Origin of the sequence: Campylobacter sp. RM16188, assembly GCF_012978795.1 — a bacterium.
Lineage (GTDB): Bacteria > Campylobacterota > Campylobacteria > Campylobacterales > Campylobacteraceae > Campylobacter_A > Campylobacter_A canis.
Genome location: NZ_LIWQ01000002.1, coordinates 57,672 through 114,040, shown reverse-complemented (window position 1 = coordinate 114,040; position 56,369 = coordinate 57,672). Strand labels below are relative to the sequence as shown.

The window sequence follows — 56,369 nt, the reverse complement described above, 5'->3', positions numbered from 1 at the left end:
TTTGGTTGAGCCAGATAAAATCTTGCGATCTGCTCATCATTTGCGTAAATATTTCCGTTTTTATCCACACTTAGCCTTTCATCTTGAGGAATTTGTATCCCGCCTGCTCCGCCTTCAAAATAGTTATTCGGAAGCACTTTAAAGCCCTCTTTTGTAACCAAAAATCCCTCATCATCAAGGCCAAAAGCGCCGTTTTTAGTAAGCCTAACTTCGCCTGTTTTGGTTTCAACCAAGAAAAAAATATCCTCGCGCTTTATGGCAAAGTCAAGCGTATTGCCGGTAAATTTCATTCCGCTATTACTAAAATCAACATATTGTTCTGAAATTTGAGGCACTCTATCGATAGTTCTATTTAAAAATTTAGCAGCCTGCTTTGTGTGATTTTCAAGCGGCAAAACATCTCTAAATTCCTGAAAAATTCTCTCAAAATCACCCACAACCACATCGTCACGCTTAAAGCCGATTGTGTTTATGTTTGCAAGGTTATTTGAGATGACATCAAGGCGGTTAAACTGCGTAACCATCGCACCGGTAGCTTGATAATATCCGTTTTGCATTATAAAATTTCCTAAATTTTAATATCTCAAAAAAGATTAAGCAAGTTGTGTTCCAAACTATATTTTGGCAAAGATTAAGAAAATCTCGGTATAATACATACTTTTTACTTCAAACAACTACGGACGGCAAAGGAACCTAATGAGCAGCGCAAAAAAAGAGACTTTATCCCTCGTTGAAGAGTTATTTAAAGAGAATTCCAAAGGCTACGTAACATACGAAAAACTTATCAAATTTTTTGAAAAGGCTCCTACAAGCGCAATCGCAAAAAAAGTAGAAGCCCTAGCCAAAACACACAAAATCAAACTAATAACAGCAGCTGAAATAGCCAAGATGAAAAACATCGAGGATGCTAAAAAGCGCAAAGAGGAGCGCGAAAAGCTTCAAGATGAAATCTTGGAAGACGAATTTGACCTTGCTAGCGAAAATGATCTGCTTGAGTGGTCACGCTCAGATAGTCCCGTGCGTATGTATCTACGCGAAATGGGGCAAATTTCGCTACTTACAAAAGACGAAGAGGTAGAAATAAGCAAAAAGATCGAGCTTGGCGAGGATATCATCATCGATGCCTTTTGCTCTGTGCCGTATCTGATTGATTTCATACTTGATTATAAAGAGCCTCTTATCAACCGCGAAAGAAGAGTCAAGGAGCTGTTTAAGAGCTTTGATGATGAAGATAACGGCGAAAACGAAGAAGAGGAGGAATTTGACGAAGAGGCGGAATTTGAAGAGGAAACCTCAAAGAAACCTTCTAAAAAAGAGGATAAAAGAGCCGAAAAAGTTATAGAGAGCTTCAAAGCGCTTGAAAAGGCCAAAAAAGACTGGATGAAAATGGCTAACAAACAAAGCGATGTCGAGCAAGAAGATGAGCTTTTAGCAAAGCTGACATTAGCCTTTAAAAAGAAAATTCTAAAAGACAAGCTAATGGATCTGGGACCCACAAGCAAACTTATAAGCGAGATCGTAAAGTCGATGGAAACGGCTCTAAAGAGTGATGATGAGTTTGATAGAGAGCTTAAAAGACTTGAGTATAAACTTCCTATGTTTAGCGACGAGCTTAAGAAAAATCACAAAAGCATCCTAAAAGACATCATCAAGCTTAGCAAGGAAGATATCATAGCTCGCGTGCCCGAGGCTACGATGGTTTCAACTTATGTAGAGATTAAAAAGCTATTTCAAACAAAAGAGGCAAGTAAGCAGGGATTTGACCTTGATCCTGTGCAGCTAAAAGAAATTTTAGAGCAAATCAAACGCGGTAAGAAAATTTCAGACGAGGCAAAAACAAGAATGGCCAAGTCAAATTTGCGTCTTGTGGTAAGTATCGCCAAGCGTTATACAAATCGCGGTTTGCCGTTCTTAGACCTCATCCAAGAGGGAAATATCGGTCTTATGAAAGCGGTTGATAAATTTGAGTATAAAAAAGGTTATAAATTTTCAACCTACGCCACATGGTGGATACGCCAAGCTATAAGTCGCGCAATAGCCGATCAAGCCCGTACTATACGCATACCTATCCATATGATCGAGACTATAAACAGGATAAACAAGATCAACCGCAAGTATCTTCAAGAAGAAGGCAAAGAGCCTGATGTGAGCGTGATCGCCAAAGAGGTTGGGCTAACCGTGGATAAGGTTAAGCAGGTTATCAAGATCACAAAAGAGCCAATCAGCCTTGAAGCACCAATCGGTAACGAAGAAGACGGTAAATTTGGAGATTTTGTCGAAGATAGAAGCTCGCTAAGCCCTATGGATCATATACTTAAAAACGACCTTAAAGAGCAAATAGATGAGGTTCTTGATCAGCTTAACGAGCGCGAAAAAGCGGTTATAAGAATGAGATTTGGTCTGCTTGAGGATGAAAGCGATCGTACTCTTGAAGAGATCGGCAAAGAGCTAAACGTGACTCGCGAGCGTGTCCGTCAGATAGAAAGCTCGGCTATCAAAAAACTAAAACATCCAAAAGTAGGACGCAAACTTAAAAACTACATTGAGGGCTAACAAATTTAGCTAGCCCTCACTCGCTTGCCCCGCACGAATTCATAAATCGCTCCAAAATTAATTTTATAAACCTACGTATTTCAATCCAAAAATACCAAAAATGCTAAGAGTAAAAGCCAATTTTATACTCGTAATCTCTTAAATTTAAGTGAAATGAGCGTAAAAGAGTTGCAGAATTTATCTGCTTAAATTTTAAAAAGTGATTAAAACAATATCCAAAGCATCGCTTGGCAAGCAAGCAAAGAGAATTTGATAGCACAATTATAACTTGGAAGAACTTTAAAAAATATGCAGAGAAATTTATCTTATTTAAATACGTTTTTATATAAAATCAAAGCCAAATTTACAAAGGATAAAAATGCAAGAATTTAAAACCACGCAAAAAGACCAGCAAGAAATATCTTACATGTTAGCAGGTGCTAGAAAAAATGGTATAATCGCCGCTTTGGTAATGAGCTTTTCATCTTTATTAAGTGCTATGTTTTTATTTTTTTGCAAATAATCTACCGCAATTAACAACCCAAAAAACAGTCGGTTTTAAGCAAATTTTTAGCCTTATCGCAGTGATAATATCAATATATTTTTACTACAAAGCCCTAAAAACGATATCAAATTTAAGCGGTAGTAACGCGCTAAGAAGCTATCAAAAATTTATCGCCTCTTGTATATTTATTATCGCGAGCATAGGCGTCTCAGTATTCATATTTTTTACATATATGCCAAATCCAAACGAAGCTATATTAATGCAACTAAAAGCGCAAACTTATATGAATATCTCCGCCTATATCGTAATGCTTGGGCTAAATTTTATCTTACTATTTGCTTGGATTAAGGTAGAGGAGATAAATTTAAATCCCGCTTAAGCTTAGCGCGGATAGGGTGCAAGCAAGTTGTTTAAAAACAAAACGATGATTTTAAGCCGGTTTTGCTCAGTAAAGCAAATTCAAATAATAAAATTTACGCACAAGCCATTTGGCTTCATAGCTACACGGCATAGTAAGCGGAGTTGGTCGGGCAAGAGCCTAAACTCTCGCCTCGCAAGATTAAAAATTATAATGAAAATTCATTATAAACGATCTCTCATCACCCAGCCTTGCGTTTGAACGCCAATATTTTTTATCTAAAAGATTGTTTATAGCTAGCGTTATTTGAGCATTTTCATTAAAGTTGTATCCCGCACTTAGATCCACTCTTGCAAAGCCCGGCAGGTGGTTTTGTTCTACTTTGCTACTTGAAACCGTGTAGTTGTAACGCTTAGAATATCCAGTAACACCGCTTTCCACATACCATTTCTTATCTTCTACGTAGCGAAGAAAGACGTTACCTTGCAGCTTAGTGGTGTTGTTTAAATTTAGCCCTTCGTATAGCTTGTTTGACTTGTCTTCGGTAGTTTTAGCGTCCGTATAGCCAAGGGAGCTTCTTAGGTATAAATTCCCATAAATTTGCCCCAGTACGTTTAGTTCTACGCCCCTGCTTCGCTCTTTACCGCGCAAAGCCCAAGTGTATGGGTCATTAGTGGCGTCAGGTTGATAACGTATGTTTTTGTGCTCTATTTGAAATACCGCCAAATTTGAGCTAAATCTATTATCCGCCCAGTTGCTCTTTAATCCGATTTCGTATTGGACGTTGTTTTGAGGCTTTGTATCAAGTGTTGATATATCGTTTGTGCTTATATTTATATTTCCTCGTCCGCCATAAGGAGCAAAGCTCTGCGAATACGAAACGTAAGCGGTATGATTATCGGTAAAATCCCACAAAAGACCCACTCTTGGGCTAAATGAATTTCCGTCATAGCTATTTGTTTTGCCGTTTATATCTCTTGTCTTAAATTTATAAAAGTCAAATCTTCCGCCGATTAAAAGCCTGTATTTATCATCAAGACTGATGAGGTCTTCAAAAAACACCCCGTGATTTATAGCCTTGTGTCTATTGTCGGTAGTAAGCTTTTCTAGTCTCGGCGACACCCAGCTGCTAGAAGGTGCATAAGGATCTACTACTGCGGTATGACTTCTGCTAAACCAAAGTTTTGGCGCTCTTTTTTCAAGGCTATGGTCGTATCCAAACGCTATATTGTGCTTAATTCTTTCAAATTCAAGCTCCTTTGTTAGCGTAAGCGTGTTTGAGATAGTGTTGTTATCGGTCTGTTGTTTTGCATAGTTTTGCCTGATCTTGTTGCCGCCTACTATTGTTCCGCCGTAAAAGTGGTCGAAATTTTGACTGGCTTGCCTATAACCAAAGATCCATTTTAGGTTCATATCCTTTGCCAGCTCGGCATTTAATTCCGTGCGAAAGAAATGAAGCCTATCCTCGACGAAATCGCCGCTATGCGCAAAGCCCTTTTTATAATCAAGCCCAAGCTTATCGTATATATCCTTAGTAGGCGTTCTATCAGGAACTCTCCACGCATTATCAAAGGTGTATTGCGCCTCAAAGCTGATATCACCCTCTTCGTTTGTTACTATAACGCTAGGACTTATCATGAAATTTTTATACTTGATATCATCTCGCCACGATTTACCTCGCTCGCCGTCTGCGGTTAGCCTAAAGGCCAACTTGCTATTTACAACGTGATTTACGTCAGCTCCCATACCCATTCTATACCAGCTGCCGTATCTGGCGGATATCTTTTGCAAAGGTATGAAATTTGCCTTCTTGCTTACCAAATTCACAACCGCTCCGCCGTCGCTTCTTCCGTATAGTATAGAAGCCGGACCTTTTAGAATTTCAACCCTTTCTACGTTTGCGGTGCTTCTTCTGATCTGACCGGAATCCCTCACTCCGTCTCTATAGATATCTCCGCCGTCTATACTAAAGCCTCTTATCCTTATACTCTCTCCGCGCATATCATATCCAGCATCAACGCCCGCGTTTCCCTCTAGTATGCTTGAAAGATCGTTAGTGCCGTAGTTGCGGTTTTTTTGTATGTCGATTGTCTCGATGGTTTGTGGGGTCTGTTTATTACTTAAGCCGTTTCTATTTAGCTCCGCGCTATCATAAGTGATGTAGCCTTTTAGACTATCTTGCTCTGAAATTCCTTCAACTTCTACACTTGGAAGCACAACCGAATAAGATCCGCCGGCATCGGCCAAAGCCAAAGTAGCCATGATGACGCTTGAAGCAAAAATACTAATTCTCATTAATTTCCCTTAGATAAAAATAAAACTGATAGTATATATCATTATTTTTTAAAAACTTATTAATTATAAATTAAACATATGCAAAAGATAAGTCGTCTCTTTAAATTTTGAAAATTTGCAAATATAAATTTATATAAATTCAAGCTCTTTTTTTTAATTCGGCAAGCAAATTTAATTCAAATTTATTCAAGAAGTAATACACAAATTTAAACCTCTTGTCTTCAAGCCGTGCGGGTACAAAAAGACAAATTTATAGCTATCTTTATATTGATTTTATATCAAATTTATATAACAAATTTTATAATATATTATTTTATATTTTATATATTATAAATACTAAATTTAGGAATTTTAAAAATATATTTAAATAATTTAAAGGAGAAAATATGAGCAAATTTTTAAAGTTTGCATTAGGTCTTGCGCTTTGCGCTTCATCTTTATTTGCAGATCGCGTCATCACCGATCAGCTTGGCAGAGATGTGACTCTTCCTGATGAAGTTAAGCGAATAATCGTGCTTCAGCACCAAAGTCTAAACGTGCTTAATCAAATAAACGCCATGGATAAGGTCGTTGGCGTGCTTGAAACTTGGGAAAAAACGCTTGGCAAGAACTATGCTCGCCTTGCTCCAAGCCTTAAGGATATGCCAACTCCTGGCGACCTAAAGGTCATAAACCACGAATCGGTTCTTAAGCTAAAGCCTGATGTCGTTATCGTAACAAACTACATCCCAAGCGAATATATCGCAAAAATGGAAGAGCTTAAGATACCAGTTGTTGGCATCAGCTTTTCAAAAAGAGAGGATAAAGAAAAAGATAAGCTAAATCCTACTCTTGAAGACGAAGCCAAAGCTTACACAGAGGGCTATTATGAAGGTGTTGAGATACTTGGCAAAGTGGCAAACCGCGAAAAAGAGGCGGCCGAGCTCATTAAATTCGTAAAAGATCAACAAGCTTTCTTAAAAAGCAAAATGGACAATCTAAAGATAGATAAAAAAGTTAGAATTTACATGGCAAATCCCGATCTCACCACTTACGGAAGCGGCAAATACACGGGAGTGCTGTTTGCAAGAGCGGGCGGAGAAAACGTAGCCGCAAAAGATATCAAAGGCTATAAGCAAATTTCAGCCGAAAATTTAATCGCTTATAATCCCGACATGATATTTGTCCAAGAGCGCTATCCGCAGGTCCCAAACGAGCTTAAGTCAAGCCCGCAGCTTGCAAACGTAGCGGCTATCAAGATGGATAAAATTTACATGATGCCTGAATTTGCCAAGGCTTGGGGCTATCCTACGGCAGAAGCCATGGCGCTTGGCGAGGAATGGCTGGCTATAAGGCTATATCCTGAGCATTTTAAAGGTGTGGATTTTGATAAGAAAGTTGAGGAGTTTTATCAAAAATTCTACCGCACATCATACTCTAAATGATGCTTCCGGCCCTCATAATCATCTGGATTATAACCTGCCTCGTCTCGCTTGGGATGGGGCAGTATCACATCGAATTTAGCGAAGTTTTAAGCATTTTAATAAGCAGTAGCGATAACGAAACGGCTAAAAGCGTTATTTGGGGCATTAGAGTGCCTAGAATTTTGCTCTCAAGCCTTTGCGGCGGAATTTTAGCGCTTAGCGGGCTTAGCTTGCAAGCCGTTTTTAAAAACCCGCTCGTAGGCCCTCATATCGTAGGAGTTAGCACTGCAGCGGCATTTGGTGGAGCGCTTTGTATACTCATAGGTTTTGGCTCGTTTTACATCGTAGGCTTTGCCTTTTTCTTTGTAATTTTAGCTCTTTTGGCACTATTTTTCCTAGCCAAATTTGTCTCAAAAGCAGACATTTTCTCGCTCATCCTGGCAGATATCGTCATAAACGGCGTATTTGCCGCACTTACAAGCTTGGTGCAGTATCTTGCAGACAACGAAGAGGTGTTGCCAAACATCATCTACTGGCTGCTTGGAAGCTTCGTAAACGCAAACTACCATAAACTCACGCTTTTAGCCGTTATAAGCCTGCCTTGCGCGGCACTTTTGATCATGCTTAGATACAGGTTTAACCTGCTTAGCCTAAACGACGACGACCTTAAAGTTTTAGGCGTAAACATCACGCTTCTTCGCTCGTTTATACTGATCCTTTGCACCCTTCTTATCGCCGTGCAACTAAGCGCAAGCGGAAACATCGGCTGGATCGGGCTTGTCGTGCCTAACATCGCAAGGCTCATATGCGGAAGCGACCACACGCGCTCAATGCCAGCTTGCTTCATCATAGGCGCTATATTTATGCTGTTTGTGGATGACTTGGCTAGAAGCATAAGCAGCGCGGAAGTGCCTCTTAGCATACTTTCAGCACTGATCGGAAGTCCTGTTTTTGCGATACTCTTAAAAAGGAGCGCGTCAAATGCAAAATCTGCTTGAGATAAAAGATGCGGGATTTTACTACGAGGAGCAAAAATTTCTCTTTCGCAGGCTAAATTTCGCCCTTGCCAAAGGCGAAACACTAGCGATACTTGGACTAAACGGGCAAGGCAAAAGTACGCTTATGTTTTGCATGATGGGAGTTTTAAAGCTCAAAGAGGGCGAAGTAAAAACGCAGGCTAAATTTGCTTTTTTACCGCAAAATTTTAGCGTTGCGTTTGATTATAACGTGCTTGATATAGTTTTAATGGGGCGGATTCGTGAAATTTCGCTTTTTTCAAAACCGAGCAAAGAGGATATCAAAATTTGCGAAGACGCACTTCATAGCTTAGAAATTTCACATCTTAAAAATAAAAGTTTTAACTCCCTTTCGGGCGGACAAAAGCAGCTTGTTTTACTTGCTAGAGCGATTGCCAGCAGAAGTGAAGTGATGTTTTTAGATGAGCCTACAAGCGCGCTTGATCTAAAAAATCAAGATAGGGTTTTAACACTGATTCGTAATCTAAAAGAGCAAAGCAATGCAAGTATCGTCTTTACCACTCATCAGCCAAACCACGCTCTAGCCGTAGCCGATAGCACTCTCATCCTTAAAAACGACCTTAGCTACGTCTTTGGCAAAAGCAGTGAGGTGCTAAATAAAGAAAATTTAAGCTCGCTTTATGATGTGGATATAAGAGGAGTTAAATTTGATATAGGCAGCAAGCAAATACCAAGCATAACGCAAATTTTTAGCACACAGAAGTAAAATTTAAGTATAATTACGAGAAGTTTTATCAATTTAGGAGAGTTTAATGAATAATAATGAAATTTTAGTCGAGCAAGATGAGAGGCTAGCAAAAGCTAGAAGAGATGGTCTTATATCAAGCGCTATCATGTTTGCTAGCTTAGCAGTGCCGTTTCTAATCGGATTTTTCATCAAAATCGAATATCCAAGTTCAAGACTCGCCTTGAATGTGATACTACTTATCGTCTCTATCGCCGGTATCGTATATATGTGGAATGCCTTAAAAGCTATTCAAGATATCTCTCAAAACGAAGTATTTGAGATATTTAAAAAGAGTATTATGGCGACATTTGTAATAGTAGGTTTAGCCGCCCTAATGCTCTTTGCCAAAAACAACGAAACGATTTTTAGCGTCTTAGGTTTAGCGGTGTTTATTATACTAATATACGTCGGGATAGCATGGCTTAGGATAAATTTAAGACTAGCCAAAATAACGCAAAACGGACTTTTTAAAACATACGTTTTCGTCTCTATTTTTTGTTTTGTAGCGGTGCTGTTTTTAAGAGCTTTACCAAGTTTTGGTCTATCGTTTTCACTGCAAACACTTATATTTCTTTATATGGCATCAGAGATAATAACTACAATCCCGCTACTGGTACAAATTTTTGCATGGCGAAAAGTAGAAAAAGTAATCAGAGATATTTAGCTATCTCTGATTATCAAAATTTAGCTTGAAGCGTTAAACTAGCCTTTCATCTTAGAAAAATTATCATTTTTCAAATTCGCTTCCATAAGCCTTATCTCATCTTCGCCGCTTCTTACGATATCAGAGTCGCATTCAAAATTCTTCGCGTCTATCTTCTTTGGATATTCGACATTTGCCAAAATATGCCTAAATATATTTATCCGCGCGTGCTTTTTGCTATCGGATGACACTATCGTCCAAGGACAAGCGGGAGTATTTGAAGCAAGTAGCATGGAGTATTTGGCGATGGTATATTGGTCCCAAAGCTCTTGGCTTTTGGCATCCACGGGCGAAATTTTAAACTGCTTAAGCGGATCGGTGAGGCGCTCTTTGAAGCGTTTTTTCTGCTCCTCTTTTGAAACCGACAGGTAAAATTTAAAGAAAATTATGCCCGAGTTTTTTATCATCTCTTCAAATTTTGGCACCTCGCGCAAAAACTCCTTGTGCTCTTCTTGTGTACAAAATCCCATCACGGGCTCAACTCCTGCTCTATTGTACCAAGAGCGGTCAAATATCACGATCTCTCCGGCGCTTGGAAGGTGCGCCACATACCGCTGAAAGTACCACTGTGAGCGCTCTACGTCGCTTGGCTTTTCAAGTGCTACTATGCGACATCCGCGCGGGTTTAGATGCTCGGTTAGGCGCTTTATACTTCCGCCCTTACCCGCCGCATCACGCCCTTCAACGATAATAAGCACTCTTAGACCCTGCTCTTTTACGTGGTTTTGAAATTTCAAAAGCTCGATCTGAAGCTTTCTAAGTTCATGTTCGTAATCAAATTTAGCCTTTTTATCCTCTTTTTTGTTTTTTGACATTTAAACCTTTCAAATTAATAGCTTGCTATTCTCCTGTTAATATATTTTTATCACTCAAAACTACACCGGTATCGCTATTTGAAGTTAAAATTCCTAAAAGCGATACTTCATTAGCATTCAATACATCGTCATTGTTTGCATTTATTCTATAAAGCTGCGTTATATCATTGCCTTTTACCACTACGATAGCTATAGTCTTAGCTCCTGTAGTAGAATTTTTAAAAGCGGTATTGCTAGGAGAGAAAAGATCATTAAAATTTTTCCCGCCATAATCTTTACCGGATATATTAGCGTCTATAGTTGTGCTATAGATATTTGTATCTTCAATAGCTTTTGAAGCTCCTGATTTAATGTCTAGATTTATGGCATCCGCCTTACTTATGCCTAAATTTTTAAAATCTATCTTGTCGCTTACAGAAAAGTTAGATATGCTCAAATTTGAAGCATTTTTAGATAGTATAAATACATCCTTTAGCTTACTTGCCTTAAGCGCACCTGTAACACCATCAACTTCCAGGCTATCATTTGGGTCTATAAATTTATCTGACAACAAAGAGTATTGAGCCAAAGTAAGATTTAAAGCGTTCTTGTCGTCTATGATATCTATAGCATCTACGCTCTTAATGACATTAAGCCCTGCGCTATCGGCAAGAAACTCTTTTATATCGCCTAATCCATCTTTAATAACCACGCTCTCTTTTGATGCAAGTTTATCTGCAAATGCTCCAAAACTTTTAATAGCTCCTGTTTTATCACTTGAATCCGTAAATTTATCTTTTATACTTTTAAACTGCGTCAAACTAAGATTGAGCTTGGCTTGGTCTTTATTTATATCAATACTTTTTATTTTGTCGCTCAATAAAGTTAAAACCTCTATAGCGCCGGTTTTTTCTAAATTTTCAGCAGTATCCAAAATTCTAAAGATTACATTTTCGGCTATCTTTATTCCTTCAAGTTTTCCAGTATAATTTATACCCACTATCGTTTCAACATCGGCTAAAATTTCTTTTATATCACCCTTTTCTCCAAATAAAATAGAAGCTTTTTGGGCTGTCAGCATATCGCCGTCTTTGCTGTTTTTTATTAATTTTTCTAAATTATAACCCTTGATCTCATCTTCTTTTTTACTTTCGGTATTCTTAAACCTATAAATTTTACCGTCCGCCAACTTTACTGCACTTATTTTAAGTTTATCCAACGATATATCAACAAGAGTTTTTTTATTATTTTCATCTTTATAAAATTTACCATCATCTCCTTTATACAAAGTATAATCAACTTCTTTAGCCTCTATGAGAATCTTACTATCTTCAAAAAGCTTTAAAAAGCCGTCTTTATCACTTATCTGATTAAATTTTATAAATCCGTTTGCGACTAAATTATTTAACATATCCTCTATTTGATCGGCATTTGCATTTTCAAAGCTCTTTGCAATAATAGTTGCAAATTCTTTGTTTGACACGATAGGTATATTGTTTACAATAGCTTGTGTCTTGATAATAGTTGCAATATCTTCTGCTGTGCTTTTGTCGGTTATGTTTTTTAAGATATTTGAAAATGGAGCTATCTTTTCATTTATAGTACCATTTGGCGCCACATTTTTAATAGATTTTGCAGCAACTTCTGCAGTTTTTAACTTATTAAAGTATAAATTTTGAGCTTTTATTGCATTAGGATCGCTAAATTTTCCATATTCCGCAGCTTTTAAAAGCTCATTGACAACTAAACTTTTTGACATGCCTGCATCTAAAAGACTACTCCAGTAAGATACTCCTTCAGGATCAGTTGTCTTATCTTTTTCAAGCAAATTTGTATATATGTGATTTATAAAATCTTCATTATTTTCTTTGCCTTTAAAAAACTCTTTTGCCGCATTACTTTGAAGCATTATCTCGGTAATAGAATTCATGTCAAAATTATTAATATTAGCCTCATTTAGCCAGTACTGCTGACCGTCTCCTTCGGGAACTCTATTAAAAATCGCTATATAAAGCGAATTTATATCTTTACTAGTTAGTGCCATAAACATCCTTTTGTATCGAAATCAATTTTTAATTATATAGCAATTTTATTTATTTTTTAATATTTCTACGACTTTACATATTTAACACTGGCTTTATATTATTCTTGTAAAATACGACTAGAAATTTTTAAGGACAAATATGTTTAAAAAAGCGATTTTTTCTATATTCTTACTTATCGTATCAGCATTTGGCGATCCGCTTTCGGTTGCCGAAGCTTTTGGGTTAAGCGCGAAAACCGACAGCCAAAATGTCGAATTTAGATTTGATCTGGCAAAAGATATATATGTATATAAGGACACATTAAAAGTAATCAGCAAAGGCAAGACGCTAAACGATCAGCTAAATTTGCCAAATTTTATAAACGACGGCAGTTTTGACGTATATCCTGAAAAATTTAGCTTATTTGTGCCTATAAGTTTGCTTAAAGAGATAAATCAAAGCGACAGCTTTAATATCACGCTTGAGTATCAAGGCTGCGCCAAAAACGGCATTTGCTACCAACCGCAAGTAAATAATTACAACGTATCAAGCGGCTTAAGCGGATACAAGATAGCGTTAATTCCAAAAGATGGCGATACGACCGTAGCCTCTAGCCTGCCTAGCGAAAGTGAGCTATCCGAGCAAGACAGCATCGCTAAAAATTTAAGCGACAAAGGGTTTGTTTTATCGCTTATTACCTTTTTTGGCTATGGAATTTTACTTTCTCTTACCCCTTGTATATTTCCTATGATACCGATACTTTCAAGCATTATCGTATCCAAATCAGGAGACAAACTAAACGCTAAACGCGGATTTTGGCTTTCGTTTATCTATGTCTTTGCCATGGCTTTAGCCTACGCAGTAGCGGGTATAGTAGCAAGTATCTTTGGCGCGGGACTTAGCGGCATGCTTCAAACTCCTGCGGTGCTTATCGGCTTTAGCTTGGTCTTTGTCGCACTTGCTCTATCGATGTTTGGACTTTATGAGTTTCAAATGCCTTTAAAAATCCAAAATTTACTCAACAAAAAAGCCGAAAATAAAGACGGAGTTATAGGAATTTTCATTATGGGATTTTTATCCGCTCTCATTGCAAGTCCATGCGTTGCAGCGCCTCTTGCAGGCGTGCTTCTTTATATAGCGCAAAGCGGAAATGTGCTCTTTGGCGGATCGGCTCTATTTATCATGGGGCTTGGCATGGGTGTACCGCTTCTAATCATCGGTGCAAGCTCGGGCAAACTGCTTCCGCGTCCTGGCATTTGGATGGATAACATAAAAAGACTCTTTGGCTTTATCATGATATTTATGGCGATATGGCTTAGCGCGCGAGTACTTGGCTCTCGCGTCGAGTTTTTGCTGTATGGTATCACGGGAGTGTTTATGAGTGTATATTTTGGAGCGTTTGACAGCACAAATGAAAACAGCAGCTCTAGCAAAAAAGCTCTTAAATCGGTATCTCTAATCCTATTTATCTACGCGTTCATACTTATCATAGGCTCTTTTACGGGAGCGAAGTCGCTTGCAAATCCCCTTGCAAATTTCGGTACATCGGAAGCTATAAATAACAAAGAGGCAAAATTTATCAGCGTATCAAACGTAAATGAGCTTGAAAATGCTATAAAAAGCTCAAGCAAGCCGGTTATGATTGATTTTTACGCTACTTGGTGCGTAAGCTGCAACGAACTTGACGAGATAACATTTAAGGAGCAAGCGGTATTAAGCAGGCTTGAAAATTTAACTTTAATACGAGTAGATGTTACTAAAGGAAGCAAAGAAGACAACGAACTTATGAACAAATTCGGGCTTATAGGTCCGCCTGCGCTGATATTTTACAAAGGCGAGAAGGAGCTAAAAAGTGCAAGAGTTATAGGTTTTTATGAACCTCAGAAATTTATAGCTCATCTTGATAAATTTAAATTATAGCCTCTAGTCGTTGTTGCGTGTCGTAACACAAATTTTAAGCAAATTTAGCCTATACTTCTAATCCAAGCTGGTAAATTTGCTTGCTCATTTTTTAAAGTAGTAGCTCCGCCATGCCCAGGGAAAAGCTCAAAGTCACCGCTCATGCCAAGACATTTCTCAAGGCTTTTTTTCATATCGTTTTCATTTGAATAGGGAAAATCATAACGCCCTATCGAGCGATAAAATAAAAAATCCCCGCTAAATATCACGTCATCAACTATTACCATCGAACATCCAGGAGTATGACCCGGAAAATGCAGATAAGATATATCAAATTCGCCGATTTTAAAGCTCACGTCTTCAAATTTAGCGCCTCCTACCGTTACGGCATCGCTCATAGTATCGTATCCTTCACCGAAAATATCGCTTTGTAGCATGAAATTATCGTCCTTATGAATATACACGTCAATATTAAATAAATTTTTTAAGCTAACGTTTGAAAAAATATGATCGGAATGTCCGTGAGTATTAAGTATGGCGATAGGATTTTTTACATTTTCGGTTACAAATTTAAAGGCGTTTTCGCCAGGGTCAATGATGAGCTCAAAGCCGTTTTTAGAAACTATATAGCAATTTGTCTGGTATGAGCCGCAAGATTTAAATAACACTTTCATCTAAAATTTCTTTAATGTAAAATAAATATAATTTTTATTGTATATTTTTTAAGCTTAAAAGATTTTTTTATAAAAAAATAAGTATAATGCTAAAGAATAAATTAAATACTTGGTAATAAATATATGAAAGATTATAATCAGATCAGCTCTAAGTTACAAATTTTCTTATCTGACTACCTTGCAAAAAGCGGAGCGGAGAATTTTGTCATCGGTATTAGCGGAGGTATCGATTCAGCAGTTGTAGCAACGCTTTGTAAGATGGTTAAGCCTAAAAACACTTACGCTCTTATAATGCCTACTAAATTTTCAAACGAAGATAATTTAAAAGACGCCTTAACGCTTTGCAAAAAGCTTGACATCGGCCATAAGATCATAAATATCCAACCCATTTTAGATAGCTTTAGCGGCAGCATAGGCGAAAAACTATCGAATTTAAGAAGCGGAAATTTAGCCGCCAGGGTTAGGATGAGCTTGCTTTATGACTATTCGGCAAGCATAAACGCTTTGGTAGTAGGCACAACAAACAAAAGCGAACTAATGCTTGGATATAGCACTATCCATGGAGATTTAGCATGTGCTTTAAATCCTATCGGAGAACTTTTTAAAACCGAAATTTTTGAATTTGCGAGATTTTTAGGAGTAGATGAAGGTATCATCGCAAAACCGCCTTCGGCAGACTTTTATGAGGGTCAAACGGACGAAGGAGATATGGGATATGAATACGAAAAAATCGATAAGGTTTTAATAGATATAGAAAAAAAAGAGAGCAAAAAAAAGCTGTTAGGCAAATTTGACAACGCGCTTGTAAATATGATACTTGCAAGAATATCAAGAAACAAATTTAAGCTTAGCATGCCACCGATTGCCAAGATAAACTAAATTAAGGAGTTGAAATTATGGAGGAAATTACATTTTACAAGCCATCTATCGACGAAAAAGAGATAGAGCTTATAAAAGAAGCCCTTAAGGACAACGGAGCTTCTATGATTAGCAGGTTTGAAGCGGAGCTTAAGAAGTATTTTGGTGTAAAACATGCGGTAACGACAAACAACGGAACGGCGGCACACCATCTTGCGCTTTGCTCTATCGATTTAAAACGCGGAGATAAGCTTATATGTTCGGTCAATTCAACTCCAAGCGTAGCGCAATCAATCAGGCATTTTGACGCCGAGCCGATATTTGTAGATGTAAACGAAGATGATTTTAACATGAATCCAAATTCACTAAGAGATGTCCTTAAAGTAAATAACCACAAAAAACTAAAGGGCATATTTGTAAATCACGTAGCGGGTCAAGCTACCGATATGGATGAAATTTACGATATAGCTAACGAATACGGTATAAAGGTATTTGACGACGCAGGCAAGGGCATAGGACTTACCTATAAAGATAAGAAAATAGGCTCTACTGACGATTCCTCCCTTGCTTGCTTTAGTATCCATTCTCAGCTTACAAATCCGATCGCAACTGCCGGCTTTATGGTAACAAACGACGATAATATCGCAGAAAGAGCTAAGCTACTTAGAAATCACGCCATAATAAACGGCATTGATAAAGACGGAAATTTAAGCTATATATACGATGTGGTTGATATCGGCGTTAAATACGATCTTACGGCACTTTGCGCAGCTTATGCGATGGGTCAATTCGGTAAAAACGATAAATTTATCAAAAGACGCCAAGAGATAGCTAAAATTTACGATGAACAGTTAAAAGACTGCCCGCACATCACGACTCCGATTAAAAAACGAGATCATACCTACGTACAATACATCATAAAAGTCGACAAAAATCGCGATAGCTTTGCCAAAGAGCTACTTGAAAACGGTATTCACACTTCGCTTCATCATATACCGATGCATCTTTTAAGCTATTACAAAAACAAATACGCACTTAAAGTAAATGCTTATCCAAACGCGCTTAAAGTCTATCAGCAAGTGCTTTCGTTACCGATTTATGCGGCTTTAAAAGATGAAGAGGTTTATAAAATTTGCGAAACGATAAAAGAGATAGCTAAACACCGTGTTTAAGAGGTTTGTGCATAGTTTTGCGCAGCAATATTTTTATAGTCCTGATTTAGCCTGTAAGCTTCTTGCGATACTGCTTTTGCCTCTTAGTGCTATTTATTTTATAGTTATTTGGGTCAAATTTAAGCTTGCTTCTAAAAAAAATTTTGATATCCCGATAATAAGTATTGGGAATTTAACACTTGGCGGAAGCGGAAAAACTCCCCTTTGTATAGCTATAGCAAACGAATTTGAGGGCGGTTTTATCATTCTTAGAGGATATAAGCGCGCCTCAAAAGGACTTAAAAAAATTTGCATAAACGGCGAAATTTTAACCGATGTCAAAACAAGCGGCGATGAGGCGATGGAGTATGCAAAAAGCGTTAAAAACGCAAATGTCATCGTAAGCGAAAACCGCGATGAAGCCATAAATTTAGCTCGCAGTCTTAAAGCCAGATACGTCTTGCTTGATGACGGCTTTTCTAAATTTCACATCAAAAAACTTAACATCCTAATTAAGCCCTCACACGAGCCATATTTTGATTTCGTCATACCAAGCGGTGCTTATAGATATCCTAAGAGCTTTTATAAATTTGCAGACCGTATCGTGCAAGAAGGAGTTGATTTCACCCGAGAAAGCGAGATCATTAACCCAAGCGATAAGATGGTTTTAATTACCGCCATAGCAAATCCGGCAAGACTTAGCCCGTTTTATGAAAAATGCATAGGGCGAGAGTTCTTTGAAGATCATCATAGCTTTACCAAAGGCGAGCTTGAAGAGATTTTAAAGCGTTACAAAGCCACTTCGCTACTAGTTACCAAAAAAGATTTCGTAAAGATAGAGGAATTTGGCTTACCGATATCTCTAATCACTCTTAAAACGACTCTTTCAAGCGATTTTAAAGAGCTTATCAAAGCTACTCTCTAGGCAAAATTTGCTATAATCGCCCAAAAAGGATCAAATTTGCAAAAACATATCAAAACAGCCGAAATTATCGTATCCGCACTCCCATATATACAAAAATTTAGAGATAAAATTTTCGTCATCAAATACGGTGGCGCAGCACAAATAGACGAAAAGTTAAAAAACGACTTTGCGCGCGATGTAGTGCTGTTAAATTTAGTAGGCATAAAAGTGGTCATTGTCCACGGCGGAGGCAAAAAGATAAACTCCATGCTTGAAAAACTTGATATCAAAAGCGAATTTGTAGACGGACTAAGAGTGACCGATGAAGCGACGATGGAAGTTGTTGAGATGGTGTTAAGTGGGCTAATAAACAAAGAGATAACGGCACTTTTAAACAAGCATGGCGCAAAAGCCATAGGCATAAGCGGCAAGGATGCTAATATGCTAAATGCGGTCAAGTCAAATAGCGGTAAATACGGCTTTGTGGGCGATATCACCGATGTAGATGAAAATATCGTGCTAAATTTGCTTAAAGAGGGATTTGTGCCCGTTATCGCGCCTATCGCAACCGATAAAAACGCAAACAGCTACAACATCAACGCCGATCTTTGCGCAAGCGCGATAGCATGCAAACTAAAAGCTGAAAAGATAATGTTTTTAACAGATACAGCTGGGATTTTAGACGGAGAAAAAAATCTTATAAGCAAGCTTGATGAAGCAAGTATAAAAGAGTTTAAAAACTCAGGCGTAATAAGCGGAGGCATGATACCAAAAGTCGATGCCGCACTTGCTTGCGTAAAAAGCGGAGTTAAAAACTCACATATCATAGACGGCAGACTGCCCCACTCCATACTTCTTGAGCTATTTACCGATGATGGAATAGGAACGATGATAAGATGAAATTTGTAATAACCTCCTGCGATAAAAAAGGCGCAAAAAAACTTTCAAAAAAACTCATAAAGCGTAAATTTGCAGCTTGTGTAAGCGTGATAAAAGCTAAAAGTACCTATGTATGGAAAAGTGAAATTTGCTCTGAAAAAGAGAGAATTTTACTTATAAAAACGGCTAAAAAATTTAAAAAAATAAGCAAATTTATAAAATCCAACCACAGCTACGAGCTTCCTGAAATCGCACTTATAAAAGCTGACGGTGCGCTTAAAAAATACGCAAAATGGGTTAGAAAATCGACAAAAGGCAAAAAATGAAACTTCACCAAACAAGAGCCAATGAAAATGAAAATTTAAACGCGGTTGAATTTAGCCACGCGCTTCTTGCGCCTAGTTCAAATTACGGAGGGCTTTATGCTCCGCTTAACCTGCCTAAGCTGGATGATGAATTTTTCGCGCAAGCAAAGGAGTTAAATTACGAGCAAATCGCGCTTGAGATCATTAAAAAATTTGAATTTGACGTTAAAAACGATGTCTTTGAAAAAGCCCTTAAAAGATATCTGAAATTTGACAAGCCAAACGAGCCCGTTCAGATAAGAAAAATCGGCGAAAATTTATACATAAACGAGCTTTATCACGGACCTACTAGAGCTTTTAAGGATATGGCGCTTCAGCCGTTTGGAGTTATATTAAGTGAGCTTGCTAAGAACAAGGGCGAAAACTACCTCATAATGTGCGCTACAAGCGGAGATACGGGTCCTGCTACGCTTGAAACATTTAGCGATGCTCCAAATATAAAAGTAGTCTGCCTCTACCCAAAAGACGGCACAAGCGAGGTTCAGCGCCTTCAAATGATAAACGCAAGCGCTAAAAATTTAAAAGTTATCGGCATAGAAGGCAACTTCGACGATGCACAAAGAGCGCTTAAAACGCTTTTGGCTAGCGAAAATTTCAAAACAGCCCTAAAAGAACTTGGAGTATCTCTAAGCGCTGCAAATTCGGTAAATTTCGGGCGAATTTTATTTCAGATCATATATCACGTCTACGCTTACGTATATCTGCTAAAAACAGGTGTTTTAAACGCGCAAGAGAGTTTTGACATCATCGTACCAAGCGGAAATTTCGGCAATGCGCTTGGAGCATACTACGCTAAAAAAATGGGCGCAAAAATAGACAAAATCAAAATCGTCTCAAACGCAAATAATATCTTAACCGAATTTTTTAGCACCGGCGTTTATGATCTCAGGGGCAAAACTCTTATAAAAACCATAAGTCCGGCTATGGATATATTGATCTCGTCAAACGTAGAGAGATTGCTTTTTGATAAATTTGGAGCGGTTAGAACAAAAGAGCTTATGCAAAATTTATCTGAAAATGGCTTTTATAGGCTAAATTCAAGTGAGCTAGAAGAGCTTAAAAAAGATTTTGAAGCTGATTTTTGTAGTGATGAAGAGTGCGAAGAGATAATTAAAGAGCAAGCGATCAAAGACGTCATAATCGATCCTCACACAGCCACTTGCTTTAAGATGAGTTCAAATTTGACCCGCCCAACCGTGATCACCTCTACCGCTCACTGGGTTAAATTTGCGCCAAGTATGTTTAAGGCGTGTAAAAATGAAGATCTAAAAGATGAAAGGTTAGGACTTGAAGCCTTAGCAAAAGAATTTAGCGATATCGTTCCTGAGTCTATAAAGTCGCTATTTAGCTCGCAAGCCGTTCATACCGACATAGCGCACAAAGATGAGATAGAGGATAAAATTCTAAACTGGATAAAGCAATGATAGTAATACCCGCTCGCCTTGCTTCAACAAGGTTTCATAATAAAATTTTACAGCCCATCAACGGCTTGCCGATGTTTATCGCAACCGCAAAAAGAGTGCAAAACGTGGATGAAATTTTAATAGCGGTTGATGATGAAGAGGTGCTTGAAATAGCTAAAAAATATGGATTTAAAGCGGTCATGACAAGCAAGGATCATCAAAGCGGAACTGACCGTATAAATGAGGCGGTTACAGTTTTAAACCTCAACAAAGACGAAATCATCATAAACGTTCAAGCCGATGAGCCATTTATAGAGCCTGACAATATAGCTAAATTTAAAGATTTCTGCGAAAAAAACCGAGAAAAAGCATTTATGTTTTCATGCTACAAAACTATAGACGATAAAAATGCCGACGATAAAAATTTAGTTAAAGTCGTAACCGACAAAGACGGCTTTGCACTGTATTTTTCTCGATCAAGGATTCCTTTTAACAGAAGCGAATGCAACGCTTATAAAGCGCATCTTGGCATCTACGGATATAGCGTAAAGGCGCTTAGTGAATTTTGCGCATTTGAGCCATCTTTCCTTGAGGATACGGAAAAATTAGAGCAACTAAGAGCGCTTGAAAACGGCAAAAAAATAGCTATGCTTGAAGTAAGTAGCCAAAGCATAGGTATTGACTGCGAAGAGGACTTGCAAAGAGCCTTAAATAAATTCTTAAACAAATAGCCTTGTGTTGATTTAAATTAACTATTTGCGCGATGAAATTTGCTAAATTTACGCCAAAGGAAGCAAAATGACGCAAGAAAAATTTATAGAGCAAGTTAGCACAATGGCAAAGTTTTTAAGCATAAATTGCAAGGATAATCATCCAAGCGCTTTTAAAAACGAAATAAATTTAAATCTTGCATACAAAGGCGAAAACCTCAACTTTAATGTTTCCACCTCGCTTTGCAAAGAGTGCGAGGAGTTGTTTTACTATGCTCATGAACGCCTTGGCGAGTGTCCGCACGAAGTAAAGCCAAGCTGTAGAAAGTGTCCGCATCCTTGCTACGAAAAAAGCAGATGGAAGCAGATGGCAAAGATAATGAGATATAGCGGCATGAAGCTTGGTCTTACTAAAATTAAAAATATGTTTGGATTCAGAACAAACAATGAGCACTAAAGAGTGTCAAATTGGCTGAATTAACAACTAGTTCCATCACTAAAGAGTAAAAAACTAAAGCTAAACAATCAATAGCTTAAAAGATACTCTAAATTTACTACAAAAGTACTTTTAAGAACTTTTTGCCAACATTATCACAATATTTATTAAAAATAATAGTATATTCAAGAGATCAGATATTTCAATTTACAAATAAAAAATATTCAAAAATGCAACTTTATATTTTTGTATAATTTTGTCCATGAACTAAAAGCCTTTATAAAAGCCTACTCTCCTATTATAGATTTGGTTTTAATTCATTTTTTCTTAGAATTGCAAAGCATTCTGCTTGTATTATTATTTAAAACAGTTATTATATCCAAAAAACTTTTTTAAATTTATTACTAAATTTGACTAATCTTTTAAATAAATTTGTATAAATGCTTTTAAATTTTGATCCTCTGTTTGCATAAATTGCCGCAAAAACCTCTTCAAGCTGGGCTCTTTCTTTTTGTGTTAATCTATCCATCTAAATTTCCTATCAATTTTCTTATTTTTTTAACTACATACACGACATCTTCATCATCAAGCTCGCAAAGAAGCTGACACACTGCAATAGCGGCTTGAGGCTTTGAAATTCCAAGCTTCCAATCCTGATAAGTTCTCATTGACACTCCAAGGCGTTTTGCCATTTGGGCTTGTGAAATTTTCTTACCCATATTTTTTGATTCGACAGCATTGTGCAACAAATTAAAAATATCACTTATCTCTACCATTGTGTAATTATACAGTTTATATTATTAAATATACATAAATTATTATAATATAATGAAAATAATTTGTATAAAATCTATTTTATATTGTAGTTTATATGTTATTCATACTATTATATACATTATTTCGTATAAATTTATTTAAATATATACAAATTTGATAAATCTAATATCCAAAAGACAATACTTTCCTTATTAATTAAAATATGAGTATATAAGGCTAAAGTTATCTAAATAAAATCTTTTAATTTAAATACTTGACAATATCTAACTCAATATTGTATAATGCTTCTAGCAATTAAAATAAAAGAGTGCTAATATGATAAAAACCAGCAAGAGAGATTTGATACTGCAATCTATCATAAAAGCTTATTTGAATGACAATTCACCAATTGGTTCAAGTGAGCTTTGCTCTCGTATGTCAGTAGCAATTCCAGCTTCGACTATTAGGGTTTATTTTAAAAAACTATCAGATGAAGGAGCCATCACACAGCTTCATATAAGTGGAGGAAGGATACCTACCGCCTCAACTATGAACGCATATTGGCAAACTCATCTTAGCTTTGACAAAGAGCTTGAAATTTCAGATGAGTATTTTTTGAAAGAACTCGCCAGAGATTTTGAGATTTATTGTATGATTTACGGCAATAAGTATCAAATTTTAGAAGAAATTTTGAACTTAAACGATAGATTTTTAGTTTTAAATTTTAGTAGTGATGAGATTGCTATTAAATTTGATCGTAGAGTCGAGAAATTTTTAAACAATCTTTTAGGAATTAGCTTGGATAGACTTGAGGAGATAGCGTCTCAAGTAGGATTAAACGAGCTTAAAAACAGAATCAAAGAGTTAAAGAGGACGAAAATTTATTTTCAGGAAAATGAAAAAATAGCCTTTAGTATGTTTAAAGACGAGAGATTTAAAATGATATTAGATCCCGGCTTTGAGCGGTTAATGGGCTCAAATTTAGCGTTTTCTCCGCTTTTTGACGACGGATATATCGGTATCAAGCAGGACGTAAAATATCTTGGCGATGAGGCTAAGATGATTTGTGCGGGAAGCGTTTATACGGATTATGAGAAATTTTTCAACTATATAAAGGATGCGGCATGAGTGAAGAGATAAAAGCACAAGATCTAATACCTGATGAAGGTAGCGATGAGAGCATTAGCTTTGGTGATGATAATCTAAAAAATCTTGAGCTTCAAAAGCAAATTGATGAGCTAACGGATAAGTATTACAGAGCCAATGCTGATTTTGAAAATATCAAAAAACGCTTTGAAAAAGAAAAAGTTGATCTAGTAAATTATGCTAACGAAAAATTTGCAAGAGATCTTTTGCCGGTGATTGACGCGCTGGAAATGGCGGCGAATTTCAACCCGGAAGGCGATGAATTTGCAGCCAAAATCAAAGAGGGCATCAATATCACTATAGACCAGTTTAAAAAATGCTTTGAAAAGCACGGCGTAACCGCTATTAGCACGGACGGCGAATTTGATCCGAATGTGCACAATGCCATGATGAGAGTTGAAAGCGATGCTCACGAAAGCGGTGCGATCGTACAAGTGATACAAAAAGGCTACCTTATAAACGGTAGAATTTTGCGTCCCGCAATGGTTTCTGTGGCTAAGTGATTTGGCTTAGTGTTAAAGATTAATTCTTAGTTGAAAAACGAGTTAAATTTAAGCTAAAGTTGCGCTAAATTTTAAAAATAGCGAAATTATAAAATAAAATTGAAATAAAAATCTAAAATAAAGGAAAAACAATGGGAAAAGTTATAGGAATAGACCTTGGTACGACAAACTCTTGCGTAAGTGTCTATGAAAGAGGTGAGAGCAAGGTTATACAGAACAAAGAGGGCAAAAACACAACTCCTTCTGTTGTAGCGTTTACAGATAAAGGAGAAGTTTTAGTAGGCGACAGTGCAAAACGTCAAGCTGTTACAAATCCGGAAAAGACCATCTACTCTATAAAAAGAATTATGGGTCTTATGAGTAACGAAGATGCAGCAAAAGAGGCTAAAACTCGCTTGCCATACCATGTAGTGGATAGAAACGGCGCTTGCGCTATCGAGATAGCCGGCAAGGTATATACTCCGCAAGAAATTTCGGCTAAAGTCTTAATGAAGCTAAAAGAAGATGCCGAAGCGTATCTTGGAGAGAGTGTTGTAGATGCGGTTATAACAGTACCTGCTTACTTTAACGACAGTCAAAGAAAAGCAACAAAAGAAGCAGGCACGATAGCGGGACTAAACGTGCTTCGTATCATAAACGAGCCTACGGCAGCCGCTCTTGCATACGGGCTTGACAAAAAAGAGGCTGAAAAAATAGTAGTTTATGACCTTGGTGGCGGTACTTTTGACGTAACGGTTCTTGAAACAGGCGATAACGTAGTAGAAGTTCTTTCGACAGGCGGTAATGCGTTCTTGGGAGGTGATGACTTTGATAATCGCTTGATAGATTGGTTGGCTGATGAGTTCAAAAAAGAAAACGGAATCGATCTAAAAGGCGATGTAATGGCGCTTCAAAGACTAAAAGAAGCTGCAGAAAACGCCAAAAAAGAGCTTAGCTCCGCTCAAGAAACAGAGATAAATTTACCATTTATCACGGCTGACGCGACAGGTCCTAAGCACCTTGTAAAAAAGCTTACAAGAGCAAAATTTGAAAGCATGATCGATGATCTTGTAGGAGAAACGATTAACAAGATTAACGAGGTTGTAAAAGAGGCGGGATTAAACAAATCCGAAGTAAAAGAGATCGTTATGGTTGGTGGTTCTACACGCGTGCCGTTAGTTCAAGAAGAGGTTAAAAAGGCTTTCGGCAAAGAGCTAAATAAATCCGTAAATCCTGATGAAGTGGTTGCCATAGGTGCGGCGATACAAGGTGCGGTTATCAAAGGCGACGTAAAAGACGTATTGCTTCTTGACGTTACTCCGCTAAGCCTTGGTATCGAAACACTTGGCGGCGTGATGACAAAAATTATAGAAAAAGGCACAACTATACCTGTTAAGAAAAACCAAGTGTTCTCAACAGCCGAAGATAATCAAAGTGCGGTTACCATACACGTGCTTCAAGGCGAGAGAGAATTTGGAAGAGATAATAAATCTCTTGGGCAATTCAACCTTGAAGGCATCCCGCCTGCACCTCGCGGAGTGCCTCAAATAGAGGTTGAATTCGATATTGACGCAAACGGAATTTTAACTGTTTCAGCTAAAGATAAGGCAACAGGTAAAGCTCAAAACATCACGATTTCAGGCTCAAGCGGATTAAGTGATGACGAGATAAACAAGATGGTAAAAGACGCAGAGCTTCATAAAGAAGATGATAAAAAACGCAAAGAGGCGGTTGAGGCAAGAAATCAAGCCGATTCACTAGCTCACCAAACAGAAAAGAGCCTAAACGAGCTTGGAGATAAAATTTCAAGCGAAGATAGAGCAAATATCGAAAGCGCTTTGAATTCATTAAAAGAGACTCTAAAAGATGAAAACGCAAGCAAAGAGCAGATAGACGCTAAGGTAAAGGCGCTTAGCGAAGCAAGCCACAAGCTAGCAGAAGCGATGTATAAAAAAGATAACGCGCAAGCCAGCGAGCAAAGCGGCGAAGCAAACAAGAAAAAGGATGACGACGTAATCGACGCCGAAGTCGAATAATATAGAAATTTAAGGGGTGGTTTCGCCCCTTAAATTTATCTCAACTCATACAAACTACAAATTCTTTTAAATAAGTTTTACATCGATTAAGTAAAAGTCAATCAATAAAAAATCTAGCAATACTCATCTGGCTAATCTTACCCTCACAAGCAACGGACTCATTTCCAAGATCATTTCATTATAAGCTTTTTCTTAAGCCTGTTGCAAATTGCGCTTACTCTCGCCATATAAAAATCATCAGACCTATCTCGCAGAGAAAATTATTACGCACGGCATACTATGCAAAACCTATACGCTTTTATAATCAGAATTTTATAGATGATATGAAGCAGAAATTTAAAAAAATAGAGAGTTTAAACCCTCTATTTAAATTTTATCCAAGTAGCCTTGCAACTTGATTTTGTAAATTTGAAGTATTGTGAATTTGAGCAAATATAGAAGCGTTAAGCTTGATAGTGTTTGAATTCAAAGAGCCGATGTTTTTTGCTAAATCATCGTTTAATAAATTAGCTTCGCTTGCTCTTAGCGCGGTGTTTTTAGCTAAGCCTGTGTTTATGCTTGAAAAAATTCCGTTTTGAGTAGAGCCTATCTCGGAGCGAAGAGAGTTGATCGAAGATATAAAATCAACCACACTTTGCTGATCGTTTATATCCAAATTCTTTAAATTCACACTCGATAAATTCACGCTTGCGGTTTTATCTCCCGTAAAAAAGCTCAAATTTTCAGAAAATATATTTTTACCGTTAAAGCTAGCTTGCGCGATACTATCTTGCATAGATTGCGTAAGAGCATTTGCCTCGCGAGTTAGCATATTTCTTTGATCTTGATTTAGTATGGGGCTATTCATTTTAACGGATAGTTCATTTATCCTATCGGCACTTTTGGTTATGTTTTCAAGCGTAGAATCAGCTATCTGAAGTATCGCGATAGCGTCGTTTGCATTAGATATGCCCTGCTCTAAAGCCGAACTTTGGCTTCTTAAATTATCCGCTATAATCAAATTCGAACTATCCTCGCCGCTTATAGCACGATTTGCCGCTATGTTGTTTAGAGCTTTTTGAGTCGCGTTTTTTGCTTGATCCAGATACTGATTTTGAGTGCTTGCAAAATTATTTCCAAGTTTCATATAAATCTCCTATTTTTTTACTCATTATACAGATAGGCTCATAAATTTCTTATAAACCAATGCCCGTTAGCTCGTTATATCTAATTTCAACCGATCGCTTATGCGCAGTTAATCCCTCAGCCTCCGCAAGCTTCATGCAAGCTTGCCCGAGCTCCGTGATGCCTTTTGCACTAACGGATATGATAGAGCTTTTTTTGATAAAATTTTCAACACCCAGAGGCGAGTAAAATCTAGCGCTTCCTCCTGTCGGTAAAGTATGGTTTGGTCCTGCAAGATAATCACCCATAGCCTCAGGCGTAAAGTGCCCTATAAATATAGCGCCCGCATGCCTTATATCAGCCATAATCTCCATAGCGTCGTTTGTGGCTATCTCAAGATGCTCAACCGCCAGTTCGTTCATCAACTCAACGCACTCTTTTATATCGCGAGCTACGATAATCGCGCTTTTATTCTCTATGCTGGCTCTTGCGATTGATTCTCGTTGCAAGCTTTTTAGCTCCTCGTTTATACACCTTTGAACCTGCGCGGCAAAAGCCTGGTTTGGAGTTATCAAAAACGCACTGGCAAGCTCATCATGCTCAGCTTGACTTAGCATATCTATAGCTATATGGCGAGGATTTGCACTCTCATCGGCTATCACCCCTATCTCACTAGGTCCTGCTATCATGTCGATATTTACCTCACCATAAACAAGCTTTTTAGCAGTGGCTACATAGATATTTCCGGGGCCCGTTATCACATCTACTTTTTTTATCAAATTCGTTCCATACGCCATAGCGGCAATAGCGCTCGCTCCGCCTACTTTATAAGCCTCTTTGATGCCACAAATATGCATCGCTGCCAAAAGCAGCTTATTTACCTTGCCTTCAACGGCAGGAGTGCACACGACTATCTGCTTAACTCCTGCAACGATAGCAGGTATAGCGTTCATAAGAAGCGAGCTTGGATACGCCGCCTTTCCGCCAGGTATATAAAGCCCCGCTCTATCTACTGGCGTATATTTAGCCCCCAAAAGAACTCCTTGATCGTCCTTTTGTGTCCATGTTTGAGGAAGGCTTTTTTCATGATAAGCCTTAATGCGATCATAGGCTAAATTCAAAGCGTGTCTTAATGAATCATCTATTCCGTCATAGGCTCTTTGCATATCGACAGGATCTATTTTAAAATCCGCTTCATTTGGCTTCCAACGATCAAATTTGCCAACCTGTTCAAAAAGAGCCGCATCGCCATTTTTTTTCACATCGTTTAAAATTTCCAAAACAACGGGAGTTACGCTTCCCATATCCATATCCGAGCGATTTACCAGCCGTTTAAAGCTATCTTTAAAACTCTCATCGCTTGTAAGTAAAAATTTCATCTTATCACCTTTTATTTATCTTTCTTTCATATCTAAGCTTTTGGCTGATATTGCCCAAAATTCCGCCCTGATGGATATATAAAATCTCGTTTTCAAATTTATTCAAATTTGAAAAAAGAGTTATAAGCCCCACAGGATCGTATATGAGATCAAATTCTATCTTTGTCTCTTTTAAAATTTCTTGCCAAATTTCATAAAGCTCAAATTTCAAATCTCCGAAGTGATACTTCTTTGGCGGATTTAAAATTTCAACCTTTGAATTCAAATCAAGAGCCGAAATTTGCTCCCTTAAATACTCTTCATTCCCCACGCAAGGACAGGTTAGCACTCTAAATTTAGTGTGCTTTGCAAGATAAGCCGCACTCGTTCCGGTTCCTGATGGCAAAAATATATCAACCGTTTTGTCGCTACCGCCGGCCCAGCTTTCTATCTCTCTAGCTTGAGTTATAAAACCCGCTTCAGCCTCGGGCTGCGCCACGCCTTCATTTATAAAAAGCGCTTCTTCGTCGCTTGCAAGCTCTTTTGCTTTAGCCTCTCTATCTTCATCTATAAAAAGCTTCATGCCGTTTTGCAAGGCGAATTTGAAATTTCCGATCGGATTTTCTCTCAAATTTGAGCTTAGATGAGATACTACGTAACAAAACTCAAGCCCTTTCATCTTGGCAAAAACGCTTAAGCTATACATCGCATTTGACTGGCTTGAGCCGTGGCTTACTACTCTTTTAACGCCGTTTAGGTTTGAATTTAAAAAATACTCAAGCTTTCTGGCTTTATTGCCGTTAAATTCGCCTCCGATAAGATCATCCCTAAGTAGATAAAAGCTAAGATTTCTAAATTTGATAGGCTCAATATTTTTTATTTTGTCCCTCCAAAAACTCTTCGATCTCTCTCATGGCTTCTTTATCCGAGATTGAAATCTTAATCTCAATCCGCCTTGAAGCCTCGGCATCTTCCTTGCCGTCTTTCATGATAAGATCGCTAAAACTACGCCCGCTAGCTATAAGATACTCTTCTAATCTCTTATCGCTATTCCAAGAGTATATAAACTCAAGCACCTCATAAGCGCGCTTTTGCGACAGATCAAGGTTATACAGATAACTTCCTACCGAGTCGGTGTGCCCTTCGATTACTATCTTATCGATATGCTTGCGAATTTCATCGCTATTTAAAACAGCCTCGAAGTAACTCTGCAAGATCTCTTTAAGCTTCTCTTTTGACTCCTCTTTAAGAGTGTGCGAGCCAACATCAAAGAGTATCGAATTTGGCAGCGCAACAACTCCGGAAGCAGGATCGATATGAACCTTATCACCAAGCTTAGAGCGTAAATTCGAGATGACGTTTGAGTGCAAAAGTCCTAAATTTTTAATCTGCGTTTTAGTATCATTGTAATCTTTTTCAAGATTTTCATATCTCAATCCTTGAGCCTCAAGACTTGCCAAAAGCTCGCTTACTTGACGCTCCTTTTCGCTAAGACTTATTATAAGTTCTTTAACCTGCAGATCCAAATTTTCAATCGTCTTATTTGCATCATCAAGCTTATGCGCATAAGCTGAAGTGATATTTTCAAGACGCGATTTTTCATCTCTTATCGTGCGCAAGCGCTCGTTTATAAGCTCGTTTATCTCTGCCAATTCTTGGTTTTCAAGCTTTGCGGTGTTTAAATTCGAAAAGATATTTTGTATAAGAGCCTCTTTGTTTCTAAGCTCTTTTTGAGCTATAGTAAGATTTTGCTCTTGGGATTTTAAATTTACTTGAAGGCGCGCTATATCACTTTGCGTAAGGACGTATTTGACGACTACCGCACCGATTATCAGCATAAAGACAAACATGAGCCCGGCCATCAAATCGGCATAAGATATCCAAAATGTCTGATCGGAATTGTGTCTTTTATCTTCTATCTTCATCTAATATGCTTGTTTTTTCTATGCTTTCAAGGATTTCACTAGCCTCTTCGTCAAGTTTCATAATGTCTTTTCTAAGCTCGCTAATAAGCGTACTGTTATCCTCGTATGCCAAGCTAGCTTCATCGTCAAAAGCCGTTTTAAAAGCCTGCACTCCGTCTATCAAAGAGTCCTTAAAGCCGTCCATAGCTTGCTTTTGCTTTTCTAAAATTTCATTGCTAAATATATGAAGCGAATTATTAAAGCTCATAACTCCGCTTTGAATTTCGCTCACGCTTCGTTCAAGACGTGAAATTTGATCGCCGCCGACTTCATAAAGTCTGTTGTATTGCTCTGAAAATTTTATCTGCATATCTTTGATGTTGCGATTAAATTGATTGATAACGTTTAAAATTTCGCTATGAATTTTAACCAAATCCCTTTGCTCTTTTGTCGTCTTTAGTAGCATATTCATCGTTTGCTTTACGCTTTCGCTGCTAAGCTTAACCGCATTTTCTTCGGCCTTTAAAATGTCGGTAAAAATTTGAAATTTCTTGTTTATAGCTCTATCAAGCTCGGTAAAAAACTCCTGATTGCTCACATGCTCAAAGATAACTCCAATCTTTTCAAAGTGCGTTAAGCTCTGCTGCAAATAGCGTTTATCGATCTCTTCCTTGCTCCAGAAAAAATCACTAGTGGCGTTTTTTTGGCGTCTAACGAGAGTTTCAAATTTACTCATCCCGTATCGCTCAAAAAATATCCACCAAAGTGCAAGAAAAATTCCGTAAATAGAAACGTAAAACGCAGTCGCAACGCCGCTTAGAAGGATAGAAATTTCCTTTTCAAGACCGACTGTGTTTGATGAGTTAAACTCGGGCATCGAGATAGCTATACTTATAAAAGTTCCTAAAATTCCAAGCATAGGGAAAATTCCCGCTCCAACCGAAGCGAAATTTTCATTTCTTAAATTTCTTGTATAGTAAGTTACAAAATCATCAAAGCTGGCATTTGACTTGGTATCTTTGCCTATCACTAAAAGATGCTTGATGATGTATTCTTTGAGACTTCGCTTGAAGTCAGCCCCGCTTTGCTCAAAATAGCAGCAAGCAAGCTCGGCGCTATGTTTAGCAAAGATTAACGCAACGACAAGTATAACACCCATCATAATGACGGTGTGAAGTCCGATATCGAAATTTATCTTTTTAAAATAACCAAGAAGCGCTACTACATAGATAAGAACGGGTACAAAAACTATCTTAAGATAGACAAAAGACGCTCTCCTGCCCTTGGTTTCAGGGATAGCCAAGTCGGCAAATGCGTTATTTTTGACATCCATACTTAAGCCTAGTTTCTATTTAAGCAGTTTAGATCCTCAAAGGCTACCATCAAACGATTAACCATACTCTCTTCGCCGCATCTTAACCATTTGCGCGGATCATAGTATTTTTTATTCGGCTTATCTTCGCCTTCAGGATTTCCGATCTGTCCTTGCAGATAGGCTCTATGCTCCAGCTCATATCCTCTTACTCCATCCCAAAACGCCCACTGCGTATCGGTGTCGATATTCATCTTGACAACTCCGTAGCTAACGGCATCTTTGATGTCTTTTAGCTCGCTTCCGCTTCCGCCGTGAAAGACGAAATTTACGGGATTTTTGCAAGAAGTATTAAATTTATTAGCGACATACTCTTGAGAATTTTTTAAAATTTCAGGTCTTAGCACTACATTTCCGGGTTTATAAACCCCATGTACGTTGCCAAAACTAGCCGCTATACTAAATCTATCGCTTATCTTGCTAAGCCTTTCATAGGCAAGAGCCACATCTTCAGGCTGGGTATAAAGAAGCGCGTTATCAACTCCCGTGTTATCCACGCCGTCCTCTTCTCCTCCCGTTACGCCAAGCTCTATCTCAAGGCTGATACCCAGCTCGCTAAGCTCGGCAAGATACTTTTCGCAAGTGCTTATGTTATCTTCCAAGCTCTCTTCGCTAAGATCAAGCATGTGAGAGCTAAAAAGCGGAGTTGAGTGAAATTTCTTATAATCGCGACTAAATTTGATAAGCTCGTCTATCCAAGGAAGCAGCTTTCTAGCCGCATGATCGGTATGAAGGATTACAGGCACTCCGTAAGCTTTAGCCAGCATATGCACATGCGAAGCTCCGGCTACTGCACCCAGTACCGCAGCGTTTTGGCAGGCTTTGCCCGCATAAAACGCCGCTCCTCCGTTTGAAAACTGAATAATAACGGGTGAGTTAGCCTTCTTCGCCGATTCTAATACGGCATTTACAGAGTCGCTTCCTACAACATTTACGGCAGGGATCGCAAATCCCTCTTGCTTGGCATAGTTATAGAGTTTATTTACATCATCGCCTACCAAAACTCCCGGCTTTACTATATCTAAAACACCCATTTTACACCTCTTATTTATATTCTATTTTTGCTTTAGAGCGAAGAGCGTCGCCTCTTTTTCTCATCTCGTCTCTAAATTTTTCCATCTTTAAGCCGGCTTCAATCTGTCCTTTTGCCTCATTTAAAGGAACCGCTCCTGCAACTTTGCTATCTTCTTTTAAGATTACATGGTAGCCAAATTGCGATTGAACAGGTTTTGTTGTGATTTCGCCTTTTTTAAGTGCAAATGCCGCATCGGCAAATGGTTTAACCATTTGAGATTGACCAAACCAGCCAAGCTCTCCACCGTTAGCGCCCGAGCCTTGGTCGATTGATTTTGATTTTGCAAGCTCCATAAATTTAGCCACAAGAGCGTCGCCTTTTAGATTTTTTAGTTGAGCTATTATCTCGTTTGCAGCCTTCTCGTCAGCTACTAGGATATGTTTAGCTTTAGCTTGAGCAGGGATTGAAAACTGATCTTTATTTTTATCGTAAAATGCTTTTATATCAGCTTCGCTTACTTTGATATCATCATAAATTTTCTTCATCCATATATCAAGCATAATAGCGTCTTTTGCCTCTTCAAGAGCCTCTTTAAACTGCGCTTCTTTCTCTACGCCGCTTTTTTTAGCCTCTTTTGCAAGAAGTTTTCTGCTGATAGTCTCGTCTATAACTTTTCTTTGAGTATCCGCAGGAAGTTGTTGCAAATGCACGCCGGGCATTGCGCCAAGAGTTATAGCCACATCCTTATCCTCGATATTCATACCGTCAACAGTTGCATAAACTGCTGCGTTTAGACTTACGGCCGCAGCCAAACTTAAAGCCCCGAATAAAACTTTATTCATCATGCTTATTCCTTTTTAAAAAATTTGTTTAAAATTATAGCAAGAAAGTAATTAATGTTAGGTTATAATTTATTAAAAATTTTTACTAAAAGGACTTAAAGTAGCCCGATATGAGAACAAAAAAAGATATAAAAGCGATCAAAGAGCAGTTTTTACTCCATTTTAAAGATGCAAGAAGCGAGCTTAAATTTAACAACCTTTACGAGCTTTTGGTGTGCGTTATGCTATCTGCTCAATGCACGGATAAGCGAGTAAATTTAATAACGCCTGAGCTTTTTAAAAGCTATCCGGATATAAAAAGTATGGCAAACGCGAACTTGGCAAGCGTTAAAATGCTCATACAAAGCTGTAGTTTTTTTAATAACAAAGCCCAAAATTTAATCAAAATGGCAAAAAGCGTAATGGAGAATTTTGGCGGTGAAATTCCGCTTAGCGAAGAAGAACTGGTAAGCTTAGCGGGTGTCGGACAAAAGACGGCTCACGTAGTTCTTATCGAGCACAACGGAGCAAATTTAATGGCCGTAGATACGCACGTATTTCGCGTATCTCATAGACTAGGTTTAAGCAAAGCCAAAACACCCGAAGGAGTTGAGATGGATCTAACAAAAGCTTTTAAAACAGACTTAAACACGCTTCATCAAGCAATGGTGCTTTTTGGCAGATATACCTGTAAGGCGATTAAGCCAAATTGCGACGAATGCTTTTTAAACGACCTTTGCAAGAGCAAAGATAAGATAATTTAGCTTAAATTTAATTGTCTTGCAAATTTTAAAATAGCTACGGCATATAATGCTTAAAATACCGTAGCTAGGTTATTAAAGATTATTGAAAACGAGCGATTATATTTCTTACTACCTTATCCATCATCTGGACAGACTCTATCTCGCAGTGCTCATTTACCGAGTGAGGCGAGTGGATGTTCGGTCCGATAGAGCAAGCTTCAAGCCCGGGCTGTTTGCTTACTAAAATTCCGCATTCAAGCCCTGCGTGAACGGCCGAAAATTTAGCTTCCGGCTTAAATTTCTTAAGCTCTTCAAGCACCACTTCGCTAAATTCGCTAATAGACGGGCTCCAGTTAGCCGAACGATCTCTTACACTAACGTCAAATCCAAGAGCATCAGCTAATGTCTTAGTCTCAAAACCTACGATATCAAGCCCTTCTCTAGTCATAGCTCTTCCGAAGAAGTCAAATTCCACCAAGCCGTCTTTTTGCTTGACGGTTGAGAGATTTATGCTGTTATTTACCATATTTAGCTCGACATTATAGCTTCTTACGCCTTGCGGGAATGAGTTGATAAGGGCTAAAATTTTACCACTGTGAGCCAGAACCTCGGCACTATCTTCATTAAGAGCGACTACTTCTACAAGGCTATCTGATTTTAGCTCTTGCGCGCAAAGCACCTTACATCTTGCATTTGCAGGTATTGAGTTGCTTCTTTCACCAAAGTCAAGGCTGATCAGCTCACAACCGTTTTCGGCTAAAAATTTGCCGATTATCTTTATGGAGCTTGGGATGTTTTTATGAATTTCATTACCAGAATGACCGCCAGGAAGCCCCGTAACGCTTACTTCATAAACTTTTCCGCTTTTTTTAACTTTTTCATCGCTTACCTTTGCGCTTACGTTTATACCGCCAGCACAACCTAATGTCACACGATCATCCTCTTCGCTGTCTAAATTTAACAAATTTGGAGCGATAATCTTACCCTTAAATCCGTTTGCGCCTACAAGCCCAACCTCTTCATCATTTGTAAACAGACACTCTAAATTCGCAAACTCTCTCATTGCACCCATCATCATGGCTACGCCTATGCCGTTATCTGCGCCTAAAGTTGAGTTTTTAGCTCTTAAAATCCCATTTTCTTCGATAAGCTCTAGCTTTGGAGCAGCACCCACGCAAACCATATCATAGTGGCTTTGAAGGCAAATTTTAGGATTTCCCTTGTGAGCGTGTATATTTCCAAGCTCGTCCACATCTACATTAAAGCCTTGAGATTTGGCAAATTCGACCAAGAATTCTCTCATCTGTTCCGTCTCATAGCTACAGTGAGGAATTTCGCAAAGCTTTTTAAAGTCGCTCATAACGTCATTTTTTTGCATTTCTACTCCTTTAAGTTGTTTATTATCTTACCTTTATAGCCTGTGGTTGCTACCGCGTCTAAGAGTTGTTGCTCGCTTATATCTTTAAGCGTCTTAACAACTGCCGTCTTATCGCGCAAACTAGCCTTTACTTCTTTTACGCCATCTACTTTTAATAGCGCTTTTCTAACCATAGCCGTACAAAGCGGACAGTGCATCTCCTCAACCAAAATAACAATTTTTTGATCGGCAAACGCAAAAGCGCAAAGCAAGATAAGAGCGATAAATTTACGCATAGATAGCTCCCAAAACTTCAGGATATGATAGCAAAATAAACACAAAAACAGCTAAAAAAACGTATATCAAAAGCCATTTTTTGCCTGTTTTTTTAAGCGAGCAACTTCTATCTTTTTTAAAAAAATAAAATATAGAAAGAGCCAAGCAAACAAGGGCAAGAATACTTAAAATCCCTCTAAATTCGCTTAGCTGCTCGGTAAAACCAAAAAGAGTAAATGCAGATCCAAATATCAAAAAAACAAGTGCCGGCAAGCAACAAAGTGTAGCCGCAAAGGCACTTATTATCGAAGCGATGGCTAAAAATACACTTCTCAAGCTTTTAACTCTTGTGCGGTATAGTCGTAGCTAAATTCTTTTGGCGAATAATAATTTGCCGTATTTCCGTCAGTTTCCGCATACGGATAGCCGAAGTTATTTAGCGGGATTTGCTCAGGCTCTGGTTTTAAGATGAAGTCGCGTCCGTAGTTAAAGCCTACCCAGCACATCTCCCAGTTACCAAAGAGATATTCGCGAATTTTGCTTAGCTTCTCATCGTCATTGCTTAGCTTTTCGCCCAGACGCACTTTAGTAACATCGGCAGGATCTACGGGTATCCAACCATATCCTTTAAGATAAAATTCCGCTCTACAATGCTGTCCGCCTGAAATTTTAGCAAGTCCGTTTTCATCCGCCTTGCCCATCTCGTTTGAAAATCTGCTTTGACCGACTCTTATGCCAAAGAGCTCTCTAGCAGGTATCCCAACTGCTCTACAAAGCCCAACAAAAACGGAGTTTATATCGGTGCATTTGCCCACGAGCTTTCCGCTTTCAAGTATCGCTTTTACATCTCCTAGACCGCATCCTATGACGCTGTTATCCCGCTGCATGGTGTTTGCAACCCAAGTGTATATCGCTCTTGCCTTTTCAAGATCGCCCTTTATGCCTTTTACGATCTCTTCGGCTTTTTGCTTTACTATGCCTGTATTTGGGATTTGTTTAGTAGGTTTTAAGAAAAACTCAACTTCAGGGCTAAGTTTTTCGTTTTCGTTGAAATTTACCTTGCTAAAATCGGTATTTCTCTCCTGTGTTTGCACTCGAAATTTAAGCTCTAAATTCGCATCTTTTTCATCTTCGTTAAATCCCGCATAAAGCGTAGGTATCACAAGATCTGAGATATAGTGTTCTTTTGCGTTTGTCGATACATCATAGTTGCTTACAAGTTGCTGATATTCGTTACCGACAAGAAGCGGAACCCAAAGCCTGCTAAGCTTGCCCTGCTCTTTTAAACTATGCTTAAAGCTCACGTCAAAAACTCTATTTTTGTTAGGCGTCTTAATCGCCTCACTATTAGCTAAAACAACATTAGGCGCAAAACTAGCCGCACCGACAACCGCACTAAATTTGAAAAAATCACGTCTTTGCATGAAAATGCCTTGTATAAATATAGTTGCACCGCAACTCTTGAGGGGTATTTTACTTGCTAATTACTAAAATTCGTTTGAAAATTTTATACTACTTAAATGCTATAAATGTGGCGAAATTTGCCCACCTAAACAAGCACTCCACACTCTTAAATCCCGCATTTAAAGCAAGCTCTCTGTTTTCGGATTCAGTGTATGGTATCAGCACGTTTTCAAGAGCTTCTCGCTTTTGAGCGATTTCGAATTTAGAATATCCTTGATTTAGCTTGTAGTTTTCGTAAATTTCGATGATATTTTTACTTAATGTCTTATCTTCAAATATCATCTTTTCGCTAAAGACGAAAATTCCGTTTTCATTTAGGCTCTCATAAATTTTGCCTACAAATTCCTGTCTTTTTATAGGGCGGATAAACTGCAAAGTATAGTTCATCAGCACCGCATCTTGCACACCTAAATCACACTCTAATATATCGGCAAGCTCAAGAGTTATATTTGCGCCATAAGCTCTTATCTTGGCGTTTGCATTTTCAAGCATGGCGGCTGCGTTATCTATACCGCGCAAATTTAGATCACTTCTCGCCTCATAAAGCCTTAGCAAAGTAGAAGCCGTAGAGCAGCCAAGATCAAGCACGAAAGCTTCTTTTTTTAAGGTTTTTACAAGAAATTCGACAATGAGGCTTTGGGCTATATCATAGTGCGGAACCGAGCGGTTTATCATATCGTCAAACACGCTAGCGACCGCAGCGTCAAATTCAAACTGCTTTTTTATCGGCTCTTTAAAAATTTCATCCCTCATCTTTGCGCCACACCCCCTCTTATCATCTTGTCGTCTATATACAGATCACAGGTTCCTACGAATTTAGAAGCCTCGCTTATATCGAATTTAATCTGCGCTTTTAAACTGCTTAAATCGGCAAATTTCATATTTCCGCGAAGTCGCTTTATAAAGCATACCGCCACGTGGCTTGCGTTTGATATATTTTCGTTTATGACGTGAGTTTCTACGCTAAATTTGCCGTCCGTGCTTAAGCGATTTCCGATAAAAGTTACCGAACCGTAAGTCTTATAGCCGATTCTTGTGCGCGTCGCATAAACGCCCTCGATAGGCAAAAGATAGTTTTTCACGTCCAAATTTAGAGTCGGTACAAGCTCTTTTTGCCCTATTCCTTGACCTTTGATTACATCGCCTTCGATTGAGTATTCGCGCCCTATCAAAAGATTTGCCTCGTAAATTTGCCCCTGCTTTATAAACTCTCGAATCGCAGAGCTATGCACGCCCATACCCTCAAAGCAAACTTCCTCTACGATATCAACCTCACCGTCAAAAATTCGCCTCAAATCATACTTATCCCACGCCCTGTTTCGACCAAATCTAAAATCAAATCCCACGACTATCTTTTTTAAATTTTTAAAATCTCTTTTCAAAAGAGCTATAAATTCATCTCCGCTAAGCCCTTTTATAGCATTAAAATCATACAAAAAACACGGATATCTCGAGTATTCGGCGCGCTTAAGCTTTGGAGTGATGTTTGCCTTGTTTTTATCTATGACGACAAGCCCGCCAAATTCGCCTAAGCGATTTAAAAGCTCCCTGTGCCCGCGATGCACCCCGTCAAAATGCCCGATAGCAACGGCGGTGATATTATCCTTTGTTAAAAGCGTAGAAAAATTCGGCATTTCCTTCCTTTCCTCTTACTTCGCACTGCCGACACTCCCGTAATACCAAGCCCAAATTTGCAGCCGCAAGCTCAAATTTCGCTCTTGCTCGCGATAAAGCCTTGGCATCGGTTACGACTCCTTTTTTATTGCGCTTAGCTTCACGCCCCACCTCAAACTGGGGCTTAAAGAGTATTATTATATCCTTTTTGGCGACTTTTAAAATATCGGGCAAAATTTGTACTACCGAGATGAAGCTCACATCGCAGGTTACTACGTCAAATTTCATATTTTCATCTTCAAATTTTGCCTCGCGGGCAAACTCTCTTATGTCGGTATCTTCTTTCACCTCAACTCTGCTATCGTTTTTTAAGCTCTCATCAAGCTGGCTATTGCCCACGTCAAGCGCGGTTACTCTACTTGCGCCCTCTTTAAGCAAAATTTGTACGAATCCGCCCGTACTACTACCGATATCAAGAGCGGTTTTGCCCTTTAAATCAAGCTTATAATGCTCTAAAAAGCTCTTTAGCTTAAGTGCACCTCGTCCGACGTAAACCTCTTCAAGCAAATTTATACTATCCTCGTTGTTAACTTGCGAATTTGGCTTGGTTTGAGTCTTGTTATTTAATAAAATTTTGCCCGATTTTATAAGCTCACTAGCTTTATTTCTGCTGATATTTAGCTTTTGCGCCGCAAACAGATCAAACCTCATCACAACCCCTAAAACCAGCTAAATTTAACCTCAAAGCATCCCCATAAGCTCTTCTTCGCTTATAACCCTAACGCCAAGCTCAAGCGCCTTATCGAGCTTACTTCCTGCCTCGCTTCCTGCTAAAACAAAATCTGTCTTTTTGGAAACCGAGCCTGAAACCTTAGCGCCGTGAGCTTCCAAAATAGCCTTAAATTCATCTCTGCCCTTACTAAGCGTGCCTGTTATCACAAATGTTTTACCGCTTATATCGCTTTGCTTAACTTCAAATTTCTCAAATTTCGGAGTTACAAAGCTTAAAAGTTCTGTTAAATTTGATCTATTTACCTGCATAAACTCCACATAGCTCTCAGCCATAGCATCTCCAAAGCCATCAATACTCATAAGCTCCTCATAGCTAAGCTCTAGCCACTTGTCGCCAAACTGCCTTGCTATCTTCTTAGCCGCAACCTCTCCGATATGTTCTATTCCAAGACCGGTTATGAAGCTATGCAGATTTGGAGTGCGAGCGATATCAATAGCATTTAGCAAATTTGAAATTTTCTTATCCTTAAAGCCCTCAAGACTTGATAATTCATTTGCACCAAGCCTGTATATATCGGCTATTTTATTTACAAAACCCGCTTCAAAAAGCTGATTTACGATAGCTTCGCCAAGCCCGTCGATATTTAGACATCGCTTTGAAGCGTAGTGAATAAGTGAGTTTATGACGCGTGCCTTGCACTCTAAATTTTGACACTTTATAAAAACCCCTTCATCAAGCAGCATAGTACCGCAAACCGGACAGTTACGCGGACGCTCTATCGGCGTTTCAGAGCCGTTTCTGCGCTCTTTAAAGACTCCCGTTATCTTTGGTATCACGTCGCCCGAGCGGATAATGCTTATAAAATCGCCTTTCATAACGCCAAGGCGCTTAATCTCATCGAAGTTATGAAGAGTGGCTGATTTAACCTTAACGCCGTCGATATTTACCTCATCAAGCACGCCTACTGGAGTTACAACACCGCTTCTTCCAACCTGAAGTGCCACATCAACGAGTCTTGTCGTCTTTTCAATCGCAGGAAATTTATAAGCAACCATAAATTTTGGAAATTTTTCGGTGTATCCAAGCTCGTTTGAAAACGCTACATTATCAACTCTTACGACCATTCCATCCATCATAAATGGCTTTATCTCGCGCAAATTTAAAAGCTCGCTGTAAGCGGTTTTTATCTCTTGAAGCGTGGAGCAAATTTTAAAAAACTCTTCGCGCTCAAAACCAAGAGAGTAGATAAACTCCATGATCTCAGAGTAGTTTTTAAGCCCTAAATTTTGAGCCCCATACCCCCACGGGCGAAACTGAAGCCGCCTGCTCGCCGTTATCTTGCTATCAAGCTGTCTTAGACTACCTGAGGCTGCGTTTCTAGGGTTTGCAAGCTGAGTTTCGCCTCTTTGCATGCGAGCCAAATTTATCTCGTCAAAATCACTCTTTGATATGACAACCTCGCCGCGAATTTCGATCTTGCCGCTATAAGCGATAGTTGTCGGGATATTTTTAATCACCCTTGCATTTGTCGTTACATCTTCGCCCGTTATGCCGTTACCGCGAGTTATAGCGCGTTTTAGCTCGCCATTTTCGTAAAGAAGATTAAGACTAGCTCCGTCAAATTTAGGCTGGATAACAAATTTTTGCCCGAGCTTATCGCCACGATTTAGCCAAGCTACCAGCTCAGCCTCGTCAAATATATCCTCCATGCTCCACATGCGCTCGATGTGATCAGCCTTTATAAAGCCATCACTTACTTCGCCGCCGACTCGCTTGGTCGGCGAAAACATCGAAATTTCAGCAGGGTTCATACGCTCAAATTCAAGAACTCTATGATAAAGCTCGTCATACTCCTCATCAGTCGCGATCGGAGCGTCATCTTCATAATACGCCTTCGCCCACAAATTTAGCAGATCAACGCTTTTTAGATACTCTTTTTTATCCATTTTGGCTCCAAAGGCTTAAATTTCTCATCGCTTCATCCATCTTAAACATCTGCACATGTTCGCTTACATCGTGTGTTCTAATTATGCTTGCACCGTTTTCAAAGGCTTTTTGATGTAGATAAAGGCTTCCCGGAAGTCGCTTGCTAACATCGCTTGGACTATAAAAATTTATGACGGACTTTCTGCTTGCACCGACCAAAAGAGGCAAGCCAAAGTGCAAAAAATGCTCCAAATGTTTTATCAAAAGCAAATTATCTTGCGGCGTTTTTCCAAAGCCGATACCGACATCAAGCACGATATCTTCGCATCCCAGCTCGCGCACTTTGGCGATTTTATCCGCAAAAAAGCTATCTATCTCGCCGAGTAGATCATCATAATGCGGACTTTCTTGCATATTTTCAGGACTGTTTTGCATATGCATGAGGCAGTACTGCACGCCGTACTTAACGGCAAGGCTAGCTAAATTTGTATCTGCCGTGATATCATTTATCATCTTAAAGCCGTGATTTAACGCGTATTCAAGGCAGTATTCATCAAAGCTATCAAGGCTAAATTTCGCCTTTTCATGCAAATTTAGGCGGTAAATTTCAGCCACAATATCCTTAAGTCGCTCAAACTCGACTTTAGCGCCTACGTATTTGCTGCCCGGACGCGAGCTAACCGCGCCCACATCGATATACTCAGCACCTTCTGTTATCATCTCTTCTATCTTTTTTATGCCGCTTTTTGTATCTACTCTGCTTTGCTCGTTAAAGCTATCTTCATTTACATTTACAACGCCCATTATTTGGGGCTTAATTGGTTTTTTAAAGCTTGATTTTAAAAATTTAGCCAAATTTTTAAGTCCAAAATCCTGCACAGCCTCTTTTTTTGCAAGCTCTTTTATCTGTGCATCGGTTGCGATTAAAAGCGCAGTTGAGTTCTCGCCGTTTAAAATCGTATTTTTGTGAGTGACAAGCTCGGCTCCTATGCTAAGCGCGTCTTGTTTTAGTATGTTTGCAGCAGGCGAGCGGATATCTTTTAAAAGGAAAAAATTTAGATTCGCCTTTTTTTTCATTATCGCCTGGCCTTCTTTGCTGGGGCTTATAAATTTGCAAATTTCATCAAAATTTGTCTCTTGATTTATCTTAAAAATTTTCACCTTCGGCCCTTTTCATATATCATTAGCAAAATCGGCGTTAAGAGCGCGTGTGATTTTGTATTTAGCTCGGCAAGTTTAACCGCCTTGTAAAAGTAGCTTAACTCATCTTGGCTAAATTTAACTCCCGCTTCGCTAGCCTCTAGGGCAATTGAGGAAATCAGCTCCTTTAGCTCGTTTTTACCGAGCTTATCGGCTCTTTCAAGTTCGATTTGTTCATCTATGAAGCGATAAATTTCTTTTAACTCAAGGCGAGCGAAATTTAACCCGCTTTTTATACGTTCTTTTTTTATAAGCCTATTTTCAGTGATTAGACGTGAGCGAATCGTTTGAAGCAGCATGTTTTTAGATTCGCAAGCGATTATAAATTTAATATTTCTAGGAGGCTCTTCTATGATTTTAAGGAGTGAATTTTGCGCTTCTATGCGAAAATTTTTAGCCATAACAACAAGCAGTTTCTCGCTATTTTCTGCGATATAGGCCTCGGCTATGACCTCTTTTGCATTTTCAAGCAAGAAATCTTCACTTATAAAAAACCTTAAAAAATTTGGATCATAAAGCCTTAAAAGCTCCTCCTTTAAAGCTTCAAAATCACTCGTGATAACGATCTTGCTATGCATGAAATCTAAAGCATCACTTTAGCAAAGAGCGCGGCATCAATGCTTTTATCAAAAAGTTTATAAAGCGATAAAAGCTTAATATCCAAAAGCTCGTCGCTTGAACTTAGATAAAAGCTGTTTTGCGCCTGCTCGTCAAATAGCCACATGTAGCTATCATCCTTGCCTTTGGCTATCTGTGCGCTTTTGTCGTTGCTTTTTCCGACATAAAACAGAACATATCCATTTGGAAAAGCAAGGCTTAGCATGTCTAAAAGCAGTGAAATTTCCTCTTTTGAGCTAATAGCATCAAAGGAAGGATAGATAGCTCTAAGCGACATAAAAGGCAATATCGGGCGAGAATTTGTAGGCTTGTTTATATTTTTAAGAAAATATCTCTCAAACCAGCTTCTGTCATGATCGGTTATCATGATAAAAGTTCGCCCTTCAAGTAAAAATTTAAGCTTGGATGCGAGCAGAGGCGTCCATTCCGTGCGCCTTTCTTCCATCCAGCTCATTAGCGATCCTTGTTCTCTGATCGCTTCCAACGTCCACTTTATAAAATCGCTCATTTATCCAGCTTATATGCTTGATGTAGTGCGCGAACCGCCAGTTCTCCGTATTTTTGATCGACAATAACGGAAATTTTTATCTCACTTGTTGAGATCATTTGTATATTTATGCCCTCGTCCGCAAGCGTTCTAAAAGCAAGCGAAGCTACGCCACTATGGCTTTTCATACCTACTCCGACTACGGAAACCTTGACTATATTTTCGCTATATTCTACGTGTTTTGCCGCAGCTAATTTATCCACGCACTCTTTGGCTACTTCAAGCTCGTTTTGAGGCACCGTAAAGCCTAAATTCGTAGTGCCGTCTTGCCCTACGTTTTGGATTATCATATCGACATTTATATTTTTTTCAGCAAGAGCCGAGAAAATTTCAGCAGCTATGCCCGGCTTATCCACGACACCTCTTAGAGTAACTCTTGCTTGGTTTTTATCAAGTGCTATACCGCTTACTAAAACTGCTTCCATATTCTCTTCCTTTGTTATTAATGTTCCTTCGTTGTTATTAAAGCTACTTCTTGTAACTAAATTTACGTTTAACTTTTTAGCCAGCTCAACCGAGCGATTTTGAAGCACCTTAGCTCCAAGGCTTGCAAGCTCAAGCATCTCGTCATAGCTTATCTTATCAAGCTTTTTGGCTCTACTTTCTATCCTAGGATCGGTAGTATAAACTCCATCCACATCAGTGTAAATTTCACACAGATCGGCATCCAAAGCTCCTGCTATGGCAACTGCGCTTAGATCGCTTCCGCCACGTCCTAGCGTGGTTACATTTCCGTTTTTATCTATGCCTTGAAAGCCCGCTACTACTATTATCTTGCCCTCTTTTATCTCCTCTTTCATGCGGCTTGTGTCTATCATTTCGATTCGTGCTTTAGTATGCACTTCATCGGTAATGATGCCAGCTTGCCTGCCCGTTAAGCCGACCGCTTTATAGCCCATATTATTGATAGCTATCGTAAGAAGTGCGCAGGTAACGCGCTCGCCTGAGCTTAAAAGCATATCCATAGCTATATCGTCAGGATGCTTGGTGAAGTGCTCTGCGTATTCGATTAGTTGATTTGTTACGCCACTCATTGCCGAAACTACGACTATGACATCAGCACCGCTTTTTTTAGTCTCTATCACTCTTTTGGCGACCGATTCTATCCTTTCAAGCGTTCCTACACTCGTGCCTCCGTATTTTTGAACGATTAGCATTAGATAAATCCTTTCTCTTTAAAATATCCCATTACCTTGCTATAAATCGGCTTTTTAAAATGGTTTATATCGTTTAAAGCCTCTTTGGCATGGACGAATTTATACTGATTAAATTCCGGAATTTTGGTTTTGATATCTATTTTAGCACCGGCTTTTAGCTTTACTAAAAAGTATTTTTGAGTTTGTCCGTCATAAGGGTATCTCTTGGCTTTTAAGACATTTGGCGGGAAGTCGTAACTAAGCCACTCCGGATACTCGCACAAAATTTCAACCTCATTTGTGCCTATCTCTTCTTTAAGCTCTCTTAAAAGCGCCTCTTTAGGGTTTTCCCCCTCGTCGATTCCTCCTTGAGGAAATTGCCAAACACCTTGCAAATCACATCTTTGAGCTATAAAAACCCTACAATCAAAAGGATATGTAGCAGCCAAAACAACGGCGGCGACATTTGATCTGTAGCTTTTTTGCATAAACTAAACCTAAAATAAAAATTTTGTTAGATTTTAACTTAAAAGAGTTTATATGAAGCTTTAAAATCGCCATTTTCAGCTATCGCAAGGAATTTAAAACGAGATTTGTTACAATTGCGAAAATTTTAGATTAAAGAGGACTATGCTTTTATACATACACATTCCGTTTTGTGAAAGCAAATGCCCATACTGCGCATTTGGCTCAGTTACGGGCAAACAAAACCTAATAAGCGATTATTTTCATTCGATGATAGTTGATTTGCGCACGCAAATTACGAAATTTAATGTTGGTCACGGCGAGATCGAAAGCGTTTTTATAGGCGGAGGCACTCCAAGTGCAGTTAGTGCCGAATTTTATGAGCCGTTATTTAAAGAATTCGCTCCGTTTTTAACTTCAAACTGCGAGATAACCAGCGAAGCCAATCCAAATTCCGCAGATTTAACATGGCTTAAATTTATGCGCTCACTTGGCGTAAATCGCATGAGTTTCGGAGCTCAAAGCTTCTTTGAAGACAAGCTTAAATTTCTTGGTCGCAGCCACGATTCCAGGCAGGTTTATGAAGCCGTCCAAAATGCCAAAATCGCAGGCTTTAAAAATATCAATGTCGATCTTATTTACGGTACAAAATTTGACACTAAAAAACGCCTATTAACGGAAGCTCAAAATATCAAAAATTTAGATATTTCGCATGTTAGCGCGTATTCTTTAACGCTTGAAAAAAATACTCCGTTTTATAAAAAGACAAGCTATCAAAAAGATAGCCCAAGACTTGCTAAATTCTTAATAAACGAGCTTGAAAACATAGGTTTAAAACAATACGAAATATCAAATTTCGGTCAAATTTGCAGACATAATCTTGGCTACTGGCAAGGCAAAAACTATCTTGCTATAGGAGCTTATGCGGTTGGGTTTATGAACAATGTTAGATTTTACGGAAGTGCAAATTTAAGCGAATATATCAAAAATCCTATTAGCAAACAGACCGAATTTTTAAGCAAAGACGAGTTGCAAACGGAACGAATTTTTCTTGGAGCAAGAAGCATGGTCGGTATAGACGCTCTTGATCTAACACCGCTTCAACTACAAAAAGCTGAAATTTTACGCAAGGCAAGAAATCTTAACTTAAAAAACGGGCGATATCAGGTTAAAAATTTCTTGTTGGCCGATGAAATTTCTTTGTTTATAATCGGTTAATTTATGCAAATTTGAGATAAAACCTGATAAAATGCCTGACTTAAACTAAAAAATCAGGATAAAAAATGTTTGGTATGAGCCTACCTGAAATCATCATGATAGCCGTTATTGCAGTGCTTTTCTTGGGGCCTGAAAAGCTTCCTCAAACCATGGTCGAGATAGCGAAATTTTTTAAAACATTCAAAAAAACCATAAACGACGCTAAAGCGAATTTCGATCAAGAGATAAAAATTCAAGAACTCAAAGAGGATGCCAGAAAATACAAAGAGAGTTTTACTCAAACAACCCAAAGTGTGCGAAAAAAACTTACCTTTGAAGAGCTTGACGAGATCAAAAAAGGAGTTAGCGACGTTACGGGCGGACTTAGCGAAAATTTAAATTCCATTAAAAAAGATATCGAAAGTATAAAAAATCCAAAAGAGATGATAAAAGATAAAATTTTAAACTCAAGCACAGAACAAAAATCCGAAGCAAAAGGCGATGATACGGTAGCCGCCACAAAATCCGAAGAGAAAAAAGAGGTGTAATGTTTGAAGAGTTAAAACCACATTTAGTAGAGCTTAGAAAGAGGCTTTTTATAAGCGTTATGAGCGTAATCGTGATGTTTGTAGTATGTTTTAGCTTTTGGAATCCGATCCTTGCTCTTATGACCGCTCCGCTTAAAAACGCACTTCCCGCAGGAAGTAACATCATCTTTACTCAGGTGCAAGAGCCGTTTTTTACTGCGATGAAAGTCGGGTTTTTCTCGGGATTTATGCTATCTTTGCCGGTTATTTTTTGGCAATTTTGGTTGTTTGTAGCACCGGGACTTTACGAAAACGAGAAAAAATACGTAATTCCGTTTGTTATATCGGCTACTTTTATGTTTCTCATGGGGGCTGCGTTTTGCTATTACGTAGTGATTCCTATCGGATTTAACTTTCTTATAAATTTCGGCGGACAGCTATTTACAGCACTTCCTAGTATCGGCGAGTATGTAGGGTTTTTTACTAAGCTTTTAATAGCTTTTGGCATAGCTTTTGAGCTTCCTGTTATCACGTTTTTCCTAGCCAAACTTGGGCTTGTAGATGATGCGATGCTTAAAAATTCATTCAGATACGCCATAGTTATCATATTTATCTTCTCAGCCATCATGACTCCTCCTGATATCATCAGCCAGTTTCTAATGGCGATTCCGCTCATCGGACTTTACGGACTATCGATATTTATAGCCAAAAAAATAAATCCTGCCAAAATCGAAGAAGAAGAGAAGCAAGAGCCAAAAAAGAAGCATGTCGTAGAAGAAGACGATGATGAAATATACTACAATGGCGACTGATATCAACGCACTTTGCAGCTATGATTATCACTTGCCTGCTGAACTCATAGCAGATCGCCCCACTCTGCCCAAAGAGGATGCGAAACTGCTTGTTTACGAGAGAGAAAAAGATAAAATTCATCATCTTAAATTTAAAAACCTTCATGAAATTTTACCCCAATGCGATATCGTCTTTAACGATACTAAAGTGATAAAAGCTAGAATTTTAGGACACAAGGATAGCGGCGGGGCAAGCGAAGTGCTGCTTAACGCTGCGCTTAATGATGATAAATTTAGCGTTTATATACGTGGCAAGGTAAAAGCTGGAACGCAGATAAAATTTGACGCGAATTTAAAGGCTGCGGTTTTTGAAATTTTTGAAGACGGAACAAGGGTTGTCAAATTTAGCCAAGATGATAAAATTTTAAGCACAAACGAGCTGTTTGGTTTGCTTGAAAAGATCGGACACGTTCCGCTTCCGCCTTATATAAAAAGAGTCGATAACAAAGACGATGAGAGCTGGTATCAAAGTATATTTGCAAAGCATCACGGTGCAGTCGCAGCTCCTACAGCAAGCCTTCATTTTAGCGACGAGATGATAAAAGAGCTTAAAAAAAGCCATGATATAAACTTCATAACCCTTCATATAGGCGCGGGAACCTTTAAAAGCGTGGAGAGCGAAAATATAAACGATCATAAAATGCACGGAGAATTTTATGAAATTCCAAGTCAAACTCAAGAAATTATCAACTCAAACAAACCGATTTTAGGCATAGGAACGACTGTTACAAGGTGTATTGAGGAGTTTGCAAGAAGCAAACAACCTAGTGGAATTTGCAAGCTGTTTTTAAACCTTAACAACAAGCCAATTCGCCAAAACTACTTACTTACAAATTTTCACCTGCCAAAATCAACGCTAATCATGCTCGTAAGCAGCTTCATAGGACTTGATAAGACTATGCAAATTTATCAAACCGCCATAGAAAACAGATATAAATTTTACTCTTACGGCGATGGGATGCTTATAATATGAATATCAGCTATCTTTTTGTGATTTTGTTTTTGATCTACATGCTTATTTTGATAATGTATGTCTTGTACTCCAAAAGTTTTAATACTAAATTTAACGATCAAAGAATAAAGATTGCGAAAAAAACAAGCAAATATTTTTTAGATTACAAGAAAAAACCATACGAGCAAACCGATCTTGTAAGCTATATGTTTTTTCTTACCTTATCTCTTAACGAAGATGCCAAAAATAGCAAAAATTATCTTTTGCTTGATTATAATATCAGCTATCCAAGAGTTTTTAAAACCGACGCTTCGCATATCATAAAGCTTACGGACGCACTAGCTCAAATAATGCTTTTAAACCTTTCAAATTCAACTATTATCATTAAATTCCTACTAAGTAGCTACAAAAAAAATCAGATCAAATTTACTATCTCGGTCTGGGCTAACAAAAATTTCGCCAAAGAGTGTAAAAAGGTCGAAAATATACACATTTGCATGAGCGAAAAAAGTAGAGAATTTTATCGATTTGCTAAAAAACTCGCCTATGAAAACGACTCTGAGATAAGATTTGACTTTGAAACTCAAGAATCAATCAAAATTTCAACGGACATAACTTTAGAGCTATCGGAAACCAAAGTTGATATACTTAAAAAACTAAAGATAAGAATGGATAATAAATTTACCGCCCTCATCGCCGAGAGCAATCCCTACGCCTTTTCTATCCTTAAAAATGATCTTGAATTTATGGGTATTGACGTTAAACCTACGTCAGATTGGGATATCATAAAAAGGCACGTGGAAGATACTATTTTTAGCCCAAATATAATATTTGTTCAGGCAAAACTGCTAAAAAGCGTAGATATAGAAGAAATAAAACCTTCGCTCGTCGAAAAAAACATACCTCTTGTAATCATACAAAATGATGATCGCTGCATAAAGATAGATCCTAAAATTTATGTTGAGTATTTAACGCAACCATACACTTCAGACGCACTTATAAGCATACTAAACAACACTCACGAATATCGTTGCAGTAAAAATCAAAATTAAATAAGCAAATTTGGGATTTATAAAATCTTTAAATAGCGCTTTAAAATAATCATCGCGGCTATACTATCAAGCCTTCCGTCTTTTGCGGAACTTTTATGAATTTCGCTTGCCTCAAAGCTGCTCATGGCTTCATCGACATAGACTATCTCGCCGCTAAATTTTAGAAGCGATACAAAGTGGCTTATGCGCCTTCTCATCTCATCTTCACTACTTCCGCCAAGAGGCACTCCTACGACTAAAGTCTTTGCGTTAAGCTCTGATAAAACGGCACTCACGTCGCGAGCGGCTTGATTGCGATTTTTTCTTAGAATCGGCTTTTGAGGCATTACCACACCGCACACTCCAAGAGCTACGCCTATGCGTTTTAACCCCACATCTATAGCAACTACGCTCATGCTAAACTCACTCTAAGTCCTGATATGACAAGCTTACCAAATAGTTCATACTCATAAATTTTATCTCCGAATTTAGCCAACGCCTCATCCAAATTCGCTCCATTTTTGCAAAAATCCAAAATTTCATCTTTTACTTTAGGCAAATTCGTTGTAAATTTAGAGGCAAATTCATCAAAATCATTTATAAGCTCGGCTTTGCCGCAAGCCAAAAGCTCGTTTGTGCCATCACTTTCGCCAAGTCGCTGAGGCAAGACGTAAATTTTAATTCCAAGCTCTTGAGCCATCCTTGCACTTTGCATGGAGCCGCTTTTAAGATCGGCTTGCGCGACGACTAAAGCCTTGCTGAGAGCTACAACTATTCGGTTTCGCTCCAAAAACCTATGCGCAGCAGCAGGAGTGGAGAAATCATACTCGCTTAGAGCAAGGCAAGAGCCGTAAATTCGCTCTATGGCTTTTAAATTTGCTCTTGGATAGACTATATTAAGTCCGTTGCCAAAAACAGCTATCGTATTTGGAAAAGCGCCTTCATGAGCCTTGATATCCACACCCAAAGCCGCTCCGCTTACTACGCAAATTCCGGAATTTGAGAGAGTTTTAGATAAATTTAAAACGCAGTTTTTAGTATATACGCTTGCTCTTCTTGAGCCCACTATCGATACCATCGGAAGCTTTAAAAGTTCTAAATTTCCCTTATAATAAAGCTTTTTTGGAGGCTTTTTAAGTCTATTTAGCTGAGGAGGAAGCTCACTTAAAAAATTCACAAAATATCCTTTAGATAAACAACCTCTACATCCTTTAGTATCTCGGAGCTGTTTTTCAAAACATCCATAGTGTTTTTATAAGGATGTCCTATAGCTATAGCTCTACTATGCTTCTTAGCAAGCGCGACAGCATATTTTAGCTGCTTTGTTATAGCAGCCTTGCTGTCTTCGTGATCTAAAAACACATCCCTTGAGATATAGGGCATAGAGTGCTTTTTGGCTGCGGCTGCGACTTTTGTATTGGCTATCGTTTTACTATCGATAAATATCAAATTCTCATGTTTAACAGCTCTCATAAGCCTATCCATAGCATCAAAATCGCTCGTAAATTTACTGCCTGTATGGTTGTTTATATATATCAAATTGGGAAAATCGCGCTTAATCGCCTGAAGTCGGTTTAAAATTTTCTCATAGCCGTCATCTACTCTTAAAGTATCTATCTCCTCACCTTTAAAATTTTTAGCCTGAAGCGGCAAGTGAATCATATGAAAGCTGAATTTTTTCGCAAGCTTTGGCGTATCGGGATGATCTTTAGTAGCAGGGAAAAACGACGGAGTAAGCTTTAGTTTGATCGATTTTATCGCATCTACTTGATGTTTGTGAGCAACATCGTCTATTATGATTACCAGCTTTGGTTTGCCAAATTGCTTCTTTGTGCCGTTTAGCACCTGAGCTTTACTGGCATCTAAAGAGGATTCGGGCTCTTTTGTCTTCCTTTGAGGAGGTTGCTTCTTCTCGGGCACTTCACCGACTCTGCGCTCATCTTTCTTGGCTCCGTCTTTATCAAACACTTCTATATGTATAGAGCCTTTTTTAACAGGCTTTTCATCTGGAATTTCAGGCGGATAAAATTCTTGCTGTTCTTTAGGAGCTATTTTTGTCTCCGGTGTGCTGCTATCTATTTTATTTAAAGTATCTTCTTGCTTGACAGCTTCAGATTTTATCTGGGGCTTTACTTCGTTTTGAGTTTTAGGTTTTATCTTTGGCTCAACACTGATTTTAGGCTCGATTTTTGATTCTGTTTTAGGCTCAAATTTGACGGCAGGCTCTTTTGCCGGTGGGTCTTTTTTGACGCTTTGTTTATCAAGATACTTTTCTATTTTTTTTATAGTGTTTTGACTATCTTTATTTGAGTAAATATAAGACAAAGCCGCGTAGGTAAGAGCTCCTACGATAAGGCATACGATAATGATTTTAAGATAACCCCAAAAAGCGCTCTTTTGCTCTTTTTTCTTAACGCTTTTAGTATTTTTAGCTACGGTGCGCTTTTTGGTAGTTTTTTTCTTTGTTTTAGGACTCAATTTTAATTTTTGCTTTGATCTACGATTTTACCTGCGCTTATCCAAGGCATCATAGCTCTTAGCTTCTTGCCGGTTTGATTAAGCAAGCTCCTTTCGGCAATTCCGCGCTCGGCATTCATCCTTACATATCCCGCTTTGCGCTCAAGGATGAAGTCTTTTGCAAATTTGCCGTTTTGAATCTCTTTTAAAATTTCCTTCATAGCCTTTTTACTGTCTTCGTTTACGACTCTTGTTCCGCTTACATAATCGCCATACTCGGCAGTATTTGAGATAGAGTAGCGCATATCTGCCATTCCGCCTTGATACATAAGATCAACGATGAGCTTTAGCTCGTGCAGACACTCAAAATATGCCATTTCAGGCTCATAGCCCGCCTCAACCAGCGTTTCAAAGCCTGCATTTACCAATGCGCAAAGTCCGCCGCAAAGCACAGCTTGCTCGCCAAAGAGATCGGTTTCGGTTTCGTCTTTAAACGTAGTTTCTATGATGCCAGTTCTTCCTCCGCCTATAGCACTTGCATAACTTAAAGCAAGCTCTTTTGCTTGTCCTGAAGCGTTTTGCTCAACCGCTATCAGATCAGGAATTCCGCCGCCTTTTACAAATTCGCTTCTTACGGTATGACCAGGCGCTTTTGGAGCTATCATTATGACATCGATTCCCTCGGGAGCTTTGATCTGTCCAAAATGAACGTTAAATCCATGTCCGAAGGCTATCGCATTGCCCTCGCTTAAATTTGGCTTGATCTCGTTATAAAAAATTTCAGCTTGCATCTCATCCGGAGTTAAAATCATAATCACATCGGCCATTTTTGAAGCCTCGCTAACGGTTTTTACCTCAAAGCCTTTGGCCTCCGCTTTAGCCCAGCTTTTTCCGCCCTTTGCAAGACCTATTACTACTTTTACACCGCTATCTCTTAAATTTTCAGCGTGTGCGTGCCCTTGGGATCCAAAGCCTATCACGGCGACCGTCTTACTTCTAATAAGACTTAAATCGCAATCTTTATCATAGTATATATTTACCGCCATATTTTCTCCTTTGAGATAAAATTTGCGAGATTATACAATCAACCAACTCAAATGTCACTGAAACAAAATCAAATTTACGATTTAAGTTTTTTAAAAAGCCATTTAGTGTAAAATGCCCAAAATCAAATTCAACTTTAAAGCGTGAAATTATGAATCAATCAATATATAAACATATTAAAGCACTACCGCCACTTGATGATACGGTTATAAAAATTCAGGCGATTTGTGCTGATGAAAATAGCTCTCTTGGAGATCTTGCACAGATAATAGAAAAAGACCCAATGCTTACGGCAAACATCTTGCGTTCGGCGAATTCTCCGCTTTACGGCTTTAGTCGCGAGATAACAACCATCTCAAGAGCGGTTTCGCTATTTGGCATGGCTACTATTCGAGGTTTTGCACTATCAAGTGCGGTCAAAAAGAGCTTTAAGATAGATCTTGAACCATACGATATCACAAGTCAGGATTTTTTAAACATCTCAATTATGCAAAACGCTCTTATGTATAACTGGTACTCTAAGATAAATCCAAGAGCATTAAGCGTTTTATCTCCGGCTTCATTTATGCTTGAAGTAGGCAAAACCGTCCTTTCTCACGAGCTAGTAGAGACCGGCAAGGGGGCTGACTTTAAAGCAAAATTAAAAGAAATTTCAAATCCTTTTGATCTTTCAGAGCTTGAAAACGAAATTTTAGACATATCAAACGAAATTGTAACGGCTAAGATATTTGAACAGTGGAATCTTGAAACTGAGCTTGTTGATTCTATCTTTTATTCAAATTCTCCTGAAGATGCTCCTGAGCATATCAAGCCTTACTCCGTAGCTTTAAGAATAGTAAAAAATGCGGTAAATATCTTCCATCAGCTTGATGACGAAAGCATCCAAAACACTCTGCCTTTCCTAGACGAATACGGCTTTGCCCACGATAAGTTTTTAGAAGCCGTGGCTAAAGTAAAAGCTAATTTGTGAAAGAATTTTTAACCAAACTACTTGATGGATTAAACGGGAAGGAGATTTCAAGCGAACACAAAGAGACGCTTAGAAATCTCCTGAATTTAGGCGCCATAACCTCCCATAACGACAAATTTTATCTTAATAACGGTTTTGTTTGTGGCAAGCTTGACATAAGCTCAAACGGCACAGGATTTTTGATACCATTTGATAAGCGCTTTAAGCAAGACATATTAATAGAAAATAAAAATTTAAACAACTCTCACTACGGCGATATCGTCTTAGCCAAACTGCTTCCCCTTAAGAAAAAACGTCAAAGCGCAAAGGTCGTTCTTGCTTTAAAATTAGCCAACGAAACGAGTGTGGTTTATACCAAACATTTTGGGCAAGCTATTTTAGGAGTAAATTTAAAAACAGGGCTTAGTATAGCACTAAAAGCGACTCAAAAATCACTAAAAGCGCTACCGATAGGAACTCTGCTTAAGATAAATAATCTTAACAACGAGATTACCGAAGTTATAGGCAATATCAACGATCCTTTCTCGGATGAGAAAATTTCACTTGCGATCTATAATAAAAACGATAAATTTAGCGAAGCGAGCGAACTTGAAGCTGCATCTTGGGGAGATAGCGTTGATGCTAGCATGTATCCAAGCAGAGTTGATCTAAGCAAGCTTGAGTTTTGCACTATTGATCCCATTGATGCTAAAGACTTTGACGACGCGATATATTTTGATGAGAAAAATTTAGAAATTTACGTCGCAATCGCCGATGTAAGCGAATACGTAAGCAGTTACGGGGCAATTGACAAAGAGGCTAAATCGCGTGGATTTTCGATATATTTTCCACACATAGCCATACCTATGTTACCAAGAAGCCTAAGTGAAAACATCTGCTCGCTTAAACCGAACGTAACAAGGCTTGCGTTTTGTTTCAAGATCAAACTTAATAAAAATTTAGATGTCGTTGGCGAAGAGCTCTTTGAAGCTATTATAAATTCTAAAAAGAGATTCAATTACGACGAAATCGATGAAATTTTAGAAGACAAAAGGACAAGCGAGATATCTTGGATAAAGCCGCTTTTTGAGCTAACGTCAAATTTACGTGCAAAAAGGCTTAAAAACGCATTTGATTTTAGAACACAGGAGCTTAGAATGAGCCTTGATGATGAGGGTAAGCTTCTTTCAACCCGTTTTGAAACCGACTCAAACTCCCATAGGCTTGTTGAAGACTGCATGCTTTTAGCCAATAAAGCCGCGGCAAGGCTGATAGACGGCGTAGGAGTTTTTAGAAATCACGGAGCGCCGGATATCAGAAAGATAGAAAATTTACTTCAGGATTTAGCCGCTCTTGGATTTGACTTCACATACGAAAGCGATTTAGCCAACCTAATACGCAAAATTCAAGCCCAAGCAGATGCTATGGGCAACCGCGAAGAGATAGACAAACTGATCATAAAAGCTCAAAAAAAGGCCGAATACTCAGCTCAAAATTTAGGACACTTCGGGCTTGGATTTGATCGCTACACTCACTTTACAAGCCCGATTCGCCGCTACTCGGATCTTACTTTGCACCGCTTGCTTAAAGCGAAAATGAAAGATGACAAAAAACTCTTTAACTACCTGCTT

The 56,369-nt window shown here is 38.5% G+C and carries 58 protein-coding genes (2 of these 58 cut by a window edge); 27 read left to right on the top strand and 31 right to left on the bottom strand.

Going from position 1 to position 56,369, the window contains the following annotated elements; genetic code table 11:
- Positions 1–557, bottom strand: partial view of a flagellar hook-basal body protein gene (locus CDOM16188_RS01635; RefSeq protein WP_172197746.1) — the 5' portion only. The gene continues 256 nt to the left of window position 1, outside the view; 557 of the gene's 813 nt are visible here — the first part of the coding sequence; its start codon is at positions 555–557; its stop codon lies beyond the left edge, outside the window.
- Between the two features lie 139 nt (positions 558–696).
- Between CDOM16188_RS01635 and rpoD the strand changes: the two genes are divergently transcribed.
- The 3 genes from rpoD (at position 697) to CDOM16188_RS01620 (ending at position 3,416) form a co-directional block, all read left to right on the top strand.
- Positions 697–2,553, top strand: coding sequence for an RNA polymerase sigma factor RpoD (rpoD, locus tag CDOM16188_RS01630; protein ID WP_172197744.1), 1,857 nt, complete (start codon positions 697–699; stop codon positions 2,551–2,553).
- 358 nt (positions 2,554–2,911) lie between these two features.
- On the top strand, positions 2,912–3,055 hold the full coding sequence (locus CDOM16188_RS01625) for a hypothetical protein (RefSeq protein WP_172197742.1): 144 nt from the start codon (positions 2,912–2,914) through the stop codon (positions 3,053–3,055).
- Positions 3,056–3,116: 61 nt separating this feature from the next.
- Positions 3,117–3,416 (top strand): hypothetical protein, encoded by a 300-nt coding sequence (locus CDOM16188_RS01620; RefSeq protein WP_172197740.1) that lies wholly within the window; start codon positions 3,117–3,119, stop codon positions 3,414–3,416.
- A gap of 180 nt (positions 3,417–3,596) precedes the next feature.
- Here CDOM16188_RS01620 and CDOM16188_RS01615 read toward each other — a convergent pair whose 3' ends face one another.
- Entirely contained in the window at positions 3,597–5,690 is a 2,094-nt protein-coding gene (locus tag CDOM16188_RS01615) for a TonB-dependent siderophore receptor (protein ID WP_172197738.1), read from the bottom strand.
- 386 nt (positions 5,691–6,076) lie between these two features.
- On the opposite strand from CDOM16188_RS01615, the gene CDOM16188_RS01610 reads away from it, so the two are divergent.
- From CDOM16188_RS01610 to CDOM16188_RS01595, 4 genes are read left to right on the top strand one after another with little or no spacing between them, the layout of a single operon-like run.
- Positions 6,077–7,114, top strand: a complete 1,038-nt coding sequence (locus CDOM16188_RS01610; RefSeq protein WP_172197736.1) for an ABC transporter substrate-binding protein — start codon at positions 6,077–6,079, stop codon at positions 7,112–7,114.
- The gene (locus CDOM16188_RS01605) at positions 7,111–8,091 is read left to right on the top strand and encodes an iron ABC transporter permease (protein ID WP_172197734.1); all 981 of its coding nucleotides are present in this window, start codon (positions 7,111–7,113) and stop codon (positions 8,089–8,091) included. Before CDOM16188_RS01610 ends, CDOM16188_RS01605 begins: the two co-directional genes overlap by 4 nt.
- On the top strand, positions 8,075–8,836 hold the full coding sequence (locus CDOM16188_RS01600; protein WP_172197732.1) for an ABC transporter ATP-binding protein: 762 nt from the start codon (positions 8,075–8,077) through the stop codon (positions 8,834–8,836). The genes CDOM16188_RS01605 and CDOM16188_RS01600 overlap by 17 nt, the downstream gene beginning before the upstream one ends.
- A 46-nt stretch (positions 8,837–8,882) precedes the next feature.
- Positions 8,883–9,521, top strand: coding sequence for a hypothetical protein (locus CDOM16188_RS01595; protein ID WP_172197729.1), 639 nt, complete (start codon positions 8,883–8,885; stop codon positions 9,519–9,521).
- Positions 9,522–9,559: 38 nt separating this feature from the next.
- On the opposite strand, the gene ppk2 is transcribed toward CDOM16188_RS01595, so the two are convergent.
- Positions 9,560–10,375, bottom strand: a complete 816-nt coding sequence (ppk2, locus tag CDOM16188_RS01590; RefSeq protein ID WP_172197726.1) for a polyphosphate kinase 2 — start codon at positions 10,373–10,375, stop codon at positions 9,560–9,562.
- A gap of 25 nt (positions 10,376–10,400) precedes the next feature.
- Positions 10,401–12,398, bottom strand: a complete 1,998-nt coding sequence (locus CDOM16188_RS01585; RefSeq protein ID WP_172197723.1) for a DUF4214 domain-containing protein — start codon at positions 12,396–12,398, stop codon at positions 10,401–10,403.
- 139 nt (positions 12,399–12,537) lie between these two features.
- Between CDOM16188_RS01585 and dsbD the strand changes: the two genes are divergently transcribed.
- A complete protein-coding gene (gene dsbD / locus CDOM16188_RS01580; RefSeq protein ID WP_172197720.1) occupies positions 12,538–14,298 on the top strand; it encodes a protein-disulfide reductase DsbD in 1,761 nt (586 codons plus the stop codon).
- Between the two features lie 44 nt (positions 14,299–14,342).
- Here dsbD and CDOM16188_RS01575 read toward each other — a convergent pair whose 3' ends face one another.
- Positions 14,343–14,951 (bottom strand): MBL fold metallo-hydrolase, encoded by a 609-nt coding sequence (locus CDOM16188_RS01575; RefSeq protein WP_172197717.1) that lies wholly within the window; start codon positions 14,949–14,951, stop codon positions 14,343–14,345.
- Between the two features lie 123 nt (positions 14,952–15,074).
- Between CDOM16188_RS01575 and CDOM16188_RS01570 the strand changes: the two genes are divergently transcribed.
- The 8 genes from CDOM16188_RS01570 (at position 15,075) to CDOM16188_RS01535 (ending at position 21,678) form a co-directional block, all read left to right on the top strand.
- A complete protein-coding gene (locus CDOM16188_RS01570) occupies positions 15,075–15,830 on the top strand; it encodes an NAD+ synthase (protein ID WP_172197714.1) in 756 nt (251 codons plus the stop codon).
- Between the two features lie 17 nt (positions 15,831–15,847).
- Positions 15,848–16,981, top strand: coding sequence for a DegT/DnrJ/EryC1/StrS aminotransferase family protein (locus tag CDOM16188_RS01565; RefSeq protein WP_169942393.1), 1,134 nt, complete (start codon positions 15,848–15,850; stop codon positions 16,979–16,981).
- Positions 16,974–17,885 carry a tetraacyldisaccharide 4'-kinase gene (locus CDOM16188_RS01560; protein ID WP_172197711.1) on the top strand — a complete coding sequence of 304 codons (912 nt, stop codon included), beginning with the start codon at positions 16,974–16,976 and terminating at the stop codon, positions 17,883–17,885. Before CDOM16188_RS01565 ends, CDOM16188_RS01560 begins: the two co-directional genes overlap by 8 nt.
- Before the next feature lie 36 nt (positions 17,886–17,921).
- Complete coding sequence (gene argB, locus CDOM16188_RS01555; RefSeq protein ID WP_172197708.1) at positions 17,922–18,764, top strand: acetylglutamate kinase; 843 nt, start codon at positions 17,922–17,924, stop codon at positions 18,762–18,764.
- A complete protein-coding gene (gene cutA, locus CDOM16188_RS01550) occupies positions 18,761–19,069 on the top strand; it encodes a divalent cation tolerance protein CutA (protein WP_172197705.1) in 309 nt (102 codons plus the stop codon). The genes argB and cutA overlap by 4 nt, the downstream gene beginning before the upstream one ends.
- Entirely contained in the window at positions 19,066–20,532 is a 1,467-nt protein-coding gene (gene thrC / locus CDOM16188_RS01545) for a threonine synthase (RefSeq protein WP_172197702.1), read from the top strand. The genes cutA and thrC overlap by 4 nt, the downstream gene beginning before the upstream one ends.
- Positions 20,529–21,242, top strand: coding sequence for a 3-deoxy-manno-octulosonate cytidylyltransferase (kdsB, locus tag CDOM16188_RS01540; protein ID WP_172197699.1), 714 nt, complete (start codon positions 20,529–20,531; stop codon positions 21,240–21,242). Before thrC ends, kdsB begins: the two co-directional genes overlap by 4 nt.
- A gap of 67 nt (positions 21,243–21,309) precedes the next feature.
- The gene (locus CDOM16188_RS01535) at positions 21,310–21,678 is read left to right on the top strand and encodes a nitrous oxide-stimulated promoter family protein (RefSeq protein WP_172197696.1); all 369 of its coding nucleotides are present in this window, start codon (positions 21,310–21,312) and stop codon (positions 21,676–21,678) included.
- Between the two features lie 352 nt (positions 21,679–22,030).
- Here the strand turns inward: CDOM16188_RS01535 and CDOM16188_RS01530 are convergent, their stop codons facing one another.
- A complete protein-coding gene (locus CDOM16188_RS01530) occupies positions 22,031–22,186 on the bottom strand; it encodes a hypothetical protein (protein ID WP_172197693.1) in 156 nt (51 codons plus the stop codon).
- Positions 22,179–22,433, bottom strand: coding sequence for a DNA-binding transcriptional regulator (locus tag CDOM16188_RS01525; protein WP_169942380.1), 255 nt, complete (start codon positions 22,431–22,433; stop codon positions 22,179–22,181). Before CDOM16188_RS01525 ends, CDOM16188_RS01530 begins: the two co-directional genes overlap by 8 nt.
- Positions 22,434–22,749: 316 nt before the next feature.
- On the opposite strand from CDOM16188_RS01525, the gene CDOM16188_RS01520 reads away from it, so the two are divergent.
- From CDOM16188_RS01520 to dnaK, 3 genes are all read left to right on the top strand, one after another.
- Entirely contained in the window at positions 22,750–23,541 is a 792-nt protein-coding gene (locus CDOM16188_RS01520; protein ID WP_172197690.1) for an HrcA family transcriptional regulator, read from the top strand.
- On the top strand, positions 23,538–24,062 hold the full coding sequence (gene grpE / locus CDOM16188_RS01515; protein ID WP_169942376.1) for a nucleotide exchange factor GrpE: 525 nt from the start codon (positions 23,538–23,540) through the stop codon (positions 24,060–24,062). The genes CDOM16188_RS01520 and grpE overlap by 4 nt, the downstream gene beginning before the upstream one ends.
- A 131-nt stretch (positions 24,063–24,193) precedes the next feature.
- On the top strand, positions 24,194–26,077 hold the full coding sequence (gene dnaK, locus CDOM16188_RS01510) for a molecular chaperone DnaK (RefSeq protein WP_172197687.1): 1,884 nt from the start codon (positions 24,194–24,196) through the stop codon (positions 26,075–26,077).
- A gap of 373 nt (positions 26,078–26,450) precedes the next feature.
- Here the strand turns inward: dnaK and CDOM16188_RS01505 are convergent, their stop codons facing one another.
- From CDOM16188_RS01505 to CDOM16188_RS01475, 7 genes are read right to left on the bottom strand one after another with little or no spacing between them, the layout of a single operon-like run.
- Positions 26,451–27,203 carry a flagellin gene (locus CDOM16188_RS01505; protein WP_172197684.1) on the bottom strand — a complete coding sequence of 251 codons (753 nt, stop codon included), beginning with the start codon at positions 27,201–27,203 and terminating at the stop codon, positions 26,451–26,453.
- A gap of 49 nt (positions 27,204–27,252) precedes the next feature.
- Positions 27,253–28,560, bottom strand: coding sequence for a histidinol dehydrogenase (gene hisD / locus CDOM16188_RS01500; protein ID WP_172197682.1), 1,308 nt, complete (start codon positions 28,558–28,560; stop codon positions 27,253–27,255).
- Positions 28,561–28,564: 4 nt separating this feature from the next.
- Complete coding sequence (locus tag CDOM16188_RS01495) at positions 28,565–29,410, bottom strand: pyridoxal-phosphate dependent enzyme (RefSeq protein WP_172197968.1); 846 nt, start codon at positions 29,408–29,410, stop codon at positions 28,565–28,567.
- Positions 29,406–30,464 (bottom strand): OmpA family protein, encoded by a 1,059-nt coding sequence (locus CDOM16188_RS01490; RefSeq protein WP_172197679.1) that lies wholly within the window; start codon positions 30,462–30,464, stop codon positions 29,406–29,408. The genes CDOM16188_RS01495 and CDOM16188_RS01490 overlap by 5 nt, the downstream gene beginning before the upstream one ends.
- Positions 30,448–31,776: a MotA/TolQ/ExbB proton channel family protein gene (locus CDOM16188_RS01485; RefSeq protein ID WP_172197676.1), complete on the bottom strand. Its 1,329-nt coding sequence runs from the start codon at positions 31,774–31,776 to the stop codon at positions 30,448–30,450. The genes CDOM16188_RS01490 and CDOM16188_RS01485 overlap by 17 nt, the downstream gene beginning before the upstream one ends.
- A gap of 8 nt (positions 31,777–31,784) precedes the next feature.
- On the bottom strand, positions 31,785–32,849 hold the full coding sequence (fbaA, locus tag CDOM16188_RS01480; RefSeq protein WP_169942362.1) for a class II fructose-bisphosphate aldolase: 1,065 nt from the start codon (positions 32,847–32,849) through the stop codon (positions 31,785–31,787).
- Between the two features lie 10 nt (positions 32,850–32,859).
- Positions 32,860–33,672: a peptidyl-prolyl cis-trans isomerase gene (locus CDOM16188_RS01475; protein WP_172197965.1), complete on the bottom strand. Its 813-nt coding sequence runs from the start codon at positions 33,670–33,672 to the stop codon at positions 32,860–32,862.
- Positions 33,673–33,782: 110 nt separating this feature from the next.
- Between CDOM16188_RS01475 and nth the strand changes: the two genes are divergently transcribed.
- The gene (nth, locus tag CDOM16188_RS01470; protein WP_172197673.1) at positions 33,783–34,415 is read left to right on the top strand and encodes an endonuclease III; all 633 of its coding nucleotides are present in this window, start codon (positions 33,783–33,785) and stop codon (positions 34,413–34,415) included.
- Positions 34,416–34,494: 79 nt separating this feature from the next.
- Here the strand turns inward: nth and CDOM16188_RS01465 are convergent, their stop codons facing one another.
- From CDOM16188_RS01465 to CDOM16188_RS01405, 13 genes are all read right to left on the bottom strand, one after another.
- Positions 34,495–35,772 carry a M20/M25/M40 family metallo-hydrolase gene (locus tag CDOM16188_RS01465; RefSeq protein ID WP_172197670.1) on the bottom strand — a complete coding sequence of 426 codons (1,278 nt, stop codon included), beginning with the start codon at positions 35,770–35,772 and terminating at the stop codon, positions 34,495–34,497.
- A gap of 2 nt (positions 35,773–35,774) precedes the next feature.
- Complete coding sequence (locus CDOM16188_RS01460; protein ID WP_172197667.1) at positions 35,775–36,047, bottom strand: heavy-metal-associated domain-containing protein; 273 nt, start codon at positions 36,045–36,047, stop codon at positions 35,775–35,777.
- A complete protein-coding gene (locus CDOM16188_RS01455; protein ID WP_172197664.1) occupies positions 36,040–36,363 on the bottom strand; it encodes an aryl sulfotransferase in 324 nt (107 codons plus the stop codon). Before CDOM16188_RS01455 ends, CDOM16188_RS01460 begins: the two co-directional genes overlap by 8 nt.
- A complete protein-coding gene (locus CDOM16188_RS01450) occupies positions 36,360–37,451 on the bottom strand; it encodes a transglutaminase domain-containing protein (RefSeq protein WP_172197661.1) in 1,092 nt (363 codons plus the stop codon). Before CDOM16188_RS01450 ends, CDOM16188_RS01455 begins: the two co-directional genes overlap by 4 nt.
- Positions 37,452–37,539: 88 nt before the next feature.
- The gene (cmoA, locus tag CDOM16188_RS01445; protein ID WP_172128845.1) at positions 37,540–38,244 is read right to left on the bottom strand and encodes a carboxy-S-adenosyl-L-methionine synthase CmoA; all 705 of its coding nucleotides are present in this window, start codon (positions 38,242–38,244) and stop codon (positions 37,540–37,542) included.
- Positions 38,241–39,125, bottom strand: coding sequence for a bifunctional riboflavin kinase/FAD synthetase (locus CDOM16188_RS01440; protein ID WP_169942348.1), 885 nt, complete (start codon positions 39,123–39,125; stop codon positions 38,241–38,243). The genes cmoA and CDOM16188_RS01440 overlap by 4 nt, the downstream gene beginning before the upstream one ends.
- Positions 39,091–39,816 (bottom strand): TlyA family RNA methyltransferase, encoded by a 726-nt coding sequence (locus CDOM16188_RS01435; protein ID WP_172197658.1) that lies wholly within the window; start codon positions 39,814–39,816, stop codon positions 39,091–39,093. The genes CDOM16188_RS01440 and CDOM16188_RS01435 overlap by 35 nt, the downstream gene beginning before the upstream one ends.
- A gap of 30 nt (positions 39,817–39,846) precedes the next feature.
- Entirely contained in the window at positions 39,847–41,784 is a 1,938-nt protein-coding gene (gene ligA / locus CDOM16188_RS01430; RefSeq protein WP_172197655.1) for an NAD-dependent DNA ligase LigA, read from the bottom strand.
- The gene (gene folP / locus CDOM16188_RS01425) at positions 41,777–42,925 is read right to left on the bottom strand and encodes a dihydropteroate synthase (protein WP_172197652.1); all 1,149 of its coding nucleotides are present in this window, start codon (positions 42,923–42,925) and stop codon (positions 41,777–41,779) included. The genes ligA and folP overlap by 8 nt, the downstream gene beginning before the upstream one ends.
- Positions 42,922–43,542, bottom strand: coding sequence for a DNA polymerase III subunit delta' (locus CDOM16188_RS01420; protein WP_172197649.1), 621 nt, complete (start codon positions 43,540–43,542; stop codon positions 42,922–42,924). The genes folP and CDOM16188_RS01420 overlap by 4 nt, the downstream gene beginning before the upstream one ends.
- 5 nt (positions 43,543–43,547) lie before the next feature.
- Entirely contained in the window at positions 43,548–44,090 is a 543-nt protein-coding gene (locus tag CDOM16188_RS01415; RefSeq protein ID WP_169942338.1) for a HobA family DNA replication regulator, read from the bottom strand.
- Positions 44,087–45,286: an aspartate kinase gene (locus CDOM16188_RS01410; RefSeq protein WP_172197646.1), complete on the bottom strand. Its 1,200-nt coding sequence runs from the start codon at positions 45,284–45,286 to the stop codon at positions 44,087–44,089. Before CDOM16188_RS01410 ends, CDOM16188_RS01415 begins: the two co-directional genes overlap by 4 nt.
- The gene (locus CDOM16188_RS01405; protein WP_169942334.1) at positions 45,286–45,753 is read right to left on the bottom strand and encodes an RNA pyrophosphohydrolase; all 468 of its coding nucleotides are present in this window, start codon (positions 45,751–45,753) and stop codon (positions 45,286–45,288) included. Before CDOM16188_RS01405 ends, CDOM16188_RS01410 begins: the two co-directional genes overlap by 1 nt.
- A gap of 142 nt (positions 45,754–45,895) precedes the next feature.
- On the opposite strand from CDOM16188_RS01405, the gene hemW reads away from it, so the two are divergent.
- The 5 genes from hemW (at position 45,896) to CDOM16188_RS01380 (ending at position 50,309) form a co-directional block, all read left to right on the top strand.
- Complete coding sequence (gene hemW, locus CDOM16188_RS01400; protein ID WP_172197643.1) at positions 45,896–46,948, top strand: radical SAM family heme chaperone HemW; 1,053 nt, start codon at positions 45,896–45,898, stop codon at positions 46,946–46,948.
- Positions 46,949–47,013: 65 nt separating this feature from the next.
- Entirely contained in the window at positions 47,014–47,475 is a 462-nt protein-coding gene (tatB, locus tag CDOM16188_RS01395; protein WP_172197640.1) for a Sec-independent protein translocase protein TatB, read from the top strand.
- Complete coding sequence (tatC, locus tag CDOM16188_RS01390; protein ID WP_172197637.1) at positions 47,475–48,266, top strand: twin-arginine translocase subunit TatC; 792 nt, start codon at positions 47,475–47,477, stop codon at positions 48,264–48,266. Before tatB ends, tatC begins: the two co-directional genes overlap by 1 nt.
- Complete coding sequence (queA, locus tag CDOM16188_RS01385; protein ID WP_172197962.1) at positions 48,256–49,278, top strand: tRNA preQ1(34) S-adenosylmethionine ribosyltransferase-isomerase QueA; 1,023 nt, start codon at positions 48,256–48,258, stop codon at positions 49,276–49,278. The genes tatC and queA overlap by 11 nt, the downstream gene beginning before the upstream one ends.
- Positions 49,275–50,309 carry a hypothetical protein gene (locus CDOM16188_RS01380; RefSeq protein ID WP_172197634.1) on the top strand — a complete coding sequence of 345 codons (1,035 nt, stop codon included), beginning with the start codon at positions 49,275–49,277 and terminating at the stop codon, positions 50,307–50,309. Before queA ends, CDOM16188_RS01380 begins: the two co-directional genes overlap by 4 nt.
- Positions 50,310–50,326: 17 nt before the next feature.
- Here CDOM16188_RS01380 and ruvX read toward each other — a convergent pair whose 3' ends face one another.
- From ruvX to ilvC, 4 genes are read right to left on the bottom strand one after another with little or no spacing between them, the layout of a single operon-like run.
- Entirely contained in the window at positions 50,327–50,704 is a 378-nt protein-coding gene (gene ruvX, locus CDOM16188_RS01375) for a Holliday junction resolvase RuvX (protein ID WP_172197631.1), read from the bottom strand.
- The gene (gene dprA / locus CDOM16188_RS01370; protein ID WP_172197628.1) at positions 50,701–51,465 is read right to left on the bottom strand and encodes a DNA-processing protein DprA; all 765 of its coding nucleotides are present in this window, start codon (positions 51,463–51,465) and stop codon (positions 50,701–50,703) included. Before dprA ends, ruvX begins: the two co-directional genes overlap by 4 nt.
- Positions 51,462–52,766: a divergent polysaccharide deacetylase family protein gene (locus CDOM16188_RS01365; RefSeq protein ID WP_172197625.1), complete on the bottom strand. Its 1,305-nt coding sequence runs from the start codon at positions 52,764–52,766 to the stop codon at positions 51,462–51,464. Before CDOM16188_RS01365 ends, dprA begins: the two co-directional genes overlap by 4 nt.
- A gap of 2 nt (positions 52,767–52,768) precedes the next feature.
- Complete coding sequence (ilvC, locus tag CDOM16188_RS01360) at positions 52,769–53,791, bottom strand: ketol-acid reductoisomerase (RefSeq protein ID WP_172197622.1); 1,023 nt, start codon at positions 53,789–53,791, stop codon at positions 52,769–52,771.
- A gap of 149 nt (positions 53,792–53,940) precedes the next feature.
- Here ilvC and CDOM16188_RS01355 point away from each other — a divergent pair, with 149 nt between their 5' ends.
- Both CDOM16188_RS01355 and CDOM16188_RS01350 read left to right on the top strand, forming a co-directional pair.
- A complete protein-coding gene (locus CDOM16188_RS01355; RefSeq protein WP_172197619.1) occupies positions 53,941–54,759 on the top strand; it encodes an HDOD domain-containing protein in 819 nt (272 codons plus the stop codon).
- Positions 54,756–56,369: the 5' portion of a ribonuclease R family protein gene (locus tag CDOM16188_RS01350; protein WP_172197616.1), read on the top strand. It continues 309 nt past the right edge of the window; only the first 1,614 of its 1,923 coding nucleotides appear in the window; its start codon is at positions 54,756–54,758; the stop codon falls past the right edge of the window. Before CDOM16188_RS01355 ends, CDOM16188_RS01350 begins: the two co-directional genes overlap by 4 nt.

What these genes read in the sequence shown, in the direction of transcription:
- CDOM16188_RS01435 (WP_172197658.1), bottom strand. Translation starts at nt 39,816, where the DNA reads ATGAGGTTTGATCTGTTTGCGGCGCAAAAGCTAAATATCAGCAGAAAT.
- CDOM16188_RS01565 (WP_169942393.1), top strand. Translation starts at nt 15,848, where the DNA reads ATGGAGGAAATTACATTTTACAAGCCATCTATCGACGAAAAAGAGATA.
- ruvX (WP_172197631.1), bottom strand. Translation starts at nt 50,704, where the DNA reads ATGAGCGTAGTTGCTATAGATGTGGGGTTAAAACGCATAGGCGTAGCT.
- cmoA (WP_172128845.1), bottom strand. Translation starts at nt 38,244, where the DNA reads ATGAGGGATGAAATTTTTAAAGAGCCGATAAAAAAGCAGTTTGAATTT.
- dnaK (WP_172197687.1), top strand. Translation starts at nt 24,194, where the DNA reads ATGGGAAAAGTTATAGGAATAGACCTTGGTACGACAAACTCTTGCGTA.
- thrC (WP_172197702.1), top strand. Translation starts at nt 19,066, where the DNA reads ATGAAACTTCACCAAACAAGAGCCAATGAAAATGAAAATTTAAACGCG.
- CDOM16188_RS01420 (WP_172197649.1), bottom strand. Translation starts at nt 43,542, where the DNA reads ATGCATAGCAAGATCGTTATCACGAGTGATTTTGAAGCTTTAAAGGAG.
- kdsB (WP_172197699.1), top strand. Translation starts at nt 20,529, where the DNA reads ATGATAGTAATACCCGCTCGCCTTGCTTCAACAAGGTTTCATAATAAA.
- CDOM16188_RS01595 (WP_172197729.1), top strand. Translation starts at nt 8,883, where the DNA reads ATGAATAATAATGAAATTTTAGTCGAGCAAGATGAGAGGCTAGCAAAA.
- CDOM16188_RS01600 (WP_172197732.1), top strand. Translation starts at nt 8,075, where the DNA reads ATGCAAAATCTGCTTGAGATAAAAGATGCGGGATTTTACTACGAGGAG.
- CDOM16188_RS01380 (WP_172197634.1), top strand. Translation starts at nt 49,275, where the DNA reads ATGAATATCAGCTATCTTTTTGTGATTTTGTTTTTGATCTACATGCTT.
- nth (WP_172197673.1), top strand. Translation starts at nt 33,783, where the DNA reads ATGAGAACAAAAAAAGATATAAAAGCGATCAAAGAGCAGTTTTTACTC.
- CDOM16188_RS01610 (WP_172197736.1), top strand. Translation starts at nt 6,077, where the DNA reads ATGAGCAAATTTTTAAAGTTTGCATTAGGTCTTGCGCTTTGCGCTTCA.
- fbaA (WP_169942362.1), bottom strand. Translation starts at nt 32,849, where the DNA reads ATGGGTGTTTTAGATATAGTAAAGCCGGGAGTTTTGGTAGGCGATGAT.
- tatC (WP_172197637.1), top strand. Translation starts at nt 47,475, where the DNA reads ATGTTTGAAGAGTTAAAACCACATTTAGTAGAGCTTAGAAAGAGGCTT.
- CDOM16188_RS01355 (WP_172197619.1), top strand. Translation starts at nt 53,941, where the DNA reads ATGAATCAATCAATATATAAACATATTAAAGCACTACCGCCACTTGAT.
- CDOM16188_RS01530 (WP_172197693.1), bottom strand. Translation starts at nt 22,186, where the DNA reads ATGGATAGATTAACACAAAAAGAAAGAGCCCAGCTTGAAGAGGTTTTT.
- CDOM16188_RS01570 (WP_172197714.1), top strand. Translation starts at nt 15,075, where the DNA reads ATGAAAGATTATAATCAGATCAGCTCTAAGTTACAAATTTTCTTATCT.
- CDOM16188_RS01490 (WP_172197679.1), bottom strand. Translation starts at nt 30,464, where the DNA reads ATGAAGATAGAAGATAAAAGACACAATTCCGATCAGACATTTTGGATA.
- CDOM16188_RS01485 (WP_172197676.1), bottom strand. Translation starts at nt 31,776, where the DNA reads ATGGATGTCAAAAATAACGCATTTGCCGACTTGGCTATCCCTGAAACC.
- CDOM16188_RS01520 (WP_172197690.1), top strand. Translation starts at nt 22,750, where the DNA reads ATGATAAAAACCAGCAAGAGAGATTTGATACTGCAATCTATCATAAAA.
- grpE (WP_169942376.1), top strand. Translation starts at nt 23,538, where the DNA reads ATGAGTGAAGAGATAAAAGCACAAGATCTAATACCTGATGAAGGTAGC.
- CDOM16188_RS01535 (WP_172197696.1), top strand. Translation starts at nt 21,310, where the DNA reads ATGACGCAAGAAAAATTTATAGAGCAAGTTAGCACAATGGCAAAGTTT.
- hisD (WP_172197682.1), bottom strand. Translation starts at nt 28,560, where the DNA reads ATGAAATTTTTACTTACAAGCGATGAGAGTTTTAAAGATAGCTTTAAA.
- CDOM16188_RS01405 (WP_169942334.1), bottom strand. Translation starts at nt 45,753, where the DNA reads ATGCAAAAAAGCTACAGATCAAATGTCGCCGCCGTTGTTTTGGCTGCT.
- CDOM16188_RS01465 (WP_172197670.1), bottom strand. Translation starts at nt 35,772, where the DNA reads ATGCAAAAAAATGACGTTATGAGCGACTTTAAAAAGCTTTGCGAAATT.
- CDOM16188_RS01475 (WP_172197965.1), bottom strand. Translation starts at nt 33,672, where the DNA reads ATGAATAAAGTTTTATTCGGGGCTTTAAGTTTGGCTGCGGCCGTAAGT.
- CDOM16188_RS01575 (WP_172197717.1), bottom strand. Translation starts at nt 14,951, where the DNA reads ATGAAAGTGTTATTTAAATCTTGCGGCTCATACCAGACAAATTGCTAT.
- tatB (WP_172197640.1), top strand. Translation starts at nt 47,014, where the DNA reads ATGTTTGGTATGAGCCTACCTGAAATCATCATGATAGCCGTTATTGCA.
- CDOM16188_RS01450 (WP_172197661.1), bottom strand. Translation starts at nt 37,451, where the DNA reads ATGCAAAGACGTGATTTTTTCAAATTTAGTGCGGTTGTCGGTGCGGCT.
- CDOM16188_RS01625 (WP_172197742.1), top strand. Translation starts at nt 2,912, where the DNA reads ATGCAAGAATTTAAAACCACGCAAAAAGACCAGCAAGAAATATCTTAC.
- ppk2 (WP_172197726.1), bottom strand. Translation starts at nt 10,375, where the DNA reads ATGTCAAAAAACAAAAAAGAGGATAAAAAGGCTAAATTTGATTACGAA.
- CDOM16188_RS01440 (WP_169942348.1), bottom strand. Translation starts at nt 39,125, where the DNA reads ATGCCGAATTTTTCTACGCTTTTAACAAAGGATAATATCACCGCCGTT.
- CDOM16188_RS01585 (WP_172197723.1), bottom strand. Translation starts at nt 12,398, where the DNA reads ATGGCACTAACTAGTAAAGATATAAATTCGCTTTATATAGCGATTTTT.
- queA (WP_172197962.1), top strand. Translation starts at nt 48,256, where the DNA reads ATGGCGACTGATATCAACGCACTTTGCAGCTATGATTATCACTTGCCT.
- dsbD (WP_172197720.1), top strand. Translation starts at nt 12,538, where the DNA reads ATGTTTAAAAAAGCGATTTTTTCTATATTCTTACTTATCGTATCAGCA.
- CDOM16188_RS01615 (WP_172197738.1), bottom strand. Translation starts at nt 5,690, where the DNA reads ATGAGAATTAGTATTTTTGCTTCAAGCGTCATCATGGCTACTTTGGCT.
- rpoD (WP_172197744.1), top strand. Translation starts at nt 697, where the DNA reads ATGAGCAGCGCAAAAAAAGAGACTTTATCCCTCGTTGAAGAGTTATTT.
- hemW (WP_172197643.1), top strand. Translation starts at nt 45,896, where the DNA reads ATGCTTTTATACATACACATTCCGTTTTGTGAAAGCAAATGCCCATAC.
- CDOM16188_RS01410 (WP_172197646.1), bottom strand. Translation starts at nt 45,286, where the DNA reads ATGCTAATCGTTCAAAAATACGGAGGCACGAGTGTAGGAACGCTTGAA.
- ligA (WP_172197655.1), bottom strand. Translation starts at nt 41,784, where the DNA reads ATGGATAAAAAAGAGTATCTAAAAAGCGTTGATCTGCTAAATTTGTGG.
- CDOM16188_RS01525 (WP_169942380.1), bottom strand. Translation starts at nt 22,433, where the DNA reads ATGGTAGAGATAAGTGATATTTTTAATTTGTTGCACAATGCTGTCGAA.
- ilvC (WP_172197622.1), bottom strand. Translation starts at nt 53,791, where the DNA reads ATGGCGGTAAATATATACTATGATAAAGATTGCGATTTAAGTCTTATT.
- CDOM16188_RS01505 (WP_172197684.1), bottom strand. Translation starts at nt 27,203, where the DNA reads ATGAAACTTGGAAATAATTTTGCAAGCACTCAAAATCAGTATCTGGAT.
- cutA (WP_172197705.1), top strand. Translation starts at nt 18,761, where the DNA reads ATGAAATTTGTAATAACCTCCTGCGATAAAAAAGGCGCAAAAAAACTT.
- CDOM16188_RS01460 (WP_172197667.1), bottom strand. Translation starts at nt 36,047, where the DNA reads ATGCGTAAATTTATCGCTCTTATCTTGCTTTGCGCTTTTGCGTTTGCC.
- CDOM16188_RS01605 (WP_172197734.1), top strand. Translation starts at nt 7,111, where the DNA reads ATGATGCTTCCGGCCCTCATAATCATCTGGATTATAACCTGCCTCGTC.
- CDOM16188_RS01415 (WP_169942338.1), bottom strand. Translation starts at nt 44,090, where the DNA reads ATGAGCGATTTTATAAAGTGGACGTTGGAAGCGATCAGAGAACAAGGA.